The organism is Heyndrickxia acidiproducens DSM 23148 (assembly GCF_000374345.1).
GTDB lineage: Bacteria > Bacillota > Bacilli > Bacillales > Bacillaceae_C > Weizmannia > Weizmannia acidiproducens.
Genome location: NZ_KB893993.1, coordinates 1 through 55,675 on the forward strand (window position 1 = coordinate 1; position 55,675 = coordinate 55,675).

General features: G+C 42.6%; 43 protein-coding genes, 2 pseudogenes and 2 riboswitches. Of the genes and pseudogenes, 37 read left to right on the top strand and 8 right to left on the bottom strand.

The window, feature by feature from the left end; translation table 11 throughout:
• Positions 1-305 precede the first annotated feature (305 nt).
• The 6 genes from gntK (at position 306) to C232_RS0108385 (ending at position 9,879) form a co-directional block, all read left to right on the top strand.
• On the top strand, positions 306-1,850 hold the full coding sequence (gntK, locus tag C232_RS0108360; RefSeq protein WP_018663265.1) for a gluconokinase: 1,545 nt from the start codon (positions 306-308) through the stop codon (positions 1,848-1,850).
• A gap of 46 nt (positions 1,851-1,896) precedes the next feature.
• The gene (ilvD, locus tag C232_RS0108365; protein ID WP_018663268.1) at positions 1,897-3,531 is read left to right on the top strand and encodes a dihydroxy-acid dehydratase; all 1,635 of its coding nucleotides are present in this window, start codon (positions 1,897-1,899) and stop codon (positions 3,529-3,531) included.
• A 23-nt stretch (positions 3,532-3,554) separates the two neighbouring features.
• Entirely contained in the window at positions 3,555-4,193 is a 639-nt protein-coding gene (locus tag C232_RS0108370) for a bifunctional 2-keto-4-hydroxyglutarate aldolase/2-keto-3-deoxy-6-phosphogluconate aldolase (RefSeq protein ID WP_018663269.1), read from the top strand.
• Between the two features lie 65 nt (positions 4,194-4,258).
• Positions 4,259-5,587, top strand: coding sequence for a GntT/GntP/DsdX family permease (locus tag C232_RS0108375; protein WP_018663271.1), 1,329 nt, complete (start codon positions 4,259-4,261; stop codon positions 5,585-5,587).
• A gap of 435 nt (positions 5,588-6,022) precedes the next feature.
• A complete protein-coding gene (locus tag C232_RS0108380) occupies positions 6,023-7,402 on the top strand; it encodes a glycine--tRNA ligase (RefSeq protein WP_040400031.1) in 1,380 nt (459 codons plus the stop codon).
• A 283-nt stretch (positions 7,403-7,685) separates the two neighbouring features.
• A riboswitch (cyclic di-AMP (ydaO/yuaA leader) is annotated at positions 7,686-7,944 on the top strand.
• 114 nt (positions 7,945-8,058) lie between these two features.
• Complete coding sequence (locus C232_RS0108385) at positions 8,059-9,879, top strand: APC family permease (protein WP_018663275.1); 1,821 nt, start codon at positions 8,059-8,061, stop codon at positions 9,877-9,879.
• Between the two features lie 240 nt (positions 9,880-10,119).
• Here the strand turns inward: C232_RS0108385 and C232_RS0108395 are convergent, their stop codons facing one another.
• Positions 10,120-10,956, bottom strand: a complete 837-nt coding sequence (locus C232_RS0108395) for an undecaprenyl-diphosphate phosphatase (RefSeq protein ID WP_018663278.1) — start codon at positions 10,954-10,956, stop codon at positions 10,120-10,122.
• Positions 10,957-11,177: 221 nt separating this feature from the next.
• Between C232_RS0108395 and C232_RS0108400 the strand changes: the two genes are divergently transcribed.
• The 8 genes from C232_RS0108400 to C232_RS0108460 all read left to right on the top strand — a co-directional run bounded on the left by C232_RS0108400 (position 11,178) and on the right by C232_RS0108460 (position 18,887).
• Positions 11,178-11,375, top strand: coding sequence for a twin-arginine translocase TatA/TatE family subunit (locus C232_RS0108400; protein WP_026314533.1), 198 nt, complete (start codon positions 11,178-11,180; stop codon positions 11,373-11,375).
• A gap of 192 nt (positions 11,376-11,567) precedes the next feature.
• Positions 11,568-12,593, top strand: coding sequence for an AI-2E family transporter (locus C232_RS0108405; RefSeq protein ID WP_018663283.1), 1,026 nt, complete (start codon positions 11,568-11,570; stop codon positions 12,591-12,593).
• A gap of 437 nt (positions 12,594-13,030) precedes the next feature.
• Positions 13,031-13,759, top strand: coding sequence for an amino acid ABC transporter ATP-binding protein (locus tag C232_RS0108420; RefSeq protein WP_018663289.1), 729 nt, complete (start codon positions 13,031-13,033; stop codon positions 13,757-13,759).
• A 25-nt stretch (positions 13,760-13,784) separates the two neighbouring features.
• The gene (locus tag C232_RS0108425) at positions 13,785-14,600 is read left to right on the top strand and encodes a transporter substrate-binding domain-containing protein (protein ID WP_018663291.1); all 816 of its coding nucleotides are present in this window, start codon (positions 13,785-13,787) and stop codon (positions 14,598-14,600) included.
• 206 nt (positions 14,601-14,806) lie between these two features.
• On the top strand, positions 14,807-15,460 hold the full coding sequence (locus C232_RS0108430; RefSeq protein ID WP_018663293.1) for an amino acid ABC transporter permease: 654 nt from the start codon (positions 14,807-14,809) through the stop codon (positions 15,458-15,460).
• 15 nt (positions 15,461-15,475) lie between these two features.
• Complete coding sequence (locus C232_RS0108435; RefSeq protein WP_018663295.1) at positions 15,476-16,186, top strand: amino acid ABC transporter permease; 711 nt, start codon at positions 15,476-15,478, stop codon at positions 16,184-16,186.
• Between the two features lie 1,217 nt (positions 16,187-17,403).
• Complete coding sequence (locus C232_RS0108455; RefSeq protein ID WP_018663301.1) at positions 17,404-17,784, top strand: GntR family transcriptional regulator; 381 nt, start codon at positions 17,404-17,406, stop codon at positions 17,782-17,784.
• Positions 17,785-17,798: 14 nt separating this feature from the next.
• Complete coding sequence (locus C232_RS0108460) at positions 17,799-18,887, top strand: DUF1648 domain-containing protein (protein WP_018663303.1); 1,089 nt, start codon at positions 17,799-17,801, stop codon at positions 18,885-18,887.
• Positions 18,888-19,023: 136 nt separating this feature from the next.
• Here the strand turns inward: C232_RS0108460 and C232_RS0108465 are convergent, their stop codons facing one another.
• Positions 19,024-19,341: a winged helix-turn-helix transcriptional regulator gene (locus C232_RS0108465; RefSeq protein WP_018663305.1), complete on the bottom strand. Its 318-nt coding sequence runs from the start codon at positions 19,339-19,341 to the stop codon at positions 19,024-19,026.
• 775 nt (positions 19,342-20,116) lie between these two features.
• Here C232_RS0108465 and C232_RS0108480 point away from each other — a divergent pair.
• The 5 genes and pseudogenes from C232_RS0108480 (at position 20,117) to metH (ending at position 30,269) form a co-directional block, all read left to right on the top strand.
• On the top strand, positions 20,117-21,394 hold the full coding sequence (locus C232_RS0108480; RefSeq protein WP_018663311.1) for a VTT domain-containing protein: 1,278 nt from the start codon (positions 20,117-20,119) through the stop codon (positions 21,392-21,394).
• A 139-nt stretch (positions 21,395-21,533) separates the two neighbouring features.
• Positions 21,534-22,133: an undecaprenyl phosphate transporter UptA gene (gene uptA, locus C232_RS0108485; protein WP_026314534.1), complete on the top strand. Its 600-nt coding sequence runs from the start codon at positions 21,534-21,536 to the stop codon at positions 22,131-22,133.
• A gap of 621 nt (positions 22,134-22,754) precedes the next feature.
• A complete protein-coding gene (locus C232_RS0108500) occupies positions 22,755-23,696 on the top strand; it encodes an LCP family protein (RefSeq protein WP_018663319.1) in 942 nt (313 codons plus the stop codon).
• A gap of 907 nt (positions 23,697-24,603) precedes the next feature.
• A riboswitch (SAM riboswitch) is annotated at positions 24,604-24,706 on the top strand.
• A 94-nt stretch (positions 24,707-24,800) separates the two neighbouring features.
• Positions 24,801-26,642 carry a bifunctional homocysteine S-methyltransferase/methylenetetrahydrofolate reductase gene (locus tag C232_RS0108515; protein ID WP_018663325.1) on the top strand — a complete coding sequence of 614 codons (1,842 nt, stop codon included), beginning with the start codon at positions 24,801-24,803 and terminating at the stop codon, positions 26,640-26,642.
• Positions 26,643-26,850: 208 nt separating this feature from the next.
• Positions 26,851-30,269: pseudogene (metH, locus tag C232_RS18500) on the top strand (methionine synthase).
• A gap of 296 nt (positions 30,270-30,565) precedes the next feature.
• On the opposite strand, the gene C232_RS0108525 reads toward metH, so the two are convergent.
• Positions 30,566-31,225, bottom strand: coding sequence for an Ltp family lipoprotein (locus C232_RS0108525; protein WP_018663327.1), 660 nt, complete (start codon positions 31,223-31,225; stop codon positions 30,566-30,568).
• A 496-nt stretch (positions 31,226-31,721) separates the two neighbouring features.
• On the opposite strand from C232_RS0108525, the gene C232_RS0108535 reads away from it, so the two are divergent.
• The gene (locus C232_RS0108535; RefSeq protein ID WP_018663331.1) at positions 31,722-32,477 is read left to right on the top strand and encodes an ABC transporter ATP-binding protein; all 756 of its coding nucleotides are present in this window, start codon (positions 31,722-31,724) and stop codon (positions 32,475-32,477) included.
• Positions 32,474-33,232 carry an ABC transporter permease gene (locus C232_RS0108540; protein ID WP_018663333.1) on the top strand — a complete coding sequence of 253 codons (759 nt, stop codon included), beginning with the start codon at positions 32,474-32,476 and terminating at the stop codon, positions 33,230-33,232. Before C232_RS0108535 ends, C232_RS0108540 begins: the two co-directional genes overlap by 4 nt.
• Positions 33,233-33,588: 356 nt before the next feature.
• Here C232_RS0108540 and C232_RS0108545 read toward each other — a convergent pair whose 3' ends face one another.
• The 3 genes from C232_RS0108545 to C232_RS0108555 all read right to left on the bottom strand — a co-directional run bounded on the left by C232_RS0108545 (position 33,589) and on the right by C232_RS0108555 (position 35,345).
• Positions 33,589-33,780, bottom strand: a complete 192-nt coding sequence (locus tag C232_RS0108545) for a CsbD family protein (protein WP_018663335.1) — start codon at positions 33,778-33,780, stop codon at positions 33,589-33,591.
• 95 nt (positions 33,781-33,875) lie between these two features.
• Positions 33,876-34,661 (bottom strand): nucleotidyltransferase domain-containing protein, encoded by a 786-nt coding sequence (locus tag C232_RS0108550; protein ID WP_018663336.1) that lies wholly within the window; start codon positions 34,659-34,661, stop codon positions 33,876-33,878.
• Positions 34,662-34,844: 183 nt separating this feature from the next.
• On the bottom strand, positions 34,845-35,345 hold the full coding sequence (locus C232_RS0108555) for a competence protein ComK (protein ID WP_026314535.1): 501 nt from the start codon (positions 35,343-35,345) through the stop codon (positions 34,845-34,847).
• A gap of 417 nt (positions 35,346-35,762) precedes the next feature.
• On the opposite strand from C232_RS0108555, the gene C232_RS0108560 reads away from it, so the two are divergent.
• Positions 35,763-36,242 carry a sigma-70 family RNA polymerase sigma factor gene (locus C232_RS0108560; protein WP_018663341.1) on the top strand — a complete coding sequence of 160 codons (480 nt, stop codon included), beginning with the start codon at positions 35,763-35,765 and terminating at the stop codon, positions 36,240-36,242.
• Positions 36,243-36,277: 35 nt separating this feature from the next.
• On the opposite strand, the gene C232_RS0108565 is transcribed toward C232_RS0108560, so the two are convergent.
• The gene (locus tag C232_RS0108565) at positions 36,278-37,093 is read right to left on the bottom strand and encodes a hypothetical protein (RefSeq protein ID WP_018663343.1); all 816 of its coding nucleotides are present in this window, start codon (positions 37,091-37,093) and stop codon (positions 36,278-36,280) included.
• Positions 37,094-37,525: 432 nt separating this feature from the next.
• On the opposite strand from C232_RS0108565, the gene C232_RS0108570 reads away from it, so the two are divergent.
• The 15 genes from C232_RS0108570 to rfbB all read left to right on the top strand — a co-directional run bounded on the left by C232_RS0108570 (position 37,526) and on the right by rfbB (position 52,823).
• Positions 37,526-38,263, top strand: coding sequence for a YveK family protein (locus tag C232_RS0108570; RefSeq protein WP_018663345.1), 738 nt, complete (start codon positions 37,526-37,528; stop codon positions 38,261-38,263).
• Complete coding sequence (locus tag C232_RS0108575) at positions 38,253-38,945, top strand: CpsD/CapB family tyrosine-protein kinase (protein WP_018663348.1); 693 nt, start codon at positions 38,253-38,255, stop codon at positions 38,943-38,945. Before C232_RS0108570 ends, C232_RS0108575 begins: the two co-directional genes overlap by 11 nt.
• Positions 38,946-39,092: 147 nt before the next feature.
• Positions 39,093-39,857, top strand: coding sequence for a tyrosine-protein phosphatase (locus C232_RS0108580; protein ID WP_018663350.1), 765 nt, complete (start codon positions 39,093-39,095; stop codon positions 39,855-39,857).
• Positions 39,858-40,146: 289 nt separating this feature from the next.
• Complete coding sequence (gene galU, locus C232_RS0108585; RefSeq protein ID WP_018663352.1) at positions 40,147-41,043, top strand: UTP--glucose-1-phosphate uridylyltransferase GalU; 897 nt, start codon at positions 40,147-40,149, stop codon at positions 41,041-41,043.
• Positions 41,044-41,055: 12 nt separating this feature from the next.
• Positions 41,056-41,745, top strand: a complete 690-nt coding sequence (locus C232_RS0108590; protein WP_018663354.1) for a sugar transferase — start codon at positions 41,056-41,058, stop codon at positions 41,743-41,745.
• 26 nt (positions 41,746-41,771) lie between these two features.
• Positions 41,772-42,734 carry a glycosyltransferase gene (locus C232_RS0108595; protein WP_018663356.1) on the top strand — a complete coding sequence of 321 codons (963 nt, stop codon included), beginning with the start codon at positions 41,772-41,774 and terminating at the stop codon, positions 42,732-42,734.
• A 57-nt stretch (positions 42,735-42,791) separates the two neighbouring features.
• The gene (locus tag C232_RS0108600; RefSeq protein WP_018663358.1) at positions 42,792-43,976 is read left to right on the top strand and encodes a CDP-glycerol glycerophosphotransferase family protein; all 1,185 of its coding nucleotides are present in this window, start codon (positions 42,792-42,794) and stop codon (positions 43,974-43,976) included.
• Between the two features lie 48 nt (positions 43,977-44,024).
• Positions 44,025-45,182, top strand: a complete 1,158-nt coding sequence (cps2T, locus tag C232_RS0108605; protein WP_018663360.1) for a beta 1-4 rhamnosyltransferase Cps2T — start codon at positions 44,025-44,027, stop codon at positions 45,180-45,182.
• Between the two features lie 71 nt (positions 45,183-45,253).
• Positions 45,254-46,672: an MATE family efflux transporter gene (locus C232_RS0108610; RefSeq protein WP_018663362.1), complete on the top strand. Its 1,419-nt coding sequence runs from the start codon at positions 45,254-45,256 to the stop codon at positions 46,670-46,672.
• Positions 46,673-46,719: 47 nt separating this feature from the next.
• A complete protein-coding gene (locus C232_RS0108615) occupies positions 46,720-48,102 on the top strand; it encodes a glycosyltransferase (RefSeq protein ID WP_026314537.1) in 1,383 nt (460 codons plus the stop codon).
• A 14-nt stretch (positions 48,103-48,116) separates the two neighbouring features.
• Positions 48,117-49,400: an O-antigen ligase family protein gene (locus C232_RS0108620; RefSeq protein WP_018663366.1), complete on the top strand. Its 1,284-nt coding sequence runs from the start codon at positions 48,117-48,119 to the stop codon at positions 49,398-49,400.
• 74 nt (positions 49,401-49,474) lie between these two features.
• Positions 49,475-50,353, top strand: a complete 879-nt coding sequence (gene rfbA, locus C232_RS0108625; protein WP_018663368.1) for a glucose-1-phosphate thymidylyltransferase RfbA — start codon at positions 49,475-49,477, stop codon at positions 50,351-50,353.
• Between the two features lie 20 nt (positions 50,354-50,373).
• Complete coding sequence (rfbC, locus tag C232_RS0108630; protein ID WP_018663370.1) at positions 50,374-50,940, top strand: dTDP-4-dehydrorhamnose 3,5-epimerase; 567 nt, start codon at positions 50,374-50,376, stop codon at positions 50,938-50,940.
• The gene (rfbD, locus tag C232_RS0108635; protein WP_018663374.1) at positions 50,940-51,791 is read left to right on the top strand and encodes a dTDP-4-dehydrorhamnose reductase; all 852 of its coding nucleotides are present in this window, start codon (positions 50,940-50,942) and stop codon (positions 51,789-51,791) included. The genes rfbC and rfbD overlap by 1 nt, the downstream gene beginning before the upstream one ends.
• A 3-nt stretch (positions 51,792-51,794) precedes the next feature.
• Entirely contained in the window at positions 51,795-52,823 is a 1,029-nt protein-coding gene (gene rfbB, locus C232_RS0108640; protein ID WP_018663377.1) for a dTDP-glucose 4,6-dehydratase, read from the top strand.
• A gap of 2,012 nt (positions 52,824-54,835) precedes the next feature.
• On the opposite strand, the pseudogene C232_RS18505 reads toward rfbB, so the two are convergent.
• Positions 54,836-55,321, bottom strand: a pseudogene (locus C232_RS18505) (IS66 family transposase); the annotation flags it as partial.
• Between the last annotated feature and the right edge of the window lie 354 nt (positions 55,322-55,675).

The following is a 55,675-nucleotide window of genomic DNA, read 5'->3' on the forward strand; positions in this document are numbered from 1 at the left end:
GACTCTAATCGGCTTTAAATTGCCGGCAAGTATGCAAGTTGTGACGTAAGCGGTTAAGATGGAAAAAACAGGTTTGGTAATGAGAGCTTTCAACACGACAAGTGATACCTGAAATTCTATTCGGCTTTAAATTGCCGGCAAGTATGCAAGTTGTGACGTAAGCGGTTAAGATTGAAAAAACAGGTTTGGTAATGAGAGCTTCCAACACGACAAGTGATACCTGAAACTCTATTCGGATTTAAGTTGTCGACAAGTATGCAAGTTTTGATGTAAGCGATTAATAAATAGAAAAGAAGGTTGTTATAATGAGTGGTTCATACATGATAGGTGTTGATATCGGAACAACCAGTACCAAAGCGGTGCTTTATAAAATCGACGGAACAATCGTGGCAAATGCGAATCATGGTTATCCATTGTTTACGCCCGATGCATTTACCGCAGAACAGGACCCCGATCAAATTTTTGAGGCTGTCCTCGGTGCCATTCATGAAGTGGTGGAAAAGAGCGGCCAAAGACCGGAAACGATCCGGTTCGTCAGCTTCAGCAGTGCCATGCACAGCGTCATCCCCGTAGACCGGGAAGGCAGGCCGCTTATGAAGTGTATGACATGGGCCGATAATCGAAGCATTGAATGGTCGCGCAAACTGAAGGAAGAAATGGGTGGCCATGAGATCTATATGCGCACAGGGACACCGATCCATCCGATGTCTCCGCTGCCGAAACTGATTTGGATGCGCCATGAAAAACCTGAAATCTTTAACAAAGCAGCAAAATTCAGTTCAATTAAAGAATACGTTTTTTATCGGCTGTTCCATCAATATGTGGTTGACTATTCCATAGCCTCCTGCACCGGCCTGATGAGAATGGATCGCCTGGCGTGGGATGAAGAGGCTTTAAAATTAGCCGGAATTACTGCGGACCGTTTGTCAGATCCGGTACCGACAACCAAGGTGATGAGAGGGATCGATCCCATTTATGCGGAAAAAATGGGCTTGAGCAAAGACACCCCGTTTGTGCTCGGTGCAAGTGATGGTGTTCTGTCAAACCTGGGGGTAGATGCCATTGATCCGGGGGTTGTCGCAGTAACGATCGGTACAAGCGGGGCGATTCGGACGGTACTCGATCATCCTGCTGCTGATCCAAAAGAACGGCTTTTCTGCTATGCATTGACGGAGGACAAATGGGTTGTCGGCGGCCCTGTGAATAACGGCGGCGGTGTACTGAGATGGGCAAGAGACGAATTTGCAGCCGCGGAAGTTGAGACAGCAAAACGGCTGGGCATCAGTCCTTACGATGTCATGACCCGAATGGCTTCACGCGTGAACCCCGGTTCGGATGGATTAATTTTCCAACCTTATTTCAGCGGTGAACGCGCACCCCTGTGGAACCCGAATGCCCGCGGCGCTTTCTTTGGCTTAACCTTGCACCATGAGAAACAGCATATGATCCGGGCGGTAATGGAAGGGATCATTTATAACCTTTACAGTGTCATGCTGGCCATGAGGGAAAGAACCGGTGAGCCGAAACGGATTCAAGCGACCGGCGGGTTTGCCCGCTCTGCATTATGGCGCCAAATGATGGCTGACATTTTTACTCAACCGGTAAATGTTCCGGAAAGTTTCGAGAGCTCCTGCCTCGGGGCCGCTGTTCTTGGGCTGTACGCAACCGGAGGAACTGACAGTCTGAATGTGGTTTCCCAAATGATTGGCTCAGTACACAGCCATCAGCCGATACCGGAAAACGCTGCCATTTATCAACAGTTATTTCCAATTTTCATCCGCCTTTCGAGAAAGCTGAATGATGAATGGAATGATATTGCGGCTTTTCAACATTCGCAGTTTAGGGAATAACCGTTTTTCATAAGAAAATCCAATGACTTGAAGGGAAGTCTGTAAAATGAAAAATCGTTTATCGCAAATCAAACCTTATACCCGGGCGATTTTAAAAGGCCATTTATGTTCAAGCGGTGTGCCTTATGACATGATGGATCGCCCGATTATCGCGATCGCAAATTCATGGAATGAAATTGTTCCCGGCCATGTGCATCTCAGAAAAGTTGCTGAATATGTGAAAAAAGGCGTTCTCGAAGCGGGTGGATACCCACTTGAATTCAATACCATTGCCGTCTGTGATGGGATCGCCCAGGGACATGACGGGATGAAGTATTCGCTCCCAAGCCGGGAAATCGTTGCCGACAGTGTCGAAACCATGGTTCGCGCCCATGAAATATTTGATGGCATGGTCATGCTCAGTTCCTGCGATAAGATTGTTCCTGGAATGCTGATGAGCGCGGCACGTCTAAATCTCCCGAGCGTTGTGGTGCTTGGCGGCGTGATGCCCAATTATATCAAACCAAAAGAATCCAAAGCAGCCCGCCAGCAGTTTCTTTCCGGTGACCTGGATGAAGAAGGGCTGGTCGGGGTGACGCGGAAGTACTATCCATGCGCCGGTGCCTGCCCATTCCTCGGGACAGCGAATACAATGCAGGGGCTTTCAGAAGCGCTGGGGCTCGCTTTGCCGGGTACGTCCTGGATGAGAGCACTGTCGGATGAACAGCTTGAAGCTGCCAAAGCCGCAGGACGCCAGGCAGTTGAACTGGTGAAAAAAAATATCCGGGCGAAAGATATCATGACAAAAGCAGCTTTTGAAAATGCGATCTCTGTTTTACTTGCCATGGGCGGTTCTTTAAATGCCTGCCTGCATCTTCCGGCTATTGCGCGTGAAGCAGGAATTGAACTTACGCTGGATACCTTTGACCGGATCAGCCGTAAGGTTCCATTTATTGCGGCAGTTACGCCAAATAACAATAACTTTACAACCAATGATCTGAAGCGGGCGGGTGGTGTCCCGGCATTGATGAAAGAACTGTCGCCGCTGTTGCATCAGGATAGTCTTACAGTAACCGGCAAGACAGTAGGCGAAAACATTGCGGAAGCCAAAGTACTTGACCGCGGAATGATTCATCCGCTGAACGAACCGATTGAACCGGAAGGCGGCATTGCAGTCCTGAAAGGGAATCTGGCAGACCAGGGTGCATTAATCAAACAATCAGCTGTTCCGGAAGATATGATGCAACTGACTGCTCCGGCAATGGTTTTCAACTCAGAGGAACAGTTCATGGAAGCCTATAATGCCGGTGAAATTTCAGAAAACCATGTCATTGTGATCCGTTATGAAGGGCCAAAAGGCGGGCCGGGCATGCGCGAACTGCACCGCTGTACGGAAATTCTTTCGCGGTTCAAAAAAATTGCATTGGTAACAGACGGCCGTTTCTCCGGCGCATCGGCAGGCCTGTCAATCGGTTATATGAGTCCTGAGGCTGCAGAAGGCGGGACATTGGCACTCGTGCAAAATGGTGACATGATCTCTATTAATGTGCCAGAGCGTTCGATTGAACTTGAAGTCAGTGAAAATGAACTATCCGAAAGAAGAGAAAAACTGAACTACATCAAACACGAAGCCAGCCAATTCCTGAAACTTTATGCCGGGAATACAGCATCAGCTGCACATGGCGCCGTACGCATGGTTTGATTGAAGGAGAGGAGAGAGAAAAGATGTTAAATAAATATGAAGTGCTGAATAAAATGAACCGCGATCGCCTGGTGGCTGTCGTCCGCGGAAGTGACGCAGAGGATGCTGTCAACATTTCAGAAGCATGCATTCGCGGCGGGATCCGGAGTATCGAGGTGGCTTTTACGACACCAAATTGCCTGGAAGCCATTCGAAAATTGTCCGAACGGCAGCAGGATGCGCTGATCGGAGCAGGTACAGTGCTTGATGCGGAAACGGCCAGGTTATCGATTCTTTACGGCGCCGCATTCGTTGTCAGCCCGAATTTTTCAAAAGAAATCAGTGCGGTGTGCAACCTGTATTCCGTTCCTTATTTACCCGGCTGTCTGACTGTAACGGAGATGGTCGAAGCGTTGAAGTCCGGTGTTGATGTCGTCAAAGTCTTCCCTGGAAGTACGGTTGGAACCGGATTTATCAAAAATATCAAAGGGCCGCTGCCGAATATTCAACTGATGCCGACCGGCGGTGTTAACTTGCAGAATGTTACGGACTGGCTGGATCAAGGCTGTTTTGCAGTCGGCATCGGAAGTGTCCTAACAAAGGGTGCAGAAAATGGAAACTACACGCGCGTTGAAAAGAATGCGGAACAATTCGCACATAAAGTAACGGCATTTGTCCAATAAGTAAAAAGTGAAGTTTTTAAGCGAAAAATATCCATAATAAAAACCAAAAGAAAGATGTGATTTGCATGAGCAGTGCCTACCTCATTACGATTACTGTGCTTGCCATCGCTCTCGTCATTGTCGGGGTAACCGTTTTTAAATGGCATGCATTTATCAGTCTGTCGGTCGCAAGTCTGCTGCTTGGTCTTGCGGCGGGCTTGCCGCTTACGAAAATTGCAACAAATTATGAGCAGGGTGTCGGTGGTATTCTCAGTTCGTTGCTGGGCATTCTGGCGCTCGGTACCATTCTTGGGAAGATGATGTCTGAGTCCGGAGCGGGTGTTCAGATTTCAAACTTCTTCACCCGCGCATTCGGTGAACGGAATCTTCCGTGGGCCACTTTCTTTGCTGGATTAATTATCAGCATCCCGGTATTTTTTGAAGTCGGGCTTGTGATTCTGCTGCCACTGGTGATCGCGATTCAGAAAACAACAAAGAAAAATCTGCTGCTGATCGCGATCCCGATGATTTCAGCATTGTCCATTTCACACGGCATTGTTCCGCCCCATCCGGGAGCAATGGCAGCCATTGGAATCTTCCATGCTGATGTAGGACAGGTTCTGATTTATTCATTGATCGTCACATTAATTGCCGGCATTATCGGCGGCCCGCTGTTTGCTTATTATATAAGCAAACGGGTGGTACCGGAAACGGAACCGAAAGTCGTTGCGGCAAACGTTTCTGCGAAATCCTACCCGTCCACCGGTGTTTCATTCTTTACGATTCTGCTGCCAATCATCTTAATGGTAGGAACGGTTATTGTCCCGTTTGTTCCGATGCCATCCCAGCTGGCAAACGTATTGAACTTTATCGGCCATCCACTGATCGCTTTAATCATTTCAGTGTTTGTTGCCTATTACCTGTTAGGAATCAGACAGGGCATCAGCCGGAAATTGATCAATAAGCTGACCGGAGACTCTCTGGCTCCGCTGGCATCGATTATGATGATCATTGGTGCGGGCGGTGCATTTAAACAAATCCTGATCTCCTCGGGTGTCGGGGACGCGATTGCCCAGGTTGTCACGCAATGGCAGCTTTCTCCGCTGATTATGGCCTTTGTCATTGCCGGGCTGATTCGTATCGCAACCGGCTCCGCGACCGTCGCACTGACAACCGCTGCCGGCATCGTCGATCCAATCGTCGTCCATATGACAGGGGTTAATCTTCCGCTGTTGGTAATTGCGACCGGTGCCGGATCGCTGATGTTCTCTCATGTGAATGATGCAGGATTCTGGCTGGTGAAGGAGTATCTCGGCCTGTCCGTGAAACAGACATTCAAGACCTGGACCGTATTGGAAACCTTGCTGTCATTTGCAGCCTTTTTCGTCACCCTGATTATTGATGCATTTGTCTGATCAAAGCAGCTGAAAGGCACAAATCAGATGAGCATTTGACATTTAGCGGTCAGTTGAACCTGCTTAAATAGGGAAAAAATAAAAAACTGCCGCTGCCTAAATTTTTTTCCGCCCATTGACGCGGCCCGTTTCTTTTTGGTATAGTATTTTTAATTCAATTAGCGACGATGAAGGATCAATAGTAGCTGGAAAACTCCTTAAACAAGCGAGCCGGGGATGGTGCAAGCCCGGCAAGGAACCATGCGAAACGGCAGTCCAGAGTTATTTTTCATGGAAAGTGGGTGTGCTTTTTTAAAGCGCATCAACTGGGGTGGAACCGCGGGAATGAAAAGCTCTCGTCCCCAGGCGAAAAGCCTGAGGAGGAGAGCTTTTTGCTTTGAAAAAAATCTCGTCCCCAGGGAAACCATTTCAATGAAAAAAGGAGAGATTTTAAAAATGGTGACAATGGACCAGATTGTAGCGCACGCCAAACATCGCGGATTTATTTTCCCGGGGTCCGAAATTTACGGGGGCCTGGCCAACACATGGGATTACGGCCCGCTTGGCGTTGAATTCAAAAACAACATCAAAAAAGCATGGTGGCAGAAGTTCATTCAGGAATCACCGTACAATGTCGGTCTTGATGCCGCGATTTTAATGAACCCGCGCACATGGGAAGCAAGCGGCCACATCGGCAACTTCAATGACCCGATGATCGACTGTAAACACTGTAAAGCAAGGCACCGCGCTGATAAATTGATCGAAAACGCCCTCCAGGAAAAAGGCATCGAAATGATCGTTGACGGCCTGCCGTTTGAAAAAATGGAAGAACTGATCAAAGCACATGATATTGCCTGCCCGGATTGCGGCAGCAAAGACTGGACCGGCATCCGCCAGTTTAATCTGATGTTCAAAACGTACCAGGGCGTGACCGAAGACAGCACAAACGAATTATACCTGCGCCCGGAAACCGCACAGGGGATCTTCGTCAATTTTAAAAATGTACAGCGGACGATGCGCAAAAAACTGCCATTCGGGATTGCCCAGATCGGCAAAAGCTTCCGGAACGAAATCACACCGGGTAACTTCACTTTCCGGACCCGTGAATTCGAACAAATGGAACTCGAATTCTTCTGCAAACCGGGTGAGGAACTGAAATGGTTTGATTACTGGAAACAGTATGCACACGAATTCCTGCTCAACCTTGGCATGCGGGAAGAAAACCTGCGCCTGCGCGACCATGAAAAAGAAGAGCTTTCCCACTACTCGAATGCAACGACCGACTTTGAATACAAATTCCCGTTCGGCTGGGGCGAACTGTGGGGCGTTGCATCCCGTACCGACTATGACTTGAAACGCCATATGGAATACTCAGGCGAGGACTTCACCTATCTTGACCAGGAAACCAATGAACGCTTTGTCCCATACTGCATTGAACCATCACTCGGGGCGGATCGCGTCACCCTCGCATTTTTGATCGATGCCTATGATGAAGAAGAACTCGAAGATGGCACCAGCCGCACCGTGATGCACTTGCACCCGGCACTTGCGCCATACAAGGCAGCCGTGCTCCCGCTTTCAAAAAAACTGTCAGAAGAAGCGCGCGCCATTTTTGCCGACCTTGCGAAAAATTTCAGAATCGATTACGACGAAACCGGTTCAATCGGAAAACGTTACCGCCGCCAGGATGAAATCGGAACCCCTTACTGCATCACCTTCGATTTCGATTCACGCGACGACAATCAGGTCACTGTCCGCAACCGCGACACGATGGAACAAACACGCATGCCCATTACAGAGCTGAAAACCTTCTTAGCATCCGCATGCGCACTTTGACATAATAAAAAGCGGCCTGCCTCCCGCTGCGGGGGATCAGGCCGCTTTTATTTCAAGCGCCTTCCGTGTTTCAGGCTGAATGGTTTAACCTGATTGGGGTAAATTAAAATGGCCGGGCATGCGGCGTTTGATTACTGCAAAGCAGGGTAAAATATTTTGAATATCGTGCCTTTATAAGCGGGCTTTTTCATAAAAAAATTCATCCCGCGAAGAAATTTCGCAGGAGGCTTTACAAATGAAAGCAACGGGAGTAAGATATGATGTCGTATGAAAAAAATGTTTCATAACTAAATCGCTTAATCTGAAAAAGAGCGGGGGAACCAAAACGCGGCATACTTTTGAAGCGGAGGGCCCTGCTTAACCCCGGCAAACATTACCAGCTTCGTAAATTGCCTTTTGGCATCCGGGCTGGTATGACTTTTTAAGGGGTTGGGCACACACCTTTAGCAGACTGCCGTTTGGGGTGAATCCTTTTAAAAAGGTAGGGCGACTCTTACGTCCGAATCCGTCAGCTAACCTCGTCAGCGTTAACAAGAGAGATGTGAAACTGTGATCGGGTTTGTGACCACAGGGGACTTATTCTCTTGTGGTTTTTTTGACTGGAAAAGTGGTTTAGGCGCATCATGAAACACTTCATGAAAAAGGGGACTTTTCAAATGTTAACCACCATAAAAAGATTTCTAATTGGGCGGCCGCTGCGGTCAAATGAACTCGAAGGGCAAAAATTAACGAAATTAAAAGCATTGGCGATTCTTTCTTCCGATGCACTATCTTCGGTTGCATACGGGCCGGAACAGGTCCTTATTGTACTTGCCACCGTCAGCGCGCTGGCTTTCTGGTACTCCGTTCCTATCACGGTGGGAATTTTAATTTTATTAACAGCACTCATTCTTTCATATCGCCAAATTATTTATTCCTATCCGCAGGGCGGCGGGGCCTATCTTGTATCGAAGGAAAATCTTGGCCTCAATCCTGGCCTGCTTGCCGGCGGGTCGCTGCTTGTTGATTATATTCTAACGGTGGCCGTTTCCGTTTCAGCCGGAACAGATGCCATCACTTCGGCATTCCAAACCCTGCATCCGTATAATATTCAGATTGCCGTATTTCTGATCATTGTGATCACGATTTTAAATTTGCGCGGACTAACGGAATCGGCGAATGTCCTGGCTTATCCGGTCTACTTATTCGTGCTCGCGCTCGTTCTTGTCATGGTGGTCGGCTTTTATAAGATCGCAACCGGGCAAACCCCCCCTGATCTTCATCCTGATATGGGAACACCGGTTGCCGGCATCTCGCTTTTTCTTTTACTAAAAGCATTCTCCTCAGGTTGTTCCGCTTTAACGGGGGTTGAAGCAATTTCCAATGCGATTCCGAATTTCCGCGAACCTGCGCCAAGAAACGCAGCCCGCACCTTGATCATCATGGGCGTCATTTTAGCCATCCTGCTATCCGGGATCTGTTTTCTTGCCTATTGGCTTGGCGTCGCGCCAAAAGAAACGGAAACCGTTGTATCACAAATGGCATCCCAAGTATTCGGCAGGGGGATTATGTATTATTTTATCCAGGCGACAACCGCCATGATCCTTGTGTTAGCGGCAAATACCGGCTTCTCGGCATTCCCGCAGCTTGCCTTCAGCATGGCAAGAGATAAATTCATGCCGCGCATGTTCACGATCCGCGGCGACCGGCTCGGTTACTCAAATGGGATTATTTTTCTCGGTGTGGCTTCGATTATCCTGATTTTGGCTTTCCTCGGCAATACAGAACGGCTGATTCCGCTCTATGCTGTCGGCGTGTTCATTCCTTTTACACTTTCACAGTCCGGAATGATCATAAAATGGCTGCGTCAAAAACCAAAAGGATGGGTGGGCAGGCTTTTAATCAATCTCATCGGCGCGATCATTACGTTCAGTGTGCTGCTCATCCTGTTTATCACCAAGTTCTCACAAGTATGGGCGATTTTGATCTTTTTGCCAATCGTGATCTTTACTTTCAAAAAAATCTACCGGCATTATATAGATGTAGGGGAACAGCTCCGCATCGAAGGCGAATTTCACGAAGAACTCCGCGATAATGTGATCATTGTCCCGGTTGCCGGCATCACCACTGTCGTGGAGCGTTCCATTAATTACGCAAAATCCTTATCCGGCCAGGTAATCGCCGTCTATGTAGCCTTCAACCATGAAGACGAGAAAAGAATGGAAGAAAAGTGGAAAGAGTGGAATAACGGTGTCCGCCTTGTCACCCTGCACTCCTCTTACCGCAGTATTGTGCAGCCGCTGGCAAAATTTCTGGAAATCATTGAGCGGAAATCAAGAGAGCATAAGTACCAGGTCATGGTACTCGTCCCGCAATTCATGCCGAAAAAACGCTGGCAGAACATCCTGCACAACCAATCCGGCCTCCTGATCCGGATGCGGCTGCTCTGGAAAAAAGACGTCGTCGTCGCCATCCTGCCGTACCATTTGAAAAAATAACCTTAGGCAATGCTGTAAATGAGCGACTTTACGATTTGAAAAATACACTGTTTGAAAAACCGGCCCGCTTTCCGAAAGCGGCCGGTTTTTTTGAGCATATAGCGCTGCGGGAGCAATTTTTACCAGTGCTATAAGAGGGTGGTATAGGGTGCATTTTTCACTTGAAATGTCGCGCACTCTATGCAAAACCAAAACCCCACTTCACAAAAAAAGCCGCGCACCCGGCGCAGCCTAATAAACTCATTTATTAATGAACAATACAAACAAAACAATGGCCAACAGAATCCGATAAACGGCAAACGGTATCAGCTTCACCTTATTGATCAATTTCAAGAAGAAACGGATCGCAATCAAGGCAAAAATAAAGGCGCTGATGAATCCGACGATAAAAAACGGAATCGTTTCAGGCGTTACGGCATCCCAGTGCTTCACAAGCGAAAGACAGCTTGCCCCGAACATGATCGGCACCGCCATAATAAATGTAAAATCGGATGCCGCTCTGTGGCTCAAGCCAAGCAGGACGCCGCCTGAAATGGTCGAACCGGAACGCGAAAATCCCGGCCACAGCGCGAGACACTGGAAAAGCCCGATCAAAATTGCCTGTGTATTCGTAATCTGGTCAACCGTTTCCACTTTCGGTTTGCGCGGGCGCATCAAATCAGCCGTGATCATTAAAATCGCACCGACAACCAATGCAACCAGCACGGTATTCACCGAAAACAAATGGGCGTCTATGTAATCCTCAAATAAAAATCCCAGAATTGCTGCCGGCAACAGCCCGATAATCACCTGACTTAATTTCAGACGCTCCCCGTACATTTGCTCTTTTGTAATATTTTTCTTTAACCCGAGCAAATTCATGAACCGGTCCCAAAAGACAACAACGGCTGCCATAATGGAACCCAACTGGATGACCACTTTAAACACATTCGCAGCCTCAACACCATAAAGGTGATTTGATTTCAAAATTAAGTCGTCCACAATAATCATATGGCCGGTGGAGGAAACAGGCGCAAATTCCGTCAACCCTTCCACAAGCCCCAATATTGCGGCGACAAATGCATCCCACAATTGCAAATACGTCACCTCCAGACTTTTCTATTCTACCATTTACAAAGGAATTTGCGATAGATAATTTTCAATCCCGCTTGTCTGTCATATATATGACGGTGCAAAACAGAATAGTCATGTCAACTTTCAAACAAATTTTACAGAAAATAAATGAATTTCCGGATTATAAGTTGAAAATGTTTATAATACACTATATGATGAAGGCAAAGAAGGGCGGGGAGGATAAAATGTTGGGAAATCTTGGTTTTGGGGAAGTCCTGATCATCTTAATGATTGCACTCTTAATCTTTGGGCCATCGAAGCTCCCGCAACTTGGCAAAGCAGCAGGGCAGACATTACGTGAATTTAAAAAAGGGGTCCGCGACGTCATGGATGAAGACGAAACAGCCGCAAAAAAAGAAGCCAAAAGCGAAGTACACCACTAACCGCTGTCCGGCAGCGGTTTTCCTTTTGCAAAAGCAAGGCGCCGCGCCACCTGCCGGGCAGTTCAAAAAAAGGTCATTGAACATGCTTTAGATGTGTTAAGATAAGGTTAATAGAGCAAATTAAGAGGTGTAACCTGGCACATAAAGAGAATCCTGCCGTTTGTTAGGGCTGATAGGGGAAGAAGGGTAGCTATGGAAAATCTGTTGGTTCACTTTTTTCAAAAAAAAGGGGTAAGGAGGACGCTGATCTTCGTGCTCGTGGCACTGATTCTGTACCTGCTGCGCAGCATGATGGATTTAATCCTGCTTACCTTTATTTTTACTTATTTAATGAACCGGCTCGAAAAAATCGTGACCAATCGGGTTCCGTTAAATCGCCGGTTTACCGTTCTCGTTCTATATATCGTCATTGTCGGGGCACTCATCTTTGGGATTGTGAAGTATTTACCAATCTTAATCAATGAAATCACCCAGCTTGTCATGCAGCTCTCGGACTTTTACACGAAGCCGCAGCAAAATCAAATCCTTAATACGATCGTCAAAACGATTCAGGAAAAGAGAATCATCGACTACATGCAGCAGGGCGTCAGTATATTGCTGAACTATTTTACAAGCATCAGCAAAGTCAGCCTGCAGGTATTGCTTTCCATTATCCTGAGCTTATTTTTCCTGCTCGAAAAAGACCGGATTGTCCGCTTTACAAAACAATTCAAAACAAGTAAACTGTCCGCTTTTTACGATGAAATAGCGTACTTCGGCATTAAATTTGTCAGTACATTTGGGAAAGTGATTGAGGCACAGTTTATTATCGCGCTTGTCAACTCGCTGTTGTCGACAATTGGCCTCTGGATCCTCGGGTTTCCGCAGTTGCTCGGCCTGGCTATCATGATTTTTGCACTCGGACTCATTCCTGTCGCCGGCGTCATCATTTCCCTCGTCCCGCTTTGCGTCATCGCCTACAGCATCGGCGGCGGCATAAAAGTGTTGTATGTCGTGATCCTGATTGCCATCGTGCACGCAGTTGAAACCTATTTACTGAATCCAAAGCTCATGTCATCGAAAGTAAATTTACCGGTTTTCTACACATTTCTCATCCTTATATTTTGTGAACATTTCTTTGGCGTTTGGGGGCTGATCCTCGGTATCCCGATTGTTGTCTTCTTCCTCGACGTTCTCGAAGTCACCGACCACAGTCCGAAACCAAAGCGAAAAAGGTAGAAAAGCGCCGGCTTTTAAGCGTGTATCCGGCGCTTTTTCAGCCATCCCGGTTTTTCCGGACTTTTTTTGTGTGAAAAAATGCACGAACTTTTTATCAGGGATCATTCTTTTGGTAAAGCAATATTCATTTCTCTTTTCCGCTTCATCCCGTAAACGTTTTTATAATACAACCATATTGGAGCATCTTCAGGAGCAAGAATCATGGCAGTTTGCGTGCCCCCGGCTGAACTTTTAGACGCAGCCGATCGCAAATGCTTTTTTAATAAAGCTTTAAAAAGCAAACGGGGGGATAAACAAGGCAAAGATAATTGAAAAATTTAATACTACAAAAGTATTGATGTTATCTGAATAGATTGATATACTCTAAAATAGAGAGATATTAAATGTTTCTAACATATAGGCAACAAATAGATTAGAACAGCAATGGGGGTGATGGTATGATCTCATTTAAACACGTAAATAAGTATTATGGAGATTTTCATGTTTTAAAAGATATCAATCTTGAAGTAGGCGATGGGGAAGTCGTCGTGGTCATCGGGCCCTCGGGTTCCGGGAAAAGCACGATGCTCCGCTGCATTAACCGCCTCGAAAATATAACAGACGGAGAACTGACCGTCAGAAACATCAAAGTCAATGATAAAAAAACAGACATCAATGACCTGCGTAAAAATATCGGCATGGTCTTTCAGCACTTCAATCTCTATCCGCACAAAACCGTCCTGCAAAATATTACGCTTGCACCATTGAAAGTACTGGGCATCAGTAAAGCGGAAGCAGAGAAGACCGCCATGCACTATCTTGAAAGAGTGGGCATTCCGGAGAAAGCCAATGCTTATCCGTCCCAATTATCAGGCGGCCAGCAGCAGCGTGTCGCGATTGCCCGCGGACTTGCCATGGAACCGAGCATCATGCTTTTCGACGAACCGACTTCAGCACTTGACCCGGAAATGATCGGCGAAGTGCTCGATGTCATGAAGTCGCTTGTAAAAGACGGTATGACCATGGTCGTCGTCACCCACGAAATGGGGTTTGCCCGTGAAGTTGCCGACCGCGTCATCTTCATGGACCAGGGAAGAATCATCGAAGACAATACACCGGAAGAATTTTTCAAAAATCCGCGTGAAGAACGTGCGCGCGCATTCTTAAATCGTGTATTAAATCATTAAACATATAATATTAAGGGGGATTCGCATGAGAAAAATGAAAAAATGGCTCACAATTGGCTTTGTTTTTACATTGGTGGCTGCTTTAATGGCCGGATGCGGAAAATCAAGCGACAACACATCAGGCTCAGACAAAAAAGACAGCGTTCAGCAAATCAAAGACAGGGGCACAGTCGTAGTCGGGGTAAAATACGATACATACCTCTTCGGCTATAAAGACCCTAAAACAGGCAATGTAGAAGGTTTTGACATTGACATTTCCAAAGCGCTCGCGAAAAAGATTTTCGGCGATGATGTAAAGGTCAAATTCAAAGAAGTAACCTCTAAAACACGGATCCCGATGCTGCAAAACGGCGATATTGACATGGCCGTGGCAACAATGACCATCACACCGGACCGTAAAAAAGTAGTCGACTTCTCAGATGTCTATTTTAAAGCGGGCCAATCGCTCCTGGTTAAAAAAGACAGCAAGATCCAAGACGTAAAAGACTTAGCAAAAGGCACAAAGGTATTGACGGTTAAAGGCGCAACTTCAGGCCCTAACGTGAAAAAAGCCGCACCGGATACCGAAGTGCTTGAATTTGAAAACTATCAGGAAGCCTTCACCGCTTTAAAATCAGGCAAAGGTGACGCGCTCACAACAGACAACTCGATTCTTTACGGCATGGCTGCCCAAAATCCTGACTATAAAGTTGTCGGCGGCACATTCACCAATGAACCATACGGCATCGCCATGAAAAAAGGCAACACCGAACTGGTCAAAGCGGTAAACAAAGCCCTGAAAGAACTGCAAGACAGCGGCGAATACGACAAAATCAAAAGCAAATGGATCAAAGAAGAATAATCAGGAGAAAGGGGTGGGCTAAATCGCCCATCCCTTTCCATTGAAGCAATCTATAATTGAAGCAATCGAAAGCAGAATGGAATAACAGAAGGCGGTGCCATTTTTTATTCATGTAACGGGATCCAATTTACAGCAGATTGGATTGATTTAGATGGGCCGGCCGCCCGTCCATTCCATTGATAAAACAGCAAAGGAGTGAAATGGACATGCTCGATTTCTCAATCCTCACCGATAACATAGACTTGTACATGCAAGGCTTTGTCAATACGATTAAAATCAGCATCATCGGTCTTGTCGCCAGTTTTATTATCGGCAACATCATTGCCGTATTCAGATTGGCCCCGGTCAAGCTGCTCAATTTTCTTGGCGCCCTCTATGTAGAAGTCGTTCGTAATATCCCATTAATCCTGACCGGTTTCTTTTTTTATAACGGACTCAGTTATTTTCACGTGAACCTGAGCGGATTTGTCGCCGGCACGATCGCGCTATCCATCTACACCGCCGCGTTCATCGCCGAAGCTGTCCGCGCCGGCATCCAATCCGTCGACAAAGGCCAGCTTGAAGCGGCACGTTCAACGGGCCTGTCCTATATCCAGGCAATGCGCTACATTATTTTGCCGCAAGCGATTAAAATCGTGATCCCGCCGATTGGCAACCAGTTTTTGAATCTCGTCAAAAACTCCTCGATCCTCGGCGTGTTTGCAGGACTCGATCTGATGTACTTCGGTGATATGATACACGAAAAAACATATATCACATTTGACACGTATATTTTTGTCGGCATGTTTTATCTGATCTTGACCATTCCGCTCAGCCTTTTGGTCAATTACCTGGAACGCCGGCTTTCCAGAAGCTATTAATAGGAGGGAATGCACATGGACTTTGCTGCAGCCTATACAAGCGCACATCTGTCATACTTACTGCAAGGTTTCGCGGTCACGTTGAAAGTCGCAATTGTCGCGATTGTGCTCAGCTTTATCTTCGGCTGCGTGCTCGGTATTTTGCGTTATGCCAGGATCCCGCTTTTATCGCAAATTGTCATGCTTGTTGTTGAAATCATTCGTAACCTGCCGCTCATTTTGATTATATTCTTCACATACTTTGCCCTCCCGGAAGTGGGCGTCAAACTGAGCGTTACTGTCGCAGCCATCACGGCCCTGACCATTTTCGAATCAGCGATGATTGCGGAAATTGTCCGCGGCGGCTTAAACTCGATCCCAAAAGGACAAATCGAAGCCGCCCGTTCATCAGGCTTAAACTATATCCAAACCCTGTGGCACATTATCCTGCCGCAAGCTTTGAAAAAAATGATCCCGCCGCTCGTGAGCCAATTTATCTCCCTGTTAAAAGATACATCGCTCGCGATCATCATCTCGCTGCCGGAACTGCTTCACAATGCAAAAGGCGTCTACAGCGGCGAAAACGGCGGAAATATCATTATCCCAATCCTGCTTATCTGCGCGTTGATGTACTTTATCGTCAATTATTTGCTGTCCATCCTGTCGAGAAGACTTGAAAAACGCCTCGACCCGGACCACACCACCGCAAAAAAACTATCAGCCACCACCGATCCAAGTTTAATGTAAAACACATTGGGCACGCCCAATGTGTTTTTTCACGGGTGGGGAGCAATGCCGCGGGAAGTAAGAAGAAATCGTTTCGCCTCGTGGTAAAGGCCGTTTTAGAGAGCAAGCGCCCGCAACTGGCTTTCGCCCGGGCAGTGAACGCCCGTGCCGCCGTGATTTCTAACTACGCGGTCATTCATCCCTTTTATGAACGACCGTACCAGCAGAAATTGGAGTTAAGCGGTCGCTCATCCCCCTAATGAAAGCCCGCGGGTGCGGGTTTTTAACCGGCATGGTCGTTCATTCTCATTATGAAAGCCCGTTAGCATGAGATTTTAACTTGCGCAGTCGCTCATTCCCCTTATGAACGCCCGTACCGGTGGAAATTAGAATTAAATGGTCGTTCATTCCCCCAATGAAAGCCCACGGGTACGGATTTTTAACTGGCATGGTCGCTCATCCCCCTTATGAACACCCGCATCGGCAGAAATTAGAATCAAACGGTCGTTCATTTGGGAATCATTTACATATGAAAGACGAAATACCCAGGGCGTTTGATAAAAATGTCATTCATTTGGTTTTTTTTAACAGATGAACGCCAATCCCCCTGTTATTTTCCTCCAAGATGGCTTTCATCCCCCTTATGAACACCATTCCCCCTGCTATTTCTTCTTAAGATGGCTTTCATCAAGCTAATGAACGCCATTCTTGTTGAAAACTTTGATCGGAATGGCGTTCATTTGGGAATCATTTACATATGAAAGACAAAATACCCATGGTTTTTAATAAAAATGTCATTCATTTGGATTTTTTTTACAGATGAACGCCAATCCCCCTGTTATTTTCCTCCAAGATGGCTTTCATCACCCATATGAACGCCAATCCCCCAGCTATTTTTCTCCAAGATGGCTTTCATCCCCCAAATGAACGCCGTTTCCCCTGCCATTTCTCCTCAACATGGCTTTCATCCCCTTATGAAAACCCACGCCAACAAAATTTCCAATCATACGGTCGTTCATTTCTCTTATGAAAGCCTTATCATGATGCAAAAGCCCGCAAACTGGCTTTCATCAAACCGATGAAACCATTATGAAAAGCAAAAACTTGCCCACTAACTTTTATCACCCCGTCTCGGAACACCATCACCCTAAAAAATACACAAAATCCCCATTGCATTTATGTTCCATCTGTTATACATTATATATAACAGATGACATAATAAAAAAGAGAGGATCTACATGTTCATTACCATCGATCTGGAATCCGACATTCCGATCTACCAGCAGTTGCGCAACAGCATTGTTGAAGGAATCGCGGCGAAACAGCTGGCGCCGGGGGATCCGCTGCCTTCTGTAAGGGCGATGGCCTCCGATTTGGGCGTCAATATGCACACGGTTAATAAGGCCTATCAAATCCTGAAGCAGGAAGGTTTCATCCTGATCCACCGCCAAAAAGGTGTCGTCATCCAGCCCGGCGCACTTCCGCGGGCGGATGAAGCTTACAGGAAAGACCTGAATAACCGGTTGCGGCCGCTCATCAGCGAGGCGATCTGCCGCGGACTCAATGAAAAAGAATTTCTCAGCATTTGCAAGCAGCTTTATGAAGATATCCAAAAGTAAAGGCGGGAAGTAAAATGGAAAGTGCAATATTACTCATTATTTTCGGGCTCGTTGCCGGAATCATGGCCGTCACTCCCTATATTACACGAAAAACAGAAAGCTTCGGAGTCACCATTCCCGAGCAGGAATACACAGATCCGGCGCTGAAAAAACTCCGGAAACAGTACGCGGCGGCCTCCATCATTCTCAGTATGCTCATCATCGCGGCCATTCTGATTCTTGTCCAGACAGCCCAGATGCCGGAAACAGGCTTCGGCCTTGCTGTAATCGCCTATATCATCATTGAATTTTTCGTCTATCTGTACTTCCACAAAAAAATGAAAACATTAAAAACGGAGCGAAACTGGACGTCCGTGAAAAAACAAACGATCATAATCGATCCGAAATTCCGCCAGCAAAAGCTCACCGTCTCCAACGCCTGGTTCATTTTTCATGCGGTGATTGTGGCAGGCACTTTCGCAATGACCTATATCTTTTACGACCGTATCCCGGACCGGATCGCGATGCACTACACATTCGGCGGTACCCCGACGGATTGGAAAGATAAGTCATACCGAACCGTTTTTGAAATCCCGGCAGTCCAGCTCGTGGTGCTCGCCTTGTTTATCTGGATCAACACGATGATCGAAAAAAGCAAACAGCAACTGAATGCGGCCAACCCGGAAAAATCCCTTGAGCAAAATATCCGCTTCCGGCGCAGATGGTCGTCCTTTACCGTGATAGCAGGGTTTATTCTCATATTCATATTTTTCGCGGTCCAGCTTTCGTTTATTATCCCGCTTCCCGTTACTTTCCTCCTCTACGGGAGTATTGGGGCAGTGCTTTTGATCGTTGCCGGTGCCATGTTCTTATCCGTTACGACCGGGCAGGGCGGCAGCCGCATCCGTACGGGTTCAGGGCCGGCGCAAAACGGGATCCATTATGATGATGACCAATATTGGAAACTCGGCGTCTTTTATTATAATAAAAATGACCCGTCCATATGGATTGAAAAAAGATTTGGGAGCGGCTGGACGATGAATTTCGCGCATCCGCTCGGCTGGACCATCCTTATCCTGATTCTGGTCATCCCGATTCTTCTGACGATCTTCTTCTCCAAGTAAGTACAGCTCTCGCGGACGAACCGGAAAGGCAAACCCGGTTCACATCCCTATGCTGCCACTCGCCAAACACTGGTTTCAAAAAAAACGCCGGCCTCCACATGCGGAGCACCGGCTTTTTTTCTGTATTGAAAAATCCTTAATCCAATGTAACCCAATGGTCCGCCCAGTTTTGGACTTCATCAAGGACGGGGGTGATGGCCTCGCCTTTTTGGGTCAAATGGTATTCAATCCGAACAGGGCTTTCGGGATAAACTTCGCGGATGAGAATGCCTTGCTCTTCCAGTTCTTTCAATCTGTCCGAAAGCACCTTTTGGCTAATATGCGGGATCTGGTCGGCGATTTCATTGAACCGCATCGGACCATGGGACAAGACGCGAATAATCACACCGACCCAACGCTTCCCCAGCAACTGAAATGCCCGTTCAAATCGTGGGCATAAACTTGAGTTTTCCATAGATTAAACGCACCTTTCTATCAGTTCCCGCCCAACCGGGATGATACCATTGCTCTAATCATTCTTCTCATTTATATTATACACGAAAAACAAACTTACTAAAAGTAAGCAAGTATCAAAAAATATTGTAAAAATTTTCTCTCAATAGCGTTTCAATTTGGTTTTTTGATGTAAAATAAAGAAGAGGGGAAAAGGCGCGTTTGTGAAAATTTTTTTCTTTACACGGCTCTTGATGCAGGCAAGACCAATATGCAAATCCAAAAAAAGGCCCGTTTCACATCTTAATTTAAAATTTCTGTCCCTGCTTCTTAAAACATTTGTAATGGTTTTATCATGTTCCTTTGTTATGTTAGTAAACATGTCATTTTACTAAAGGAGATTGAAAAGATGAAAAGATTAAAAGCCATTATTTGTTTTCTTCGCAGATACCATAAATTCGACTACTATACGGGCAGGTGCATCACGTGCGGAAAGAAAAAAAGAAACCGGTAAATCCTGTTCGCCTATCTTCAAAACTGCCGTATCACAGCCACCCGCATTTTTCCGCTACCGACTCCAGTCGCCTCTGCGAACGGGAGAATCGGCAAGCCCGCAAAACGACCAGCCAATACCATAGCAGAGAAATCCGGCGAGACTGGCCTTTTCGCGCCTGTCCCCCTGCTGTTTCTTTTTGACAAAACCCCTGTAAATGTCAGACAATGATGATAGAAAAATTGAACCTTTTACAGCCAACATCAGTCGTTTCAGTGAAGGTGTTTGAAAGAAGGATATACGGATGGAGTCAATCACCACTTATGTGGATCAATATGGATATATTGTGCTGCTTTTGGCGCTACTGCTCGAAATGATCGCGATCCCGGTCCCGGGGGAAGTACTAATGAGCTACACCGGTTATATGGTGCACCAGGGTCAGCTGAACTGGATCTTCAGCATAATCATTGCCTGGACGGGCACAACGATCGGCATGACAACCGCTTTTTTTATTGGGCAGCGGCTCGGCGCCCCGTTTTTACATAAGCACGGCCACCTCATCCATCTGGGGCCGGAACAGCTCGAAAAAACATCGGGCTGGTTTAATAAATATGGGAATAAATTGCTGGTTGTCGCGTATTTTATACCAGGGGTCCGGCATATTACCGGCTATTTCTCGGGCATTACCAGGCTTCCATTCCGCACCTTTGCCAAGTTTGCCTATTCCGGCGCGTTTGTTTGGACAACCACCTTTATTTCACTCGGAAAGCTGCTCGGCCCGCAATGGGAAATATTCTACGACGCGGTCAAAAAATATTTAGTCATCGGCGGCATCATCATTGCCAGTGTTATCGTCGCCGTTTACATTTTCCGCAAGTACCGCAAACCGCTGCTGTGGGCAGCCATGGCCGTCATCCGGCGCATTTACCTGATTTTCCGCAGCAAGGTGCGCGCTGAGTTTGTCATTTTCGGAACGGCAACAGCCACACTTTTAATGATTGTTTTGATGATTACGATGATCCAAAATCTGTTCAACGCGGAATTCAGCGATTTCAACGAAGTCACAACTTTAATTGTCTCGCTCGTATTTAAACATGGCTGGACAAGCATCTTCAAAGGGATCCTGGCGCTCGGAACCCATCAGGCACTGCTCATCGTAATGGTATTGACGGCATGCTGGATCATTTGGAAGGGGGAAGACCGCACCCACGAATTTCTGATCCTCTTGATGGTCACGATCGGCGGTGAATTCTATCAAAATATTTTACATGCAGTCTTCCACCGCATGTCGGATGGGTCTGTGACAAGCTTTTCACATTTTGTGGCGGAATTTCCAAGCGACCAGGCCATTATGGTCCTGATCATTTATGGCTACTTCACATATCTGGTTGTCCGCCATGCCGAAGCGTTCTGGGTTCATACCTTTATGGATCTGCTTTTGCTGGCGGTGCTTTTGCTGGTCGCGGTCAGCCACATCCTGTTCGGCATGGAAATCCCGAGCAACATCGCAGGCGGCTATGTTTTCGGCGGCGTCTGGCTCGGTTTAAATATTTTGCTGCTTGAGATCTTCCGTTTTATCTAAAAAGTGGAGTATGATAGAGAAGAGTTTGATGGATAATCAAGTGCCGGCTCGAACAACGGACAATCGGGCTTTTCTTTATTTTGGAAAATCCGGCTTCCGCTATGTCCGGACGGCATTTCTAACAACATGGAGGGTCATTATGTTCTCGGATTTTGTAATGCAACTATTGACAACACTTCGGGATTTAGGCTATTTGGGCATTGCACTCGGCCTGGCGATTGAAATTATTCCAAGTGAAATTGTTCTCGCCTATGCCGGTTTTTTAATCTCACAAGGCGAAATCAACTATTACGGCGCCATTATCTCCGGCACAGCCGGCATTCTCATCGCCCAGCTGATCATCTACTGGATCGGAGCATACGGCGGCCGCCCGTTCCTGCTGAAATACGGGAAATACATGCTGATTCACGAACGCCATATTGACTTGGCAGAACAATGGTTCAATAAATACGGAGCCGGCGTCATTTTCACCGGGCGCTTCATCCCGGTCATCCGCCAGGCGATCTCAATCCCGGCCGGCATCGCAAAAATGTCGTATTCTAAATTTATCTTTTACACACTGCTCGCCACCATTCCGTGGTCGGTACTGTTTATTTTCCTTGGTGAACGCCTCGCCTCAAACTGGGCGCAGATCGACGAAGTGGCGGCACCGTATGTCAAACCGATCACCATTGCCGCAGTCATCATCATTGCAATCTATATCGCGTTATCGTTGTACCGTAAGAAAAACAGAGCTTAAAAAGGGGCCGGGCGCCCTTTTTTATTTTGCAAAAAAATCCGCCCGCTCACGGCGGACGGCAAAAGGGGGGTCAGTACAATGAAAAAAGTCAGGCTATTCATCATGCAGCTTGCTTAACCATTAATGATAGTATACAGAGAGACTTTTAAAATTGAATGAACCTTAAGTATTAGATTCTTGAAAAAGATTGCCTTTGAAGAGCAATTTTACATCACCTTAACGGGCCAAATGGCAATTTCTTATTTTTATGATAGAAAAAAATACCGCCTCAATCAAAAGGCGGTAAAGATAAAAAGGGGGTTTAGTCATGAAAAAATCAAAGCCAAACAGCTGGGATCAGCGCAATTCAAGCGGGTGCCGGGTCTTGCTTGCAACTCATCCCTTTACAAGACCAACTATACGCACGTATTATTAAAAATTGTTTAACGGTATATAAAGCTTACGTAAATTTTCCATAACCATTTCATTTCAAAGATATCCATCCTTTTTCAAAATATCCAATTTTATTAAAAATCGACAACAATATACACAAAAAACAAATTTCCAGCAAAATTTGTCGTGACAAAATCCCACTTTTAGTGAATAATAATGAGAAAAGACTATTAAAACAAGAGGGATTCTATGGACTCAAGAATAACAAATAAAAAGAAGAAACGAAAAAGGATTCGCTGGCGCCGGATTTTTCTCCTGCTCTTTTTATTGCTGGTTGTTTTCGGAGCGGTTTATACGGCTTATCAATACTACGCAGGTGTCCGCCAAACGAAAAAAGGTGATGCGCTCAATATGGATGATGTCGCATTCAACGGAAAAAAAGACGCAAACGGCCGCACCAATATTTTGCTGCTCGGCATCGATACCCGCGGCGAAGAAAAGTCAAGGACAGATACCATCATGGTTGCCCAATATGATCCCGAAACCAATAAGGTCAAACTTGTCTCATTGATGCGGGATATGTATGTCGCAATTCCAGGCTACCAAAATTACAAGATCAATACCGCATACTTTCTCGGCGGCCCTGAACTGCTCAGAAAAACCATAAAAACCAATTTCAATATCGATATTCAATATTATGCCATTGTTGATTTCAAAGGCTTTGTCAAAATTGTTGACACCCTTGCACCGGAAGGCATTGAAATGAATGTCGAACACCAAATGTCAAAAAACATCGGTATGACACTCTACCCGGGCAAACAATTGATGCACGGAAAAGAACTGCTTGCATACGCCCGCTTTAGAAAAGACGCACAAGGCGACTTCGGACGCGTTGCCCGCCAGCAAAAAGTACTCAAAGCCCTGCAACAAGAAGTCTTCAGCGTAAACGGCATCGCCAAAGCGCCGAAACTCTTAGGCACGATCCAGCCGTATATCTCCACCAACATGAGCAAAATGAACATGCTCGGCTTGGTGAAAGACGTCATCGTTGGCTCCGATCTGCAAGTCAAAACCTTAACCGTCCCAATATCCGGCACATACTCCGACGGCTACTACCCGCAAGCCGGCGCCGTACTGGATATCGATAAAACCAAAAACACAGAAGCCATCGAAACATTCCTGAATGAATAAAATAACCACAGCTCCGGCCAACGCCGGAGCTGTTTTTGGATTGATGAAAGACATCTTGGGGAGAAACTTCGGGGGAGATGGGGTTCATGAGGGGGGTGAAAGCTGTTATGGAAAGAAATTGCGGGTGAAATGGCGTTCATAAGGGGATGAAAGCCATTATGAAGGAAAAAAGCGGTTGAAGTAGCTTTCATCTGTAAAAAAGATCCAAATGAAAGCCAAATTAATCAAAAACTTAGGGTAACTTGTCTTTTATCTGTCAATTATCCCCAAATGAACGCCATCCCGTTTAAAAGTTTCAACAAAAATGCTGTTCATAAGGGGGATGAAAGCCATCGTGAAGGAAAAACGCGGGTCAAAAGGCGTTCATCTGTAAAAAAGATCCAAATGAAAGCCAATTTAATCAAAAACTTAGGGTAATTTGGTCTTTCACTTGTCAATTACCCCAAATGACCGCCCGTAAAGTAGTAAAACATGCCAGCACGGTCGTTCATAAGGGGGATGACCGCCCGTGAAGTAGTAAATCACGCCGGCGCAGTCTTTCATTTGTAAAATAAATCCAAATAAAGCCCAACCCAACCCAACCCCACTCAAATTTGCAATCCATAGCTCGATGACCGCTACCCTTTAACGCCGCGCACTTCACGAGTAATATTGAAAAAACCCACACCCCATTCACTCCCGCACAAATCTCATCAGCCGCACCCCCTCGGCAACCTTCACTTTCCCAATTTCCACAAACCCCATCCCCCGGTACAGCTGCACAGCTACCGCCGATGCCGTCCCATAGTTACCGATCTCCAGTTTCCGAATCACCCATAAGTTCCTCCTAAATGAAAAATTCTACTTGTAATTATGAGCGATTCAGTGTAAAGTAAAAACAAATCGAAATATTAATAATTAAATAGCATTCTTATCCAGAGAGGTGGAGGGACTTGGCCCAAAGAAACCTCAGCAACCAGCCGAAAAAGGCCCGGTGCTAATTCCAACAGGCATGCCTGAAAAGATAAGGAGACACTTTTAAATCAAGCCTCCTTATGCAAGGGGGCTTTTTTCGTACATAAAAGTACCCCCTGCCAAACAATCCCAGCCAAAAGGAGTGTAAACATGGATCTACTCACAACATTAAAATCGCAAATCCTTGTCGCAGACGGCGCGATGGGCACGCTTTTGTACGCGTACGGCGCCGATACCTGCTATGAAGAATTCAACCTGACGCATCCCGAAGATATTCACGCCATCCACCGCGCCTATATCGATGCCGGTGCCTCGGTCATCCAGACGAATACCTACAGCGCCAACTATATCAAACTTGCCCAGTACGGACTTGAGGAAAAAGTAGGAGACATCAACAAAGCAGCAGTCCGGATTGCCAAAGAAGCGGCCGCACCAGAAACATTCATCCTCGGTACGGTCGGCGGCATCCGCAGCCACAGGAAAAACGCGGCCACGCTTGCCGAAATCAAGCGGACTTTTCGCGAGCAGATTTTCCATCTTTTAGACGAAGGGGTCGATGCGCTTTTGCTTGAAACGTATTTTGACGCTGAAGAACTGTTTGCGGTCACAGAGATTGCCAAAAAAGAAGCCGATATTCCGGTGATCGCCCAGTTTTCACTGGTTGAACCGGGTGTGCTTCAAAACGGGATCCCGGTAGCGCAGGCCTTTAAAGAACTGGAAAACCGCGGCGCTGATATCATCGGCCTTAATTGCCGGCTCGGCCCGCACCATATGATCCAGTCGTTTGAAGAAATCCCGATTCCGGAACATGCCTATTTATCGGCCTATCCGAATGCCAGCTTGTTAGATTTAGAGGATGGCAAAATTACCTTTACCAATAATGCCGATTATTTTAAAACCTGTGCCGCAAAATTGGTTGCGCAAGGCGTCCGCCTGATCGGGGGGTGCTGCGGGACAACCCCGGACCATGTTAAAGCCATTGCAGCAGGTGTCGCAGGTTTGGAACCGGTCACTGAAAAAACCGTGCGCCCGCCAAAAATTGAAATTGAAGTCACAGAACGCAAATCCCTGGAAACGCCGCTCCATGAAATCGCCAAAACCAGGCGCTCCGTGATCGTCGAATTCGATACACCGAAAACCCTGCGCACCGAGCGCTTTTTCGAAGGTGCAAAGGCCCTGAAAGAAGCAGGTATCGATGCGCTCACGATGGCCGACAATTCGCTTGCGAGCCCACGCATCAGCAACACAGCGATTGCGACCATTTTAAAAGAAAAGCACGGCATCCGACCGCTTGTCCATATCACCTGCCGCGACCGCAATCTGATCGGGCTGCAGTCGCACTTAATGGGCCTTGATGCACTTGGGATTGACCAAATTCTTGCCGTCACGGGCGATCCGTCAAAAATCGGCGACTTTCCGGGGGCAACGAGCGTGTACGACCTGTCATCGATGGATCTGATCGCAATGATCAAACAGTTCAACGAAGGCATCTCGCATTCCGGAAAATCACTGCAGCGGAAAACACATTTCTCAGTTGCCGGCGCATTTAACCCGAATGTCCGCAATCTTGATAGAGCAGTCGGCCGCCTTGAACGCAAAATCAGAAGCGGCGCCGACTACTTTATCACGCAGCCGCTTTACACGGAAGAAAAAATCCGCCAAGTTTACGAGGCGACAAAGCATTTGGAAGCACCGATCTATCTCGGCATCATGCCGCTGACAAGCTACCGGAACGCAAACTTTCTGCACAACGAAGTCCCGGGCATTACGCTGACCGATGAGATTTTAACGGTGATGGAAAAAACGCAGGGCGACCCGCTTAAAGCGCGTGAAGAAAGCCTTGCCCTGAGCCGGCGCCTGATCGATGCCGCGCTCGACTGTTTCAACGGCATTTACCTGATCACGCCGCTCGACCGCTACGACTTGACGGCTGAGTGCGCACGCTACATCCATTCGAAGGAGGAATCAATCCATGGGGCAACGATTATCTGAGCCACCCGCCAAAACACGATCTCAACAGGACCCGGAACCGGAGAAGAAATTGCAAACCAATACGCAATTTGAACGGGATCCGAATACGGAAACGAGTTTGCACACCAATACGGAATTTGAACAAGCCCCGGATACGGAGAAAAATTTGCACACAAAATCACAATTTGAACAGGAACTCGAAAAGCGTATTCTGATTCTGGACGGCGCAATGGGGACGATGATTCAGCAGAAAAACTTGAGTGCGGCAGATTTCGGCGACGAAGCATACGAGGGCTGTAATGAGTATTTGGTGCTGACCGCGCCTGATGTGATTGCCTCGATCCACGAAGCTTACCTGGAAGCGGGGGCTGATATCATCGAAACGGACACATTTGGCGCCACCAGCATCGTGCTCGATGAATACGGCCTTGGTAATCTTGCTGAAAAAATCAATACCGAAGCGGCCTGCCTTGCCAAACAGGCTGCAGAAAAATATTCAACACCGGCGCGCCCGCGTTTCGTTGCCGGCTCTATGGGCCCGACGACCAAAACGCTGTCCGTCACCGGGGGGACCACGTTTGCCGCCTTAAAAACCGCCTACCAGGAACAGGCGCGCGGGCTGATCAAAGGTGGTGCAGATGCATTACTCGTTGAAACGTCGCAGGATTTGTTAAATGTCAAAGCGGCTTTTCTCGGAATCACGGATGCTTTTGCCGAAACCGAAAAAAACTGCCGCTCCTCATCTCCGGGACCATTGAGCCGATGGGCACGACGCTTGCCGGCCAAAACATTGAAGCGTTCTACATCTCGGTTGCGCATATGCACCCGGTCTCAGTCGGCCTCAACTGTGCAACCGGGCCCGAATTTATGTCCGACTCGATCCGCACGCTCTCAGGCCTTGCGAAAACCGCCGTCAGCTGTTACCCGAATGCCGGCCTTCCCGATGAAGAAGGCCATTACCACGAAACACCGCAGTCGCTCGCAACCAAAATGAAGGGGTTTGCGGAAAAAGGCTGGCTCAATATCGCAGGCGGCTGTTGCGGCACAACGCCGGAACATATCAAAGCGCTAAACGAAGCACTCGCCGGTCTGCCGCCGCGGAAGCCGAATCACGTCCAGTACCATGCCGTTTCCGGAATTGAGCCGTTCATTTATGACGACCCGTCGACGCGGCCGATTTTTGTCGGCGAACGCACCAATGTCATCGGATCACGCAAATTCAAACGCCTGATTGCAGAAGGCAAGTTTGAAGAAGCAAGCGAAATCGCGCGCACCCAGGTCAAAAACGGCGCCCAGGTCATCGATGTCTGCCTTGCTGACCCGGACCGTGAAGAAATCAGCGACATGGAGCAGTTTATCTCGATGGCTGTGAAAAAAATCAAAGTGCCGCTTATGATTGATTCAACCGACGAGGCCGTCATCGAAAAAGCTTTTACGTACTGCCAGGGAAAAAGCCTTATCAATTCCATTAATCTTGAAAATGGCACCGAACGCTTTGAAAAAGTCGTCCCGCTTTTGCACCGGTACGGCGGCGCTGTTGTTGTCGGCACGATTGACGAAGAAGGGATGGCGGTTACGGCTGAACGCAAACTTGAAGTCGCCCGCCGTTCCTACGATCTGCTTGTCCATACATACGGCCTTGACCCGCATGATCTGATTTTCGATCCGCTCGTATTCCCGGCCGGCACCGGCGATAAGCAGTATTTCGGCGCCGCCAAAGAAACGGTCGAAGGCATCCGCCTCATCAAGGAAGCCCTACCGGAATGCCAGACCATCCTTGGCGTTAGCAATGTTTCATTCGGCCTGCCGCCAGCCGGACGCGAAGTGCTCAACTCCGTCTTTCTCTACCACTGTACGAAAGCCGGGCTCGATTATGCGATCGTTAATACCGAAAAACTCGAGCGCTTTGCTTCAATCCCGGAAGAAAGTGTGCGGATGGCCGAGAAACTGTTATTTGAAACAAGCGACGAAGCCCTTGCCGCCTTTACCGAACTTTACCGCGGCAAGGTTCAGAAGAAAAAGGTTGCCGCTAGCACGATGACGCTTCCCGAACGGCTCGCCAATTATGTCGTTGAAGGCACGAAAGAAGGCCTGATTCCGGATCTTGAACAAGCACTCAAGGAATACCCAAACCCGCTTGCGATCATCAACGGCCCGCTCATGGATGGCATGGCAGAAGTTGGCCGCCTCTTTAACGACAACCAGCTCATCGTGGCCGAAGTGTTGCAGAGCGCGGAAGTCATGAAAGCATCGGTCGCCTTTTTGGAACCGTATATGGAAAAAAACGAAACGAGCACAAAAGGAAAAATCGTGCTCGCCACTGTAAAAGGCGACGTCCATGACATCGGCAAAAATCTCGTCGACATCATTTTATCGAATAATGGCTATGACGTGGTCGACCTCGGCATCAAAGTCGCCCCGGCAGACCTCATTCAGGCGGTGAGAAAAGAAAAACCGGATGTCATTGGGCTTTCGGGCCTGCTCGTCAAATCTGCCCAACAAATGGTCCTGACCGCCCAGGATTTAAAAGAAGCCGGCATCCAGCAGCCCATTTTGGTCGGCGGTGCAGCATTGTCACGAAAATTTACCTTAAATAAAATTTCACCGCAATACGAAGGGCTTGTCGTCTATGCAAAAGATGCAATGGACGGCCTCGCCCTTGCCAACCGCCTGCAAGACAGTGAGGAACGGGCCACACTAAGGTCTGAAATTCAAGCCCAGCGTGAGAAACAGGCTGCCATTAGCGGAAGAACGATAGCGCCTGTCCAGACCGCTGTAATAGAAGCACCGCGCCGCTCAGCTGTTTCAAAAGATGCGCCGGTTTACCAGCCGCCTGACCTCAAGCGGCATGTGCTGCGCAATTATCCGTTAAGTTTTATTGAACCGTATGTCAACATGCAAATGCTGCTCGGCCACCATCTCGGTTTAAAAGGAAAAATCGACAGGCTGCTGGCAGAAGGGGACGAACGTGCGATTAAACTGAAAGAACAAGTTGACGCCCTGCGGAACCGGGTGAGGGAAAAGCAAATGCTCAAGCCTTCAGCCGTTTACCAATTCTTCCCGGCCCAATCGGACGGAAATGATTTAATCATTTACGGGGAAACAAGTCCGTTGCACCCCGGTGAAGTGCCGGATTCGAAATCCTTGCGCGTTATAGAACGATTCACCTTCCCGCGCCAAAATAAAGGGCAGCATTTGTGCCTGTCCGATTATGTGCGCAGCGTCGACAGCGGGGTCGTCGACTACGTCTGCATGTTCGCAGTCGTCGCCGGCAAAAACATCCGCGCCTATGCCCGGCAGTTAAAAGAAAAAGGCGAATACTTCGAGAGCCACGCCCTGCAGGCCCTCGCCCTCGAAACAGCAGAAGGCTTTGCTGAACGCCTGCACGAACTCATCCGTGACCAATGGGGCTTCCCGGACCCGGCCGACTTCACCATGCAGCAGCGCTTCGCCGCCAAATACCAGGGCCAGCGCTACTCATTCGGCTACCCGGCCTGCCCGAACCTGGAAGACCAGGCCAAACTCTTCAAACTGCTCGAACCCGAAAAAATCGGCCTCCACCTCACCGAAGGCTATATGATGGAACCCGAAGCAGCAGTAACAGCCCTGGTATTCTCCCATCCGGAAGCACGGTATTATGCGGTGTAAAAAAGAAACCCAAAACGGGTAATGGGTTCCGTTCCCTATCGCAAAACGTAAATTTACAAATAAAGATGTAAAGTAAAATGCATATCAAAATACTTCGCATATACCGAGCTTTTTGTTTAAAAAATTAAATAGCCCGGTCTAAAAGGTCTGGGCTATTCTCAAAATTTATTTTTCTCGCTTATTGGGATACCGTCAGGAAGATGCAGGTACAACGCTAGGCACATTTTCAAGACGATTCCCCCAACGACAATAAAACGCCCTCAACCAAAGAATAGGATGAGGGCGTGTTTTGCGTTTTATTTACCTAAATGCTTAATAGCGTAATCAGCTTCTTCTTGTGTAAATTTTTCACCGTTTTCAGATGTCAGTTGGTCTCTTATCGCTTCTGGTGACATACTCATTGATTTCTGATAACTTTTTGCTTTTACCAAGGCATTTTTATTAAAATTGGCTTTCATATTGTCAATTGCGTACTGTGCTTCTTCTTGTGTGAATCTTTCACCGTTTTCAGAAATAAGCTGGTCATAAGTTCCTTGTTTTGACAAATGCATAGATTTTGAATAGGATTCAGCCTTCTTCAAAGCGTTAGCCTTCCAATCAAATTCAAGATTATCCATTGCATACTTAGCAGCTTCTGCAGAAAACTGTTCACCATTTTCTGAAGTTAATTGGTCATAAATAGCATTTTTGGACATGTTCATTGTTTTTGCGTACGATTCAGCTTTTTTCAAAGCAGACTTATATTCTCCAGGAACGTTATCCTCTGCCTTCGTATCCTCTTTTTTCTCTGGCTTATCCTTTACTGATTTGGTGACAGCCGGCTTGCTTTCCTTTTTGTTTGAGTCCGATGTGCCATCATCGTTGCCGTTGACAGCAGCCCCGATAATAATGATAGCAATCACCCAAACCCACCATTTTTTATAGAACGGTTTTTTCTGTTTTTGTTGTTTCCCCAATTCCTGTACCCCCTATGTCATTTTACGTAAAATTATATCATATCTCTAGTAAAATAGTATCATTCTTTTAGTCTTGCTTAGTGTTGTAAATCTACATTTTCCAGACGCTACCCTTATTCACTAAAACATCCCGACAGTTTAACTGCGTTGGTTCAAAAAATATTCATATTTGAACATTCGAGAGGTTATATCAAAATCATTTATTTATGGGAAAAAATATATTCTTTAGGAGAGGAAAACTAATGTGTCTTGAATTATTCACAGTATTTACTACAGGAAGCATAATTAGTGGTATAAATCAGGCTTTTAGGAAAACCCTTTATGTGAAAAATATGAAAATGAATTAATTTATGGTAAGGTAATCCAACATAATGGATTCTAAATGACCTACCGAAAATGCACTAGATTTAAATCACATCTCCGTATAGAAAAATTGGCAAAAACCCCACAAACTGTTACGATAAAGCCAAAAACATCACATAAGGATGAAGAACCAATGATACAAACCAATCAGACAAGCACCCCGGAGGCAGCCTTTATCAATGTCAGGAAATCCTTCCTCCACAATAACGAGAAAATCCCGGTCCTAAAAGGCATAACGGGGGAAGTCAAAACAGGGGAGATTCTCACCATTATCGGTCCGTCCGGTTCCGGAAAAAGCACGTTGTTATCTTTGTGCAATCTGCTGATTACGCCGGATGAAGGCGAAGTGCGGATCCGGGGAAAAGAAGTGCGCGCCTGGAATATTCAGGAGTTGAGACGCCGCGTCGGCATTGCTTTCCAATCGGCTCCGATGCTGTCCGGAACGGCGCTTGAAAATCTCCAGTTGCCAGCCAAACTGCAGGGCAGGGAGCTGGATGACCCGGAAAAGTATATGGAATATGTCGGCCTGCCGAAAAATCTCCTAAACAGGAAAGCGAAAGAACTTTCCGGCGGGCAGCGGCAAAGATTGTCGCTTGCCCGCACGCTCGTCAATGAGCCGGGCATTTTGCTGCTTGATGAAGTCACCTCGGCCCTCGATTCGATATCAGCGCATGAAGTTGAAGAACTGATCGTGCGTATCAATCGCGAGCGGCACACGACGATTCTCTGGGTCACCCACGATTTGGCGCAGGCGGAAAGAGTAGGGGAAGATACCTGGCTCCTCATTGACGGCAAGCTGATTGAAAAAGCGCCGACTCGGGAATTTTTCACCAGCCCGAAAACAACGGAAGCCCAACACTTTTTAGAAATGAAGAGGGGAACAAAATGAATTTGCTCACCATACTGCTCAGTTCCAGTTTTGTCATTCTTGCCCTGTTTCTATCTGCCGCTTTTAAGCTCGGGCTTGGCCGTGATTTGATCATCACAAGCATCCGCGCAGCGATCCAACTGCTAATTGTCGGCTATATTTTAAAAGCGGTCTTCGGTTTTGACCATGCGTCTGTTATGATTCTGATGGTGTTAGTGATGATCGCGGTCGCTGCCGGAAATGCGGAAAAACGAGGGAAGGGGCTGCCGCATATTTTCTGGATCATCTTTATTACGATCGCGATTGTGGAAACGGTCAGCCAGGGCCTTCTGCTCGGATTGCGGATCGTGCCGGCCACACCGCAATATGTCATTTCGATCAGCGGTATGATCATCGGAAACTCGATGGTAATCGCCAATCTTTTCTTAAACCGTTTAAAAGGCGAACTGGAGATGAGAAAAGAGGAAGTCATGCTTGTGCTATCACTTGGCGGGACCCAAAAGCAGTCCATCTATCCCGTGCTGAAGCAGTCAATCCGCGCAAGCCTTATTCCGACAATCGAAAGCCAGCGGACCATTGGGCTTGTCCAACTGCCGGGTATGATGACCGGCCAGATTATTGCCGGTGCTGATCCGATCCAGGCTGTCCGCTTCCAACTGCTGGTCGTCTTTATGATCATGGCTGCTGCATCGTTAACAGCAATTATCCTCGGTTTTCTCATTTACCCAAGGCTGTTTAACCAGAACCAGCAGCTTGAGATCCAGGCGTGGAAATAACGGAAAACTTTCTCCCACCTGGCGTTTTCCCCATGAATCTTGCGGTGGGAGTCCGTTACGTTGGGTTAAAAAGCTTTCTGTCCCCGAAGATTTCGACAAAAAGCAGGATATTTCCACGGAAATATCCCGGCTTTAGCGAAAACTTGTGTAATATTTTGCAAAATAAACCATCTATATGTATTGAACAAAAAGCGGAAATCCAGAGGGAAAGGGGAAGATTCTGGATTTCCGCTTTTAAAACTCTATTGGAAAGAGTCGGCATTGATTGCCAGCCGCATGTACATTTTCTTCAATTCATCAATCAGTTTTACATCGTTACGCGAAACGATAAGCAGCCGTTACACTGCACAATCATTTTATTTATTTTGATGTGCCATACGGTCTTTTGCATCGCCTATTGATTCCTGGGTTTTGCCTTTTGCTTTGTCAGCTTTTGCTTCCGTTTTCTTGCCGGCATCATCTGTCGCATTTGCCAAGGCTTCTTTGGCATCCCCTTTTAATTGGTTGAATTTGCCTTTTAGCTTGTCTTTCATGGAATCCTTGTCCATTATTTTCATTCCTCCTTTAACCTTTGTTCACTTCACATATTCCCTCAATGGAATGGATTAAACGCAGGTAAGGAGGCAGTTCTCCGGCAGACCAATTAATAAAAAGCAGCATCATCCCCCTCTAACACACGAAAAAAGAATGCATCCAGCTCTTGCACCATTTCGCGAGACGCCTTTACGCCTTCCATAGACGCCGCAAAATCCTGCAAACGTGCAACTTCGCGGTCCAAAAAAGCAGCCAAGCCGGAAAAATTGTCTGTTTCCGAATCCTGCGCAGTGCAGCCAGCCCGTTTTCTCTGCGCCAATTCCAGCACCAGTTCCTTGACCTGTACCCCGTCCGCATCCGCAGGCAAACATGCCAGCAGTGCCTCCAGCTCCAGAGGCGGAAATGTCCGGTTGCATTCGATCCAGCGCGCGGCAAGCACAGCTCTTGCCGCATACAAGGCATTTTTCAGTGCTCCCGGATCCTTTAAATTCGCCCAGGCCATATTCAAATAATGAAACAGACATGCCTTCGGAGAAAACAATGCCTGCGCCAAACGCCTGATTTCCTGCATAACACCGGGTTCTTCAGCATAAACCACTTCCGACTGCAGCCACTCAAGCAGCGAAGGGTTGGATTTCCGCAACAAGCGCAGGGATTTGCGCAGATCCCAGCCGGACAGATCCAACCCGTCCTTTAACGCAAATTCGATCGTATCTTTCTTTTCTTCAATCGACAAATACCAGCGCAATGGGTGGACATAGATGAACCGGACATCGTAATCGCTGTGCCGATCTGCAAGCCCAAAGGCCCGGCTGCCGGCTTCACAAGCGAATAAAATTTTCACATCATGCGTTGTCTCTACCGCCTGCAAATTTTGGATCATCCGTTCACGCAAAGCAACAACACCTCACAACTTGCAAATTCACTTTATAGTATAACCATGTCTATCAGAATGGGAGGAAGAATGGAATAGAGTAAACAAAAAGAAGAATCATCCAAGGATGGAAGAAGCGGAGGGTTGTTAAGAAAGTGCGATTTTTATGATCTGCAAAGTGGGGAAAACCCACCTTGCAGACCATTAGGAGTGGTTATTGCCGTTTTTGCGATTCCGCCGCGGCGGTATGTAACTGAAAGTACCGTTGAAAAATAAGGCACAGTTTGATGTCCGCTTGCATTGTTCGATATACGTATATTCTGAGCAGTTGAGTTTCAGTTTCTGATGATTTTTGAATTCTATGAGGAGTCCGTCTGGTGTGAGTTCATGTTGAAGGACATTCGCCAAAAAGATAAACTGGCAGTCAAAGGATAACGGTGACATGGTTGGCGTAGCAATGATGTGAGGTTTCCCAATGATAACAGGCGGTTTGTTATAGCCGAACGTATCTCTGACTGCCCGCGCAGATCCCCAGTAGTCGCACAGGCGCAGGCGTTTACAAGCACCGTCCAGAATATCAAGCTTGTTCTGCTTCGAATAGAACTTCCCTTCGCGATCATAAATCACCGTCTGATATTCAGGGTGGCGGGCAGCAGCTAAAGCATATGTCCCGCTGTTTACCAAATAATTTTGAATCTCTTTCAACAAATTCATCCTCCCTTTTTATAAAACAAAAGTATTTCATAAGCTGAGTGAAAGTGCGCATATAAGCCAAATGTCCTAAAACAATGGCCCTCGATGCCCTTCATTCATCTTATTTACAATCTATTATACACAAAATCTGCGAAAAGAAAAGCATAAAATGACAATTTTCCCATTATTTATTAAAAAAATAATATTCCATTTAATCCTAAGCCGTTTTTCCTCACGAATCCCCATAAACAAACAAACCGATGCAATAATCAACACCTTTTCTTAAAAATGTTCAAGCTTTCTCCGTGAAAATTTAAAATTTCCCCGCGGAAACTTCAAAATAGGCGATTCGCTCTCCGCCCTATACCGCGCTATCGTAAAAACAACCCGGGAATAAAGGAAAAGCGCGCTTTCCAAAAGGGGAACCACATGGAAAGTTTTGAGCAAATACTCGAGCAGTACCGTCCGATGATCCATCACATGATCCGGAAACTGAACATTTACAAAAATCAGGAAGAATTTGAACAGATCGGCCTGATCGCACTTTGGGAAGCTTACGAAAATAGACAGGAAGAGAAGGGGTCGTTTACAAGCTATGCGTATATCACAATCCGCGGCAAAATGCTGAAGGCTCTGTCGAAAGCACGGCGGACAGAGGATACGTTCGTATATCCGAAAGAGGAGTTTTGGAACGGGGAAACCGACCCCGACCTGCGCCCGCCGCTGGAACTTGAAACGCTGCTCGCCTACTGCGATGGCTTAACCGAAAATGAAACAAAATGGGTCGTCGGCACCTTTTACAACCAGCTGAAAATCAGTGAAATCGCCGAAAGAGAAGGCAAGTCGATCAGTGCTGTTAAAAAATGGCGGCAGGGGGCACTTGCCAAACTGAGAATGCGCAACCATTAAAAAAAGCGTGCGGTCTACCACCGCACGCCTTTCTGCTAGTCTGCGATAAAATAATCACGCAAGTACTCGTACCAAACCTGCTCACCTTTTGCACTCGGTGCGGTCTGCTCTTCGCCCGAGAAAACAACATACGATTTAAATGCATCGCTGTCGGGATCCGGCCAGTTTTTCCAATGGTCGAGATAATCATAGCCTTCCATTTTCGAGAAGGTTTTCAGCTGCTCCACCTGATCTGGATAGTTCGTTGCCTGGTAAAGCGGATAGGAAGGCTGGATCAGGATAACGGCCTTGCCCCAAGCGTTCACCGCTGTCTTAATATCATCAAACTCGTTTTCCATAGCCACTTGCCCGTTATCATTCAAAATAAACGGCTCAAACAGCACCATGTCCGGCGCAAAGTCAGCCACCTCCTGATGCTTCTCTTCACGGATAAACTCGTCAGAATTCAGATTGTAGGGGTACAGTGCAACGCTGATGTGGCTGCCATATGCATCTTTCAAAGCCTTCTTCAAATCGGCCCCCCAGCCATTTGAAGACGAACCCATTGCCTGCGAACCGACAATCGCAATTTTATACGTCTTATTCTGCTTCAGTGCCGTCTTAAATTCAGACCGTGCTTTCTTTGGCCAGTTGGCGGTGTAGTCCTCCAGTTTCGCATCCGGTTCAGCAGCATTTGTCTTCGCTTCTTTCTCTTTAGGCGTACTTACTGTTTTTGCCGGCGCAGTTGTGGAAGCATCTGCGGGAGTACTGTTGAAATGCTCTACACTGGTCTTATGGTTCCAATACAGATTCCCGCCCAGCAGCACAACAATCGTTGCAAGAACGGAAATCAGCATCATGAAAAATTTCATATCATCAAAACCTCCAAACAAAAAAATAGAAAACGAAACAAGACATAACTATTCAAATTATGACAAAAAAATCCATGTTCCACAACAAAAAATGCATCAAACACATGCATTTGTCCGATAATTGCCTTCTTTTACATTGCCTTCATCGTTTCGATACAGAACTTTTATCCCGTCCTAACAAATTCGTAAAGCCAGTACAGTAAAATGATCCTTGTCAAATCATATGACAAGGAAAATCAAGGGAAATCATGTAATGCTATTTTATTAGACAGGTTTTTATGTTTTAATACTACATGTAACAAAAAAATGATAAATATGACATTTGTCCGTAAATATTAAGAAAAATATGGTATAATGAAAAATGATTTTTTTATCCTATGATTATTCTACTATTATTTATTGTAATAATGCCGTCGATTTAAGGAGGAAAACATGGAAGAAACAATTAGTTTAAAAGATTTAATGCAGGTATTGCGCAAGCGAATGATGATGATAACGTTGATTGCGCTGGCAGCTATGGTTGTAACAGCTGTTATCAGCTATTTTGTGATCACGCCGGTATATGAATCTTCTACACAGATTCTCGTCAACAAAGCAAGTGATGACCAGTCATTATATACGGCAAACGAAGTCCAAACAAATGTGCAATTGGTCAATACATACAATGTCATTATCAAAAGCCCTGCTATTTTGGATAAAGTCATCAAAGACCTGAAGTTAGATATGACGACGGATGAATTGAACGAAAAACTGACCATAAGCAGTGAACAAAATTCGCAAGTCTTTACGTTATCGGTCAAGGATACGGATCCTTATATGGCAGCGAAGATTGCCAATAAAATCGGCGATGTGTTTAAAAGGCAGATTAAAAGCATTATGAAGGTCGATAATGTCACCGTGATTTCAAAAGCACAAGTTCCACAAGTCCCTGTACAGCCAAAACCATTACTTAATATTGCGATTGCTTTGGTCGTTGGGTTAATGGTTGGTGTCGCGGTTGCCTTCCTGCTCGAATACCTGGATAACACCATTAAGGATGAGCAGGATATTGAAAACATTTTGGAATTGCCTGTTCTCGGCGTGATCGGCCAGATTGACGACCAGGAACTGGCATCATCCCATCGTTCAGGAAAAAAAACAAAGAGAAAGGTTGAGACGATTGGCGCCTAAGAAACATAAGACACACAATACAAGAAGAAAACTCATTTCAAAACTAAATCCGATGTCGCCAATCTCCGAACAATTCCGGACGATCCGAACGAATATCAGCTTTGCTTCCGTAGACAAAGAAATGCGGTTGTTAATGGTGACGTCAAGCGGACCCGGAGAAGGGAAATCAACCGTGCTTGCGAACTTAGCAGTCGTCTTTGCTCAGCAAGGGAAAAAGGTACTGCTCATCGATGCGGACTTGCGCCGCCCAACGGCTCACTATACTTTTGGGTTGACCAATACATTTGGTTTGACAACTGTACTGACAAAACAAGGCAGCTTGAATGAGACAATTTCAAAAACGGAGGTTGAAAATTTGCACGTCCTCCCGAGCGGACCAATCCCGCCCAATCCGGCCGAACTTTTAAGTTCACGGATGATGACAGAGCTTTTGAAGAAAGCAAAAGAAGACTACCATGTCGTTTTGCTAGACACGCCGCCGGTGCTTGCGGTTACGGATGCACAGGTCTTAACCAATCAGTGCGATGGCACGATTCTCGTGGTCTCAAGCGGGAAAGCGGAAGTGGAAGAAGTAAAAAAGACAAAAGACCTGCTTTTAAGTGCCAACTCCAATTTGCTGGGAGTCGTCCTGAATAACCGGAAAACCCAGCATACGCATTATTATTATTACGGAAAAGAATAAACCATTTTCCAAAATGATATTTCATCTTTTGTAGAAAAATGGTAAAATAGGACTATTAAAATCTAATAGGAACATATTTGGTCTATTTCGGTCTAGATTGTTATTTAATTTCAATAAAGACTATACTGAATGTTTGGAGGGGTTTGTATGATTGATATCCACTGCCATATCCTTCCCGGCATAGATGATGGGGCACAAAATCTATACGATAGTCTGGATATGGCGAAACAAGCTGTATCCCAGGGGATTGATACGATCATTGCAACCCCCCACCATATGAACGGCCGCTATGAAAACCGGAAAGCGGATATTATGGAAAAAGTGCAGGAACTAAATAAGAGATTAACAGAAGAACAAATTGACCTCACAATTCTTCCCGGCCAAGAAAACCGAATTTTCGGCGAAATCTTAGAAGGCTATGAAAAAGGCGAAATCCAAACTTTGGCAGATTCTTCTTATGTCTTTATCGAGTTTCCGACAGGCCATGTCCCGCATTATGCGGAGACCTTGCTTTATGATCTGCAGGTAAAAGGATTGATGCCGATCATTGTCCATCCGGAAAGAAACAGCGAACTGATGCAAAACCCCGACCGTCTTTATGAAATGGTCAATTCGGGAACCGCAACGCAAATTACCGCCGCCAGTTTAACAGGAGCGTTCGGCAAGAAAATTAAAAAGTTCGGCGAGCAGCTGATCGAAGCCAACTTAACCCATTTCTTAGCTTCAGATGCCCATAATGTAAAGAACCGTGCTTTTAAAATGGAAGAAGCAGTTGAAGAAGTCGAAAAGAAATACGGAACAGATATGCTATACTTTTTTACGGAAAATGCCGAGCTACTCGTAAATGGCCAGAATATATACAGAGAAGTGCCGCAGCCCATTAAGCAAAAAAAATTGTTCGGGCTTTTTTAATCAAAAGTGTCTTACTTACAAAGCAAGTTTCTCATTTGGTTCATTCTTATGTAATATTTTGGACATGTCTCCAATCCGATATCACGGGAGGCACTCGGTCATGCTGTGGGTGTTCAGTAATTTCACCTTAGACGCCAGTCGCCAAGAGTATGATGTGAGGACGGGTTAGATGCCCTATTTTATTACCCAAGAAACAAAAGTTGAAACACATTAAAAAAAAATTAGCAGGTCATATGATAGATGATACAACAAAAATTTTAAAGATTGGTTAAAATAAGGGGGTTTTAACGTGAAAAAAGTAAGAAAAGCAATTATTCCCGCAGCTGGTTTAGGGACAAGATTCTTGCCTGCTACAAAAGCGATGCCAAAAGAAATGCTGCCAATTGTCGATAAGCCAACGATCCAATACATCGTTGAAGAAGCCGTTGAATCAGGCATTGAAGATATTATTATTGTTACCGGAAAAGGAAAAAGAGCGATTGAGGACCATTTTGATAATGCTTGGGAACTGGAACAAAATCTTGCCGAAAAAGGCAAGTTCGACCTCTTAGATAAAGTCCGCTATTCTTCTAATTTAGCCAATATCCACTATATCCGACAGAAAGAACCTCTTGGGCTGGGACATGCTGTATGGTGTGCACGTAATTTTATTGGGGACGAGCCATTTGCGGTTCTGCTTGGTGATGATATCGTGCAGAATGACCCGCCATGTTTAAAACAACTCATTGATCAATATGAACTCACACATTCCTCGATTATCGGTGTGCAGGAAGTGCCAGAAGATGAAACCCACCGTTATGGGATCATTGCCCCTGCATCACAAAATGGACGTAGTTATCAAGTAGAAAAGTTTGTTGAGAAACCAGAACAGGGGACGGCACCTTCTAATCTTGCAATTATAGGACGCTATCTGCTAACTCCAGGAATATTTATGTTTTTGGATAAACAAGAAAAAGGTGCCGGCGGAGAGATACAGTTGACCGACGCGATTCAGCAATTGAATCAGATTCAGAGAGTGTTTGCTTATCAGTTTGAAGGAAAAAGATTTGATGTTGGGGAGAAGTTAGGGTTTATCCAATCCCAAATTGAAATGGCCTTAAAAGATGAGACAATTAGTAGTGATCTATTAGATCTAATGAGAGGAATTGTTAGAAAAACTTGTGTAGATGCACTGGAATCAAAATAGGGGGAATGTGTAATGGCTGAATCCAGTTATGCTACTAGTTCAGTTGTAAATAAAGCTACTTTAGTAAAGGCTAAAAGGATCGAATTACATGAGAAGAAGTCCTATACTATATTAAAAAGATGTATGGATATTATTGGAGCAAGTCTAGGAATTATATGTTTATTATGGCTATTATTAATCGTTGCTATACTAATAAAGATTGAAGATCCGAGAGGTCCCATTTTTTTTAAGCAAATTCGAGTTGGAAAAAATGGTAAGAAATTTTATATGTATAAATTTCGCTCAATGGTTACAAATGCTGAAGAGCAATTAAAAGATCTCTTAAGATTCAACGAAATTGAAGGTGCCATGTTTAAATTAAAGGATGATCCCAGAGTAACTAAGATAGGTAAATATATTAGGAAAACCAGTATTGACGAACTGCCACAATTGTGGAATGTATTGAAGGGTGATATGAGTTTAGTAGGTCCAAGGCCTCCACTTCCTAGAGAAGTTAAAGAATATACGGAGTATGATATTCAAAGGTTATTCGTTACGCCAGGTTGCACTGGCTTATGGCAAGTAAGTGGAAGAAACAATATCAGCTTTAAAGATATGGTTGAGTTAGATTTGAAGTATATAAAGGAAAGGTCAATTTATAATGATATTAAAATTATTGTAAAAACAGTAGTAATTATGTTTAATTCAAAAGGCGCCTATTAAATAAGTTTTATTATTGGGGGTATATCGTGAATTTAATCTCTACTTCTTCAGTTGATGTCGTTATTGTAACCTATGGTAATAGATGGGATTTTTTAAAACGTGTATTAGACAGAGTTTCTGAATTGGGCGAAGTAAATAAAATTATCTTAATTGATAATGGAACAAGTTATTCATTAGGTGATAATATAAAGAAGTTTAGAAACATAATATTATACTCATTTGAAAGAAATGAGGGCTCTGCTAAAGGTTTTTACCGAGGAATAGAGTTAGCATTACATGAAGATGGTCAGTATGTCTGGTTATTAGATGATGATAATTTACCTAATAAAAATGCATTATATAGTTTAAGGACAGCTCAATATCATTTAAAAAATGAGGATAAAAAATTTTTGTTGAGTTCATTTCGGAATGATAGAAAGGAATTAATAGAGAACAAAGGTCAAAAGTTCTACAAAAACTCTTTTTTTGAATTTCACATTAAGAAAAAGTTAATTAAGAAGATACCTGAGCGATTGAATGAAAATAATCTTATAAAATGCGAAGCAGTTCCATATGGAGGTTTGCTACTTGATAAGAGCCTAATAAGCGAAAAAGATTTGCCAAACCAAGAATATTATCTATATTGTGACGACATTGATTTCACTTATAGGTTCACATTAAAAGGGTATGATATATATTGTGTTACAGATAGTGTTATTGTAGATTTAGAAAGTTCTTGGTATAGAAAAGAGAAAGTGCCAATGTTTAAAGGAATTTTTAAAACTAATGACCTTATAAGAGGGCTGTACTCCATAAGAAATAGGGTTTATTTTGAAAAAAAGTTTATAGCGTCCTCAAAATTAGCATACATCACTAATATATTTATATATATGGCCTTTGTTTGGTTAAAGTATATGCCTAAAACAAAGAAGGGCTTTTTGAAATTCTATAGAATTTGTAATGCGATTGGTCAGGGGTGGAGAGGTAAGCTAGGAAGGGACATACAATAGTAATATTGTGGAATGAAACTTAATTTAATATAATTGTTATACATTAGGAGATTTACAATGAGAAAAATAAAGGAATACGGTTTTTTTTATATTATTATCTCTCTAATAAAAATATTTATAGCTTATATTCTTTACTTAATAGGCCCCAAAAAGTCAAAAAAGAAAATTGTTTTACTGGGAGAGCACCTAGGTAAAAAATACGAAGACAATGCAGCAGTGTTTCATAAATATCTTGTCGATAAAGCTAATAATAAATATGATTCTTATTGGTTATACGATGACAAAATAATTGATCCATGTTTGAAGGAAATAAAAAACGCGGTAGTATTAGGAAGTGTTTTTAATTACTATTTGTTTTTTAAATCAAATTATGTAATATACACTCATTCTCTTTCGCTTGATGTTGCACCATTTATAAATAAGCTTCTTTTTTTGAATAATAAAACAAAAATAATTTATGTTAGCCATGGGGTCGAAGGTTTTAAAAAAGTACTTAATAACAAAAATGCCAGAAATCTTTTAAAAGAATGTCATTATATAAATTGTTTATCAAGATATGAATATCAAATAAAGCATAATGATTGGCACATTCCAGATTCTAAGCTTTTTATAACTGGAATGCCTCGTTTGGATAATCTAATTAATAAAGAAAGTTATGAAAGACAAAAATCAATTCTTTTCTTTCCAACTTGGAGAGAATGGTTAATTACTAAAAATACAAATGATTTATTACAGAGCAGTTATTACAGAAATATTATTATGCTAACAAAAAATCAGCATATCAAAAAATTACTATCAGAAAAAAACATAGAATTAAAGATTGTCCTCCACCCTTTTATGGAAAAGTACTTTAATACAAGTTGGAGTAGTAATGTACAGTTATTTAATTTAAATGATTTTGCAGATAAAAATATTCAACAAGAACTAATAGGCGCTGATATTTTAATTACTGATTATTCGAGTGTTGCTTGGGACTTTTATTATATGAACAAGCCCATTATATTTTTTCATTTTGATCAATGTGAATATGAAAAGAAAAGGGGCTCCTACTTAAATCTTGATACTGATATATTTGGATACAAGGCTAAAAATATACAGGAAATTTCAACAACATTAAATTATATACTAGACAACAATATAACAAAAAACTCTTTTTACTCCAAGATACATAATTATTTTGATTTTGTTGATGATAAAAATTGTTATAGATTATATAAAACTCTAGAAATGCTAAATAACTAAATTTGGGATGGTAAGTTTTATTACAAATAAACTAGGAGAGTTTTGAGAATGAAACATGTTTTTATTATAGGCTCAAAAGGAATACCCGCAAATTACGGAGGGTTTGAAACATTTGTAGAAAACATAACTAAGAAAAGAGTAAATGAAAGTATTTATTACCACATTTCTTGTATGTCTGATAATAATAATGAGTTCATTTACAATAGTGCAAGATGCTTTAACGTTAAGACTCCTAATATTGGAAGTGCAAAAGCTATCTTATACGATATACTTAGCTTGAAAAGATGCATTGAATACATTAGGTTAAATAACCTAAAGGATTGTATTATATATATATTAGCATGTAGAATCGGACCATTTATTTCAAAATATAAAAGACAACTTAAAAAACTTGGAGTAAATATTTTTGTGAATCCTGATGGACATGAATGGAGAAGGAGTAAGTGGAACTCTGCGGTAAAAAAGTATTGGAAGTTATCTGAACAATTGATGGTGAAAAATGCTGATCTAATTATTTGTGATTCAAAAGGTATAGAATCTTATATACAGAAGGAATATCATAAATATAATCCTCTGACCCTCTTTATAGCATATGGTGCTGATGTTGGAAAATCCAATATTGAGAATAATGATTTAAGTTTAAAAAGGTGGTATGAAAAATATCGTATAACTCCATATAATTATTATTTAATTGTTGGCAGATTTGTGCCTGAAAATAACTATGAATTAATAATTAAAGAATTTATGAATTCAAATACAAAAAAAGATCTAGTAATAATTTCAAATGTGGAGGAAAATGATTTTTACTCAAAGTTGCTTAAAGAAACTCATTTTAAGGAAGATGACAGAGTTAAATTTGTTGGTACAGTTTATCAAAAAGAGCTATTGAAGAAAATTCGTGAGCAGGCCTTTGCTTATATACATGGCCATGAGGTTGGTGGTACAAACCCTTCTTTACTTGAAGCATTAGCCTCTACACAAATTAATATTTTATTAAATGTTGTCTTTAATAGGGAGGTTGCTGAAAGTGGAGCTATTTACTTTTCAAAAAAATCAAATGATTTGGCACAGTTAATAGATAAAACTGAAAAATTATCGCATGAGGAAATAGATAATTTAAATAATGGCGCTAAATTACGTATTTTAGAAGAATATTCATGGAAAAAAATAATTAAACAATATGAAGATCTGTTTTTACATGTATAGCGGCAGTACAGGAATCAGAGAAGTAAAATCTAATTTCTAATTTATTTGTGTTGTTTTTTGAGGGATGAATTTTGAATCATAAAATATTGCAGTTTTTTAAAAATCTTTCTTATACCTTACTTTCAAATTTAATTTCTTTAGTAATATCGACAACTGTCATCCTGGTGATTCCTAAATTAATTGGTGTTACAGAATATGGTTATTGGCAGTTATACCTATTTTACTCCTCATACGTTGGTTTCTTGCATTTTGGATGGAATGATGGAGTGTATTTAAGATATGGCGGAGAGAAATATGGAAATTTAAATAAAAAACTATTTTTTTCTCAATTTTGGATGCTAGTAGTCTTTCAATTTTTACTTGCATTAACTATATTTTTAATTTCAAATATACTTTCTAATTCTGATAAAATATTTATAATCCAAATGGTTTCATTTTGTATGTTTATTGTAAATATTAGGTGTTTTTTAATATATATATTACAATGTACAAATAGAGTAAAGGAATACGCGATAATCACTATGATGGAGAGAATATTATATATTTTATTAATTTTGATTCTTATTGCGGGTGGAATTAACAATTATAAAATAATGATTATTGCTGATATAATTGGAAAATTAATTTCTTTATTTTATTCTATTTATTGCTGTAAAGATATTGTTTTAAATAAAATAAAAAATTTCAGTTTAGATATACGCGAAGCACTTACTAATATAAATGTTGGAATTAAATTAATGTTCTCCAATATAGCTAATATGCTTATTATTGGAATTGTTAGGCTTGGAATTGAGCATGAGTGGGATGTAAAGACATTTGGTAAAATATCATTAACTTTATCTATTTCTAATATGCTTATGATCTTTGTTAGTGCTGTAGGAATTATTATGTTTCCAGTTTTACGAAGAACTGAAAATAGCAGGCTTACCTATATTTATAAAACAGTTCGTCCACCGTTCTCTGCTGTATTGTTTTTTTTATTAATTTTATACTATCCAATGGATATTGCACTAAATTTTTGGCTACCAATATATTCAGATAGTCTAAAATATATGATTATATTGTTTCCTATGTGTGTATATGAAGGTAAAATGTCGTTACTTATAAATACTTATTTAAAAACGTTAAGAAAAGAAAAGATAATATTAATAATTAATCTTTTTACAGTTTTGTTAAGCATAGTATTAACTACTCTATTTATATTTTTATTTAGGAGTCTAACTTTGATTGTTATAGCAATTGTTATTTTGCTTGCTTTTAGAAGTGTGTTAGCAGAAATATTTTTATCAAAAATGCTTGAGATTAATTTGGTTAGAACGTTATTGCAAGAAATATTTTTAACGTTTATATATATATATACGGGTTGGTTTTTAAGCCCACTGGTATCTTTTGCAATCTATTTGGTCTCTTATACAGTCTATTTGATTGTAAATAAAAAGGAAATATTTACTTCTATTAAGGATTTCAAAATTATACTTTCACAAAAATAAAGTCGATAATATTTTTTCAAAAAAATAATTGAGAAAGGATTTTTATTTTGAATGTTTTACATTATTCTCTTGGTTTACCCCCCTATAGAAGTGGAGGATTGACTAAATATTCTATTGATTTAATGTTAAGTCAACAAAATAACGGTGATAGGGTTATTCTCTTTTTTCCAGGGCATTATTCTTTAAAAAAGACTACTCGACTTCAATATTTTTGCAGGTACCATGGTATTGATGTATTCGAGATTGTTAACCCCTTGCCGGTTCCTTTGCTCGGTGGTGTATGTGAGCCAGAAAGGTTTATGAATATGGTTAATCCTAAAAATGTTTATGAAATTTTTTTAAAAAAGATATGTCCTGATATAATTCATATTCATACATTAATGGGGTTACATAAAGAGTTTTTTCTTGCAGCCAAAAGTTTAGGGATAAAAGTTGTTTTTACAACTCATGATTACTATGGATTAGATACCCATGTTAATCTCTTAGATAACAATGGCATGAAGTATTTGGGATTCAAAGATGTAGAAAAATGTGCAATATCGAATCAGAGTGCATATAGTATGTGGCGGATTTTTATTATGCAGACCCGATCGTATAGATTCTTAAAAAGTACAAAAACATTTACGTTAATAAAAAAGTTTAAGAGGAAGTGGACTTTCAAAGAAAATAACAATTTTTCTAATGATACACTTATTAATAAACAAAAGTTAAAGAAATATAAGGATTTAGGTGAGTATTATACCGATATATTTAGTTATATCGATTTATTTCATTTTAATAGTAGTATTGCTAAACAAGTTTATGAAAAGTTTATAAAAGTTCAGGGAAAAGTCATACCGATAACACATGGTGGAATAAAAGACCAAAGAAGGATTAAATCATACGATAAAAAAGATTTATTAAAAATTTCATTTTTGGGTGATTTAGACGAATATAAGGGTTTTTCTTTTTTAAAAGATACTCTTAATATCCTGTTGAAAAAAAATCAAACTCGCTGGGTATTGAATGTATATGGTAATTCCTATGAAGTTCCTTTGACTAGTTTAGAAAGTGATTTTATTAATTTTAAAGGTCGATATAGCTATAATGATTTATCTTCGATATTTGAAAATACTGATGTTTTAATTGTTCCGAGTATATGGAAGGAAACATTTGGTTTTATAGGATTGGAAGCATTGTCTTTTGGGGTTCCAATTGTAATTTCAAATAACGTGGGATGTAAAGATATAATTATTGATGGCAAAACTGGTATTGTATTTAACGAAAATACAACTGAATTGGCTAATGTTATTGAAAATTTAATTGAAAATAGAACTATACTATGTGAATTAAACAAAAATATTTGTAGATCAAATATATCCAATTTTTTTATTAAAAATCACGCTGAGAATATTAAATCATTATATGAGTGTACATATAATAATTTATAGTTTGGGAGAAAAAAATGAAGATTGTGATATTGTTTTTTTTGTACGTAATCCTATATATTTTTTTTCGGTTTATTTTAAAGCAAAAGGATAAAAATATTAATTTAATTTTGGTGTTACTTCTATTTTGTTTAAGTTTTAACCTATCAATTAGCTATAATCAATATCTTCAAGGAGAAATTTTACATATTACTTTTCATAGTGTCTTTATAGCTTTGATTGTGTGTTTATTATTTTCGTTTAATAAACAATCGTTGAAATTTGGATTAGAGACAATATATTTAATTGTAGCCATAATGAATTTTGTTATTGAATACCATTTTAAAATTTTTGATTATGTTAACTTTATGAAAATTGTAATGACATTAATTAGTGTACTTATAATTATTATGATTTATAACAGCATATCTAATATCAATATAAATAAAATATTTTACTCTCTTAATTATGTTGCTATTTTTAACTCAATTCTAGGTATAGCACAGTTTATCACTGGTAAACAATTACTATTAGGTAGTTTTAACTCTCCTATTCTATATACAGAAGGTGCTGTTGATACTAATAGGGCTGTAGGTATTGCTGCATCTAATAACTCAGGAGGAAATTTTGGAGCTTTAATTTTTGGCATTATATTGTACAACTGTTTTTCAAGGAATAGAAGTAAATTAAGTTGGATTGCTTTATTTTTAACATTAATTTTTTCTGCTCTTACTCTTACACGAATTGGGTTTGTTGGAATAATCTTTGAAATATTAATTTTCTACCTTGCATACTCTCCCATGAATAGAAAAGAACAGAAGCTAAAGCTGATTAGTGGTTATATTGGCTTGTTAATAATAATAATTTTACTAGCATTTTTTAGAAACAGTATTTATAATAAGCTTTTTATTGAAAGAGGAGATACTTCGTCGAGTAGATTTATCCAATATGAAAGGGTTTATAATTATATATTAAATAATAAATTATTATTTGGTATTGGAGATGGACAATATCGTAATTACATGTATTCTACTCATCATATTTTAGATTTGCAAATACATTCTCAGTATTTAAATATTCTTGCAGAGCAAGGCTTAATTCTTTTTCTGTTATATGTTCTATTTAATATATTTATTTTTGTACGTATTTTGCTGTCAAAAAAAATAAACAGGAATTTAAAAGTTTTATCTATAATGATTTTTACCGCTAATTTCATCTGTTCTAATGTTAATCCTAATCAATATTACTATCTTAATAATGTTTTATATTACTTAATAATGTTTGGAATATACTTCTATAGTAAACAAAAAAATACTACGTAGCTATTATCAAGTATTAAGTTAATAATTTATTAATTTTGGTTATTTAAAATAATTTAATTTGAAAGGTGAGTATAATGAAAGGAATTATTTTAGCTGGAGGGAGCGGTACGCGTCTATATCCGTTAACAAGAGTGACAAGCAAACAACTTTTACCAATCTATGACAAACCAATGATTTACTATCCGCTTTCCACATTAATGTTAGCTGGTATTAAGGATATCTTAATCATTTCTACAAAAGAAGACATACCAAGATTTGAAAACTTATTAGGAGATGGTTCCCAATTTGGCATATCACTACAGTATAAGATTCAGCCAAGCCCAGATGGTTTAGCCCAGGCATTTATCTTAGGCGATGAATTTATTGGCAATGATTCAGTTGCCATGATATTGGGTGACAATATTTATTACGGCAATGGAATGCGAAGAGCTTTACAAAGAGCCTCACAAAAACAAAGGGGTGCGACTGTATTTGGGTATCATGTTCAAGATCCGGAAAGATTTGGCGTGGTTGAATTTGATCGTAATGGAAAAGTACTTAGTGTAGAAGAAAAGCCTGAGCAGCCAAAATCTAATTATGCCATTACAGGATTATATTTTTATGATAATCGAGTTGTCGAAATTGCAAAAGGAATTAAACCATCTGCACGCGGCGAGTTGGAAATCACTTCTATTAACGAAGCGTATTTAAAATTAGGCGAGTTGGATGTAGAATTGTTAGGTAGGGGTTATACTTGGCTGGATACCGGGACGCATGAAAGCTTGGTGGAAGCAACCAACTTTGTAAAAACGGTAGAGGAACATCAAGGAATCAAAGTTTCCGCTCCTGAAGAAATTGCTTATGTCAACGGCTGGATTAAAAAAGAGCAATTAATTGAAAGTGCCTCTAAATTAAGCAAAACAGGATATGGAAAGTATTTATTGAGAGTTGCAGAAGGCAAAATTAAATATTAAAGAATGGAAGGGATTTGACAATGAAGATTAGCAAAACCAATTTAGAAGGCGTACTTGTAATCGAACCAGCTGTTTTTGGTGACCACCGCGGTTGGTTCATGGAAACCTATAATGAAAAAAATATGGCAGAAGCTGGGGTCAAGCTTAAATTTGTCCAAGATAACCAGTCGTTTTCCGCAACAAAAGGCACGTTACGCGGCCTGCACTATCAAATGAGTCCAAAAGCACAGTCAAAACTTATCCGCTGTACAAGAGGAACAATTTTTGATGTGGCTATAGACATTAGAAAAGGCAGTCCTACATATGGAAAGTGGTACGGTCTCGAGTTAAGCGCTGAAAATAAAAAGCAGCTGTTGATACCAAAAGGTTTTGCACACGGCTTTATGACGTTAACAGATGATGTTGAAGTCCAATATAAAGTTGATGAATTGTACGCACCCGAATGCGACAGAGGAATTAGATGGAATGACCCGACAATTGCAGTCGAATGGCCAATTCATGATATTCAACCTGTGCTTTCTGCCAAAGATGAAAAAGCACCTTTATTGGAAGAAGCAGAAAATAACTTTACATATGGAGAACAATGATGAAAATATTAGTAACAGGATACACTGGCCAGCTCGGCTATGATGTTGTTAAGGAAGGTACGAAACGCGGGCTTGATATGATAGGAATAGGCCAGAAAGAGCTAGATATTACAAAAGAAAAAGACGTTCAGACATTTATTCAAGAATTGAAGCCGGATGCCATTGTCCACTGTGCCGCTTACACGGCCGTGGACCAGGCGGAGGACCAGAAAGAGATTTGCTGGAATGTCAATGTGAATGGAACAAAATATTTGGCAGAAGCAGCTAAAGAAGTTAACGCGAAATTCATGTTTATCAGTACTGACTATGTTTACAAGGGTGAAGGAACCACTCCTTTTGTTGAAACAGACCCGGCAGATCCGATTAATTATTATGGTTATACAAAATATGAGTCAGAAAAAGTTGTCCAATCATTGTTGAATGATCTGTTTATTGTCCGTATTTCCTGGGTCTTCGGTATCAATGGAAAGAACTTTATTAAAACAATGCTAGGACTTGCAGAAACCCATGATGAGTTAAATGTAGTGGGGGATCAAATTGGGTCACCGACATATACATTTGATCTAGCAAAATTATTATTGGATATGATCCAAACAGATAAATATGGAATCTATCAAGCGACAAATGAAGGATTTTGCAGCTGGGCTGAATTTGCGGAGGAAATCTTTAAACAATCTGGTAAACAAGTGAAAGTGAATGCCATTACAACAGAAGAATACCCTACTAAAGCTGTCCGCCCCAAAAACTCCAGAATGTCGAAACAGAAGTTAGTTGACAATGGATTTAAACCGTTACGTCCTTGGAAAGAGGCCTTAGCACATTATCTTAATGAACTGAAAATTGAGGTGTAAAGAATGTCAAATAAAAAAGTGTTGGTAACCGGTGGGGCAGGATTTATCGGTGGTAACTTTGTTCAGTATATGGTCAATAAATACCCTGAATATGATATCTATAATTTGGATCTATTAACCTATGCCGGTGATTTAACTAAACACAGCGAAATTGAAAACAAGGAAAACTACCATTTTATCAAAGCAGATATTGCAGACCGCAATACCATTCTGCCTCTTTTTGAAAAAGAAAAATTTGATTATGTGGTCCATTTTGCGGCGGAAAGCCATGTGGATCGGTCCATTACCGAGCCGGAAATTTTTGTGCGGACGAATGTATTAGGTACACAAGTATTACTGGATGCTGCTAAGCAAATCGGAATTAAAAAATTTGTCCATGTTTCGACAGATGAGGTTTACGGAGAATTGGACTTTGATCCGACTACTTTCTTCACGGAAAAAACACCATTGCAGCCAAACAGCCCATACAGCGCTAGCAAAGCGTCTTCAGATTTATTGGTCCGGGCTTATCATGAAACATTTAATCTCCCAATTAATATTACACGTTGTTCCAATAACTATGGCCCGTATCATTTCCCTGAAAAACTCATTCCATTGACCATTTCAAGGGTATTAAATAACCAAAAGGTACCGGTATACGGCAATGGTGGTAATATCCGTGACTGGCTTCACGTTCTGGACCACTGTGCAGCTATTGACCTTGTCCTGCACCAAGGCGAAATTGGTGAAGTTTATAACGTAGGCGGCCACAATGAACGGACAAACCTGGAAGTCGTTAAGACGATTATCAGAACGCTGGGCAAATCAGAAGATCTTATTGAGTTTGTAAAAGACCGCTTAGGCCATGATAAACGCTATGCCATCGATCCAACAAAACTGGAAAAGTTGGGTTGGAAACCTACTTACACTTTCGAAACAGGTATTGCTCAGACGATTCAATGGTATTTGGATCATAAAGATTGGTGGGAACGGATTATCAGCGGGGAGTATCAGGAGTATTTTGAAAAGCAGTATTCGCTTATTGAAAAATAGAATCAAGTTAAAATTGAAATAGTTTGAAATTAGCGGGATTATTAATAGCTTTCTTATACAAAAATGTATAAGAAGGCTTTTTTCTTTATCGAAAACACAAAATTTGTTGCCTGGTTACTTGTCACGCTTCATCAGTAGTGGCTGTGCATCCGTGCTCAAATATGTGCGCTTCGCGGAAACTGAGTATGGTATCCGAAGCCGGCATCATTTTTGGCCATCTTTGGAGCGCCGTAGGCGTCCTAATTGGGCACTCCGGTAAAATGCTTTTTTGTTTGGCCGGCCATAATGAGCGTCAAGACTTTCACTAGTATAGATAATTAATCAGGGTTTCACGGTGGCCAAAGTGCTGGGTCCACCTTAAACCGTTATGTCGGAAAAACCACAGTGGGGAATAAGAGCGATTATCGGTATATGGAGGTGAAGTGATTAAAAAGCGGTCCTAAAGGGGCCACTTTTTCTATAAAGAAAGCCTAAAAGCTATTTTATGTCCCTGATTCCTAAAAAGGCTAAACCATGCTATAATTTAAAAAAAATGCATCCTAAATTCTGCATCGGTAGCTAAAGGTAATAATAACTTTCCCATGTAATTATAGAGGTGATAAAAGTCAATGGGAACGTATATAGAATCTATCCACAATCATGCGATACATAGTTTGATTTGGGGTGCCTGTCACCACCCGAAATTTGTCGAATTTTGTAGAATAAGAGAGTCATCACTTTGAAGAGAACGGTTGACTCTCTTATTTTTATTGCATTGCTCTTTCAAATAACTATATGGCCATCTTGCGGAAGAAGCAAAGTGAAGATCTATCTGTTGCACATTATTGAACCTACTTTTAAACCAGTAACTGAAGCGTACTTAATTCCGGGTTGTTACTGACGCCCCAAAATGGCGGGAAATTGACGGTGTTATTTGTCCGAAATTGACGGAATTGTTGTCAATTAAGGGGGAAGCCAGTTTGCGCTTTATTGTGGTTTCCCCTATGAGTTTAATACTAAAACTTGAAACACCGAAATATATTCTCAACCCTTGTTCTACAACATGGTTTGGGTGCCTGTCACCACCCGAAATTTGTCGAGTTTTGTAGAATAAGAGAGTCATCACTTTGATGAGAATGATTGATTCTCTTATTTTTATTGCTTTGCTCTTACAAATAACTATACTGGCCAGCTCGCGGGAGAAGCAAAATGGAGATTTATTTATTGCACCATTCTTGAACCTACTTTTAAAACAGTAACTGAAGTATACTTAATTCCGGTACCTCGGCCACCCGGAATTTGTAGGTTGGGAGGGGTGCTGTTTATTGGAGGATAGTTGGCTCTTTGGGCATTTTTTGGTTTAGATCGTTTTTATTAAATTTCTTTCAAGAAGAATCTGTCTCATAATCCGGCAAAACACATTGATAGGTTCACAAAGTTCCCAGCACCCGATCTTTAACTCTCTCACGGATACATCAGGCAGCCCGATAATGGATATTGCCTTATTTATCTCATGATATTCCGGAGACGGCTGCATTTCTTATGGTTTGGGTGCCTGTCACCACCCGAAATTTGTCGAGTTTTGTAGAATGAGAGAGTCATCGCTTTGAAGAGAAGACTCTCTTATTTTTATTGCTTTGCTCTTTTAAGTTTGGGGTGCCTGTCACGTCGACAGTGGCCTGCATAATATTGTTCGGAACATCTGCATAATTTGCAATTAACTATGTCTTAGGGGATCATCAGAAGCCACCGTAACTGAATGATGGGTTGTTGTGTATTGATTTTTCTTGGAATCCCTTGGCTGTAAACGAGCACATTATTCCAGTAACCTTTTTTCAAATTAATTCAGGTACACTTCCGGGATAATGTGCTTATTTTATTTCCGTTGTTCCAGAATGTGAAGATTTCCTTCAAATTATTCCAGCCAAAAGTTCAAGAAAAAAGCTCCATCAAGGAGCTTCTGAGATTAAAAAATAGGTAAGCGTAAAATAATACCCACCTATGTTTGTAGGTGGGCGTGTCTTATACTGTATTTAAGCTTTTTTGCTAGGTACTCGACAATTATCTGGAAGGGTTGCTGACCGAGGCAATAATTGGTCTAGCTGATCGGTATCTTCCGTATCCATATTGGGGAGTTTTTCAAACAAATAGGTAAGGTAATTAAACGGTTGTAATCCGTTTTCCTTTGCCGTTTCCACGATGCTGTAAATAATGGCACTTGATTGAGCCCCTCGTGCTGTGTTGGCGAATAAAAAGTTTTTTCTGCCGATAACGAATGGCTTAATAGACCGCTCGCTCCGATTGTTATCAATTTCCAATCTTCCATCCTCTAAAAAAACCTCTAAACGATCCCATTGGTTACGGCAGTATTTAATCGCTTGCCCTAATGCACTTTTTGGCAACACTTTCGGTGTTTGCTCACGAAGCCATGCTGAAAAAGCATCCAACACGGGTTGACTGCGTTCTATACGGGCCTTATAACGTTCTTCCGCAGTGACATCTTTTAAGTCACGCTCAATTTAGTTCCGGGTGCCTGTTGTTTCTGACATCCAAAAATAACCGAAAGTTGACGCTATTGCCTGTCCGGAATTTGACGAGTATAATGTCCTCGTACTTATTCTGGAGAAAGGAAAAGGACATTCCCCATGATGTATAACTGTACCATCAGCTATACGGGGAATGTCCCACCAAAAATAACGATTATAGTTATTATATCAGATTATAAGCTAATTGAAAATACTCAACTTGGGGTTTTTGGTTACGGGTGCGGAAAAAGTACCTTCCCCTTGTTGTGGTAAACATATGAAGGTTATTGGGACAAGAGATCGAAAAGCCATTGATAGATCTGGAAAGAAGCATATTTATAATATCAG

What these genes read in the sequence shown, in the direction of transcription:
- gntK (WP_018663265.1), top strand. Translation starts at nt 306, where the DNA reads ATGAGTGGTTCATACATGATAGGTGTTGATATCGGAACAACCAGTACC.
- ilvD (WP_018663268.1), top strand. Translation starts at nt 1,897, where the DNA reads ATGAAAAATCGTTTATCGCAAATCAAACCTTATACCCGGGCGATTTTA.
- C232_RS0108370 (WP_018663269.1), top strand. Translation starts at nt 3,555, where the DNA reads ATGTTAAATAAATATGAAGTGCTGAATAAAATGAACCGCGATCGCCTG.
- C232_RS0108375 (WP_018663271.1), top strand. Translation starts at nt 4,259, where the DNA reads ATGAGCAGTGCCTACCTCATTACGATTACTGTGCTTGCCATCGCTCTC.
- C232_RS0108380 (WP_040400031.1), top strand. Translation starts at nt 6,023, where the DNA reads ATGGTGACAATGGACCAGATTGTAGCGCACGCCAAACATCGCGGATTT.
- C232_RS0108385 (WP_018663275.1), top strand. Translation starts at nt 8,059, where the DNA reads ATGTTAACCACCATAAAAAGATTTCTAATTGGGCGGCCGCTGCGGTCA.
- C232_RS0108400 (WP_026314533.1), top strand. Translation starts at nt 11,178, where the DNA reads ATGTTGGGAAATCTTGGTTTTGGGGAAGTCCTGATCATCTTAATGATT.
- C232_RS0108405 (WP_018663283.1), top strand. Translation starts at nt 11,568, where the DNA reads ATGGAAAATCTGTTGGTTCACTTTTTTCAAAAAAAAGGGGTAAGGAGG.
- C232_RS0108420 (WP_018663289.1), top strand. Translation starts at nt 13,031, where the DNA reads ATGATCTCATTTAAACACGTAAATAAGTATTATGGAGATTTTCATGTT.
- C232_RS0108425 (WP_018663291.1), top strand. Translation starts at nt 13,785, where the DNA reads ATGAGAAAAATGAAAAAATGGCTCACAATTGGCTTTGTTTTTACATTG.
- C232_RS0108430 (WP_018663293.1), top strand. Translation starts at nt 14,807, where the DNA reads ATGCTCGATTTCTCAATCCTCACCGATAACATAGACTTGTACATGCAA.
- C232_RS0108435 (WP_018663295.1), top strand. Translation starts at nt 15,476, where the DNA reads ATGGACTTTGCTGCAGCCTATACAAGCGCACATCTGTCATACTTACTG.
- C232_RS0108455 (WP_018663301.1), top strand. Translation starts at nt 17,404, where the DNA reads ATGTTCATTACCATCGATCTGGAATCCGACATTCCGATCTACCAGCAG.
- C232_RS0108460 (WP_018663303.1), top strand. Translation starts at nt 17,799, where the DNA reads ATGGAAAGTGCAATATTACTCATTATTTTCGGGCTCGTTGCCGGAATC.
- C232_RS0108465 (WP_018663305.1), bottom strand. Translation starts at nt 19,341, where the DNA reads ATGGAAAACTCAAGTTTATGCCCACGATTTGAACGGGCATTTCAGTTG.
- C232_RS0108480 (WP_018663311.1), top strand. Translation starts at nt 20,117, where the DNA reads ATGGAGTCAATCACCACTTATGTGGATCAATATGGATATATTGTGCTG.
- uptA (WP_026314534.1), top strand. Translation starts at nt 21,534, where the DNA reads ATGTTCTCGGATTTTGTAATGCAACTATTGACAACACTTCGGGATTTA.
- C232_RS0108500 (WP_018663319.1), top strand. Translation starts at nt 22,755, where the DNA reads ATGGACTCAAGAATAACAAATAAAAAGAAGAAACGAAAAAGGATTCGC.
- C232_RS0108515 (WP_018663325.1), top strand. Translation starts at nt 24,801, where the DNA reads ATGGATCTACTCACAACATTAAAATCGCAAATCCTTGTCGCAGACGGC.
- C232_RS0108535 (WP_018663331.1), top strand. Translation starts at nt 31,722, where the DNA reads ATGATACAAACCAATCAGACAAGCACCCCGGAGGCAGCCTTTATCAAT.
- C232_RS0108540 (WP_018663333.1), top strand. Translation starts at nt 32,474, where the DNA reads ATGAATTTGCTCACCATACTGCTCAGTTCCAGTTTTGTCATTCTTGCC.
- C232_RS0108545 (WP_018663335.1), bottom strand. Translation starts at nt 33,780, where the DNA reads ATGGACAAGGATTCCATGAAAGACAAGCTAAAAGGCAAATTCAACCAA.
- C232_RS0108560 (WP_018663341.1), top strand. Translation starts at nt 35,763, where the DNA reads ATGGAAAGTTTTGAGCAAATACTCGAGCAGTACCGTCCGATGATCCAT.
- C232_RS0108565 (WP_018663343.1), bottom strand. Translation starts at nt 37,093, where the DNA reads ATGAAATTTTTCATGATGCTGATTTCCGTTCTTGCAACGATTGTTGTG.
- C232_RS0108570 (WP_018663345.1), top strand. Translation starts at nt 37,526, where the DNA reads ATGGAAGAAACAATTAGTTTAAAAGATTTAATGCAGGTATTGCGCAAG.
- C232_RS0108580 (WP_018663350.1), top strand. Translation starts at nt 39,093, where the DNA reads ATGATTGATATCCACTGCCATATCCTTCCCGGCATAGATGATGGGGCA.
- C232_RS0108590 (WP_018663354.1), top strand. Translation starts at nt 41,056, where the DNA reads ATGGCTGAATCCAGTTATGCTACTAGTTCAGTTGTAAATAAAGCTACT.
- C232_RS0108600 (WP_018663358.1), top strand. Translation starts at nt 42,792, where the DNA reads ATGAGAAAAATAAAGGAATACGGTTTTTTTTATATTATTATCTCTCTA.
- cps2T (WP_018663360.1), top strand. Translation starts at nt 44,025, where the DNA reads ATGAAACATGTTTTTATTATAGGCTCAAAAGGAATACCCGCAAATTAC.
- C232_RS0108620 (WP_018663366.1), top strand. Translation starts at nt 48,117, where the DNA reads ATGAAGATTGTGATATTGTTTTTTTTGTACGTAATCCTATATATTTTT.
- rfbA (WP_018663368.1), top strand. Translation starts at nt 49,475, where the DNA reads ATGAAAGGAATTATTTTAGCTGGAGGGAGCGGTACGCGTCTATATCCG.
- rfbC (WP_018663370.1), top strand. Translation starts at nt 50,374, where the DNA reads ATGAAGATTAGCAAAACCAATTTAGAAGGCGTACTTGTAATCGAACCA.
- rfbD (WP_018663374.1), top strand. Translation starts at nt 50,940, where the DNA reads ATGAAAATATTAGTAACAGGATACACTGGCCAGCTCGGCTATGATGTT.
- rfbB (WP_018663377.1), top strand. Translation starts at nt 51,795, where the DNA reads ATGTCAAATAAAAAAGTGTTGGTAACCGGTGGGGCAGGATTTATCGGT.